The sequence below is a fragment of the Demequina litoralis genome (assembly GCF_030418455.1).
Taxonomy (GTDB): Bacteria; Actinomycetota; Actinomycetes; order Actinomycetales; family Demequinaceae; genus Demequina; species Demequina litoralis.
The window spans coordinates 227023-281398 of sequence record NZ_JAUHPW010000004.1 but is presented as its reverse complement, the minus strand read 5'-3'; the positions used below and the strand labels follow the sequence as shown (position 1 = coordinate 281398).

At 72.1% G+C, this 54376-nt stretch carries 60 protein-coding genes and 1 tRNA gene (2 of these 61 running past the window's edge); 26 read left to right on the top strand and 35 right to left on the bottom strand.

The genetic code is table 11. The features are described 5' to 3' along the window. A protein-coding gene (locus tag QQX09_RS07285; protein WP_301132900.1) for an EamA family transporter crosses the window boundary here: on the bottom strand, nucleotides 1-75 show its 5' portion. The gene continues 975 nt to the left of window position 1, outside the view; the window shows 75 of its 1050 coding nt (coding positions 1-75); it begins with the start codon at nucleotides 73-75; its stop codon lies beyond the left edge, outside the window. A gap of 39 nt (nucleotides 76-114) precedes the next feature. Here QQX09_RS07285 and QQX09_RS07280 point away from each other — a divergent pair, with 39 nt between their 5' ends. Both QQX09_RS07280 and QQX09_RS07275 read left to right on the top strand, forming a co-directional pair. Then, on the top strand, nucleotides 115-648 hold the full coding sequence (locus QQX09_RS07280) for a CGNR zinc finger domain-containing protein (RefSeq protein WP_301132897.1): 534 nt from the start codon (nucleotides 115-117) through the stop codon (nucleotides 646-648). A gap of 41 nt (nucleotides 649-689) precedes the next feature. Beyond that, entirely contained in the window at nucleotides 690-1277 is a 588-nt protein-coding gene (locus QQX09_RS07275; protein WP_301132895.1) for a hypothetical protein, read from the top strand. 7 nt (nucleotides 1278-1284) lie between these two features. Here the strand turns inward: QQX09_RS07275 and QQX09_RS07270 are convergent, their stop codons facing one another. Next, complete coding sequence (locus QQX09_RS07270; protein WP_301132892.1) at nucleotides 1285-1647, bottom strand: RidA family protein; 363 nt, start codon at nucleotides 1645-1647, stop codon at nucleotides 1285-1287. A gap of 51 nt (nucleotides 1648-1698) precedes the next feature. Between QQX09_RS07270 and QQX09_RS07265 the strand changes: the two genes are divergently transcribed. Beyond that, complete coding sequence (locus QQX09_RS07265; RefSeq protein ID WP_301132890.1) at nucleotides 1699-2133, top strand: hypothetical protein; 435 nt, start codon at nucleotides 1699-1701, stop codon at nucleotides 2131-2133. Here QQX09_RS07265 and QQX09_RS07260 read toward each other — a convergent pair. From QQX09_RS07260 to QQX09_RS07235, 6 genes are all read right to left on the bottom strand, one after another. Beyond that, nucleotides 2111-2842, bottom strand: a complete 732-nt coding sequence (locus tag QQX09_RS07260; RefSeq protein WP_301132886.1) for a class I SAM-dependent methyltransferase — start codon at nucleotides 2840-2842, stop codon at nucleotides 2111-2113. The genes QQX09_RS07265 and QQX09_RS07260 overlap by 23 nt on opposite strands. A gap of 31 nt (nucleotides 2843-2873) precedes the next feature. Next, complete coding sequence (locus QQX09_RS07255) at nucleotides 2874-3227, bottom strand: zinc ribbon domain-containing protein YjdM (protein ID WP_301132882.1); 354 nt, start codon at nucleotides 3225-3227, stop codon at nucleotides 2874-2876. A gap of 67 nt (nucleotides 3228-3294) precedes the next feature. Then, nucleotides 3295-3609 carry a HigA family addiction module antitoxin gene (locus tag QQX09_RS07250; RefSeq protein WP_301132880.1) on the bottom strand — a complete coding sequence of 105 codons (315 nt, stop codon included), beginning with the start codon at nucleotides 3607-3609 and terminating at the stop codon, nucleotides 3295-3297. Continuing rightward, nucleotides 3584-3865: a type II toxin-antitoxin system RelE/ParE family toxin gene (locus QQX09_RS07245; RefSeq protein ID WP_301132878.1), complete on the bottom strand. Its 282-nt coding sequence runs from the start codon at nucleotides 3863-3865 to the stop codon at nucleotides 3584-3586. Before QQX09_RS07245 ends, QQX09_RS07250 begins: the two co-directional genes overlap by 26 nt. Before the next feature lie 91 nt (nucleotides 3866-3956). After that, nucleotides 3957-4310, bottom strand: a complete 354-nt coding sequence (locus QQX09_RS07240) for a HepT-like ribonuclease domain-containing protein (RefSeq protein ID WP_301132876.1) — start codon at nucleotides 4308-4310, stop codon at nucleotides 3957-3959. Continuing rightward, a complete protein-coding gene (locus QQX09_RS07235; protein ID WP_301132874.1) occupies nucleotides 4307-4636 on the bottom strand; it encodes a nucleotidyltransferase family protein in 330 nt (109 codons plus the stop codon). The genes QQX09_RS07240 and QQX09_RS07235 overlap by 4 nt, the downstream gene beginning before the upstream one ends. A 164-nt stretch (nucleotides 4637-4800) precedes the next feature. On the opposite strand from QQX09_RS07235, the gene QQX09_RS07230 reads away from it, so the two are divergent. Next, nucleotides 4801-5166: a hypothetical protein gene (locus tag QQX09_RS07230; protein ID WP_301132873.1), complete on the top strand. Its 366-nt coding sequence runs from the start codon at nucleotides 4801-4803 to the stop codon at nucleotides 5164-5166. Here QQX09_RS07230 and QQX09_RS07225 read toward each other — a convergent pair. Continuing rightward, nucleotides 5163-5792 (bottom strand): hypothetical protein, encoded by a 630-nt coding sequence (locus QQX09_RS07225; protein ID WP_301132871.1) that lies wholly within the window; start codon nucleotides 5790-5792, stop codon nucleotides 5163-5165. The two genes, QQX09_RS07230 and QQX09_RS07225, sit on opposite strands and share 4 nt — an antisense overlap. Before the next feature lie 222 nt (nucleotides 5793-6014). Next, entirely contained in the window at nucleotides 6015-7100 is a 1086-nt protein-coding gene (ychF, locus tag QQX09_RS07220) for a redox-regulated ATPase YchF (protein WP_301132869.1), read from the bottom strand. A 94-nt stretch (nucleotides 7101-7194) separates the two neighbouring features. On the opposite strand from ychF, the gene QQX09_RS07215 reads away from it, so the two are divergent. After that, nucleotides 7195-7386: a hypothetical protein gene (locus QQX09_RS07215; RefSeq protein WP_301132867.1), complete on the top strand. Its 192-nt coding sequence runs from the start codon at nucleotides 7195-7197 to the stop codon at nucleotides 7384-7386. Between the two features lie 82 nt (nucleotides 7387-7468). On the opposite strand, the gene QQX09_RS07210 is transcribed toward QQX09_RS07215, so the two are convergent. From QQX09_RS07210 to QQX09_RS07195, 4 genes are all read right to left on the bottom strand, one after another. After that, nucleotides 7469-9202 (bottom strand): dipeptide ABC transporter ATP-binding protein, encoded by a 1734-nt coding sequence (locus tag QQX09_RS07210; protein ID WP_301132865.1) that lies wholly within the window; start codon nucleotides 9200-9202, stop codon nucleotides 7469-7471. Next, a complete protein-coding gene (locus tag QQX09_RS07205) occupies nucleotides 9199-10137 on the bottom strand; it encodes an ABC transporter permease (RefSeq protein WP_301132863.1) in 939 nt (312 codons plus the stop codon). Before QQX09_RS07205 ends, QQX09_RS07210 begins: the two co-directional genes overlap by 4 nt. Further along, nucleotides 10130-11056 (bottom strand): ABC transporter permease, encoded by a 927-nt coding sequence (locus tag QQX09_RS07200; protein ID WP_301132861.1) that lies wholly within the window; start codon nucleotides 11054-11056, stop codon nucleotides 10130-10132. The genes QQX09_RS07205 and QQX09_RS07200 overlap by 8 nt, the downstream gene beginning before the upstream one ends. 202 nt (nucleotides 11057-11258) lie before the next feature. Continuing rightward, a complete protein-coding gene (locus QQX09_RS07195; protein ID WP_301132859.1) occupies nucleotides 11259-12899 on the bottom strand; it encodes a peptide ABC transporter substrate-binding protein in 1641 nt (546 codons plus the stop codon). A gap of 280 nt (nucleotides 12900-13179) precedes the next feature. On the opposite strand from QQX09_RS07195, the gene QQX09_RS07190 reads away from it, so the two are divergent. Further along, nucleotides 13180-14412: a DNA recombination protein RmuC gene (locus QQX09_RS07190; RefSeq protein WP_301132857.1), complete on the top strand. Its 1233-nt coding sequence runs from the start codon at nucleotides 13180-13182 to the stop codon at nucleotides 14410-14412. Nucleotides 14413-14519: 107 nt separating this feature from the next. Here QQX09_RS07190 and QQX09_RS07185 read toward each other — a convergent pair whose 3' ends face one another. Continuing rightward, nucleotides 14520-15512, bottom strand: coding sequence for a 4-hydroxy-3-methylbut-2-enyl diphosphate reductase (locus QQX09_RS07185; protein WP_436969053.1), 993 nt, complete (start codon nucleotides 15510-15512; stop codon nucleotides 14520-14522). Nucleotides 15513-15534: 22 nt separating this feature from the next. Between QQX09_RS07185 and xseA the strand changes: the two genes are divergently transcribed. Then, nucleotides 15535-16773, top strand: a complete 1239-nt coding sequence (xseA, locus tag QQX09_RS07180; protein ID WP_301132853.1) for an exodeoxyribonuclease VII large subunit — start codon at nucleotides 15535-15537, stop codon at nucleotides 16771-16773. A gap of 10 nt (nucleotides 16774-16783) precedes the next feature. Here the strand turns inward: xseA and QQX09_RS07175 are convergent, their stop codons facing one another. Next, nucleotides 16784-17356, bottom strand: coding sequence for a hypothetical protein (locus QQX09_RS07175; RefSeq protein ID WP_301132851.1), 573 nt, complete (start codon nucleotides 17354-17356; stop codon nucleotides 16784-16786). Between the two features lie 118 nt (nucleotides 17357-17474). On the opposite strand from QQX09_RS07175, the gene QQX09_RS07170 reads away from it, so the two are divergent. The 4 genes from QQX09_RS07170 to QQX09_RS07155 all read left to right on the top strand — a co-directional run bounded on the left by QQX09_RS07170 (nucleotide 17475) and on the right by QQX09_RS07155 (nucleotide 21598). Then, entirely contained in the window at nucleotides 17475-17747 is a 273-nt protein-coding gene (locus QQX09_RS07170) for an exodeoxyribonuclease VII small subunit (protein WP_301132849.1), read from the top strand. Continuing rightward, nucleotides 17744-18664 (top strand): carbohydrate kinase family protein, encoded by a 921-nt coding sequence (locus tag QQX09_RS07165; protein WP_301132847.1) that lies wholly within the window; start codon nucleotides 17744-17746, stop codon nucleotides 18662-18664. The genes QQX09_RS07170 and QQX09_RS07165 overlap by 4 nt, the downstream gene beginning before the upstream one ends. A 117-nt stretch (nucleotides 18665-18781) precedes the next feature. After that, the gene (locus QQX09_RS07160) at nucleotides 18782-20173 is read left to right on the top strand and encodes a class II fumarate hydratase (RefSeq protein WP_301132845.1); all 1392 of its coding nucleotides are present in this window, start codon (nucleotides 18782-18784) and stop codon (nucleotides 20171-20173) included. Between the two features lie 111 nt (nucleotides 20174-20284). Further along, entirely contained in the window at nucleotides 20285-21598 is a 1314-nt protein-coding gene (locus QQX09_RS07155; RefSeq protein ID WP_301132843.1) for an NAD(P)/FAD-dependent oxidoreductase, read from the top strand. Nucleotides 21599-21692: 94 nt separating this feature from the next. Here the strand turns inward: QQX09_RS07155 and QQX09_RS07150 are convergent, their stop codons facing one another. The 5 genes from QQX09_RS07150 to hemE all read right to left on the bottom strand — a co-directional run bounded on the left by QQX09_RS07150 (nucleotide 21693) and on the right by hemE (nucleotide 26633). Further along, the gene (locus QQX09_RS07150; protein ID WP_301132841.1) at nucleotides 21693-22172 is read right to left on the bottom strand and encodes a hypothetical protein; all 480 of its coding nucleotides are present in this window, start codon (nucleotides 22170-22172) and stop codon (nucleotides 21693-21695) included. A gap of 198 nt (nucleotides 22173-22370) precedes the next feature. Beyond that, complete coding sequence (locus tag QQX09_RS07145) at nucleotides 22371-23555, bottom strand: ferrochelatase (RefSeq protein ID WP_301132839.1); 1185 nt, start codon at nucleotides 23553-23555, stop codon at nucleotides 22371-22373. Next, nucleotides 23552-24226, bottom strand: a complete 675-nt coding sequence (gene hemQ / locus QQX09_RS07140) for a hydrogen peroxide-dependent heme synthase (RefSeq protein WP_156156060.1) — start codon at nucleotides 24224-24226, stop codon at nucleotides 23552-23554. Before hemQ ends, QQX09_RS07145 begins: the two co-directional genes overlap by 4 nt. A 48-nt stretch (nucleotides 24227-24274) precedes the next feature. After that, nucleotides 24275-25555, bottom strand: a complete 1281-nt coding sequence (locus QQX09_RS07135; RefSeq protein ID WP_301132837.1) for a protoporphyrinogen/coproporphyrinogen oxidase — start codon at nucleotides 25553-25555, stop codon at nucleotides 24275-24277. Next, nucleotides 25548-26633, bottom strand: a complete 1086-nt coding sequence (gene hemE / locus QQX09_RS07130; RefSeq protein WP_367307552.1) for a uroporphyrinogen decarboxylase — start codon at nucleotides 26631-26633, stop codon at nucleotides 25548-25550. Before hemE ends, QQX09_RS07135 begins: the two co-directional genes overlap by 8 nt. 45 nt (nucleotides 26634-26678) lie before the next feature. On the opposite strand from hemE, the gene QQX09_RS07125 reads away from it, so the two are divergent. From QQX09_RS07125 to QQX09_RS07105, 5 genes are all read left to right on the top strand, one after another. Further along, nucleotides 26679-27986, top strand: a complete 1308-nt coding sequence (locus QQX09_RS07125; protein ID WP_301132835.1) for a glutamyl-tRNA reductase — start codon at nucleotides 26679-26681, stop codon at nucleotides 27984-27986. A gap of 113 nt (nucleotides 27987-28099) precedes the next feature. Then, nucleotides 28100-29095, top strand: coding sequence for a FecCD family ABC transporter permease (locus tag QQX09_RS07120; protein WP_301132833.1), 996 nt, complete (start codon nucleotides 28100-28102; stop codon nucleotides 29093-29095). Continuing rightward, a complete protein-coding gene (locus QQX09_RS07115) occupies nucleotides 29092-30123 on the top strand; it encodes a FecCD family ABC transporter permease (RefSeq protein ID WP_301132830.1) in 1032 nt (343 codons plus the stop codon). The genes QQX09_RS07120 and QQX09_RS07115 overlap by 4 nt, the downstream gene beginning before the upstream one ends. After that, nucleotides 30120-30914 (top strand): ABC transporter ATP-binding protein, encoded by a 795-nt coding sequence (locus tag QQX09_RS07110; RefSeq protein ID WP_301132826.1) that lies wholly within the window; start codon nucleotides 30120-30122, stop codon nucleotides 30912-30914. The genes QQX09_RS07115 and QQX09_RS07110 overlap by 4 nt, the downstream gene beginning before the upstream one ends. Nucleotides 30915-30982: 68 nt before the next feature. Next, nucleotides 30983-32050: an ABC transporter substrate-binding protein gene (locus QQX09_RS07105; RefSeq protein WP_301132824.1), complete on the top strand. Its 1068-nt coding sequence runs from the start codon at nucleotides 30983-30985 to the stop codon at nucleotides 32048-32050. Nucleotides 32051-32124: 74 nt separating this feature from the next. Here QQX09_RS07105 and phoH2 read toward each other — a convergent pair whose 3' ends face one another. Both phoH2 and QQX09_RS07095 read right to left on the bottom strand, forming a co-directional pair. Further along, on the bottom strand, nucleotides 32125-33492 hold the full coding sequence (phoH2, locus tag QQX09_RS07100) for an RNA 5'-3' helicase PhoH2 (protein WP_436969052.1): 1368 nt from the start codon (nucleotides 33490-33492) through the stop codon (nucleotides 32125-32127). Nucleotides 33493-33857: 365 nt separating this feature from the next. Next, nucleotides 33858-34622: an isoprenyl transferase gene (locus QQX09_RS07095; protein WP_301132822.1), complete on the bottom strand. Its 765-nt coding sequence runs from the start codon at nucleotides 34620-34622 to the stop codon at nucleotides 33858-33860. 87 nt (nucleotides 34623-34709) lie between these two features. Between QQX09_RS07095 and trhA the strand changes: the two genes are divergently transcribed. Next, nucleotides 34710-35366: a PAQR family membrane homeostasis protein TrhA gene (gene trhA, locus QQX09_RS07090; protein WP_301132815.1), complete on the top strand. Its 657-nt coding sequence runs from the start codon at nucleotides 34710-34712 to the stop codon at nucleotides 35364-35366. On the opposite strand, the gene QQX09_RS07085 is transcribed toward trhA, so the two are convergent. Next, entirely contained in the window at nucleotides 35301-35552 is a 252-nt protein-coding gene (locus tag QQX09_RS07085; RefSeq protein WP_301132813.1) for a hypothetical protein, read from the bottom strand. The genes trhA and QQX09_RS07085 overlap by 66 nt on opposite strands. A gap of 34 nt (nucleotides 35553-35586) precedes the next feature. On the opposite strand from QQX09_RS07085, the gene QQX09_RS07080 reads away from it, so the two are divergent. Together QQX09_RS07080 and greA are read left to right on the top strand one after the other, a co-directional pair. Beyond that, complete coding sequence (locus QQX09_RS07080; RefSeq protein ID WP_301132811.1) at nucleotides 35587-35985, top strand: DUF4307 domain-containing protein; 399 nt, start codon at nucleotides 35587-35589, stop codon at nucleotides 35983-35985. An 85-nt stretch (nucleotides 35986-36070) separates the two neighbouring features. Next, complete coding sequence (gene greA / locus QQX09_RS07075; protein ID WP_301132809.1) at nucleotides 36071-36553, top strand: transcription elongation factor GreA; 483 nt, start codon at nucleotides 36071-36073, stop codon at nucleotides 36551-36553. Here the strand turns inward: greA and QQX09_RS07070 are convergent. From QQX09_RS07070 to QQX09_RS07060, 3 genes are read right to left on the bottom strand one after another with little or no spacing between them, the layout of a single operon-like run. Then, nucleotides 36550-38022, bottom strand: coding sequence for a polysaccharide deacetylase family protein (locus tag QQX09_RS07070; protein WP_301132808.1), 1473 nt, complete (start codon nucleotides 38020-38022; stop codon nucleotides 36550-36552). The genes greA and QQX09_RS07070 overlap by 4 nt on opposite strands. A gap of 30 nt (nucleotides 38023-38052) precedes the next feature. Further along, nucleotides 38053-39210: a 23S rRNA (uracil(747)-C(5))-methyltransferase RlmC gene (gene rlmC / locus QQX09_RS07065; RefSeq protein ID WP_301132807.1), complete on the bottom strand. Its 1158-nt coding sequence runs from the start codon at nucleotides 39208-39210 to the stop codon at nucleotides 38053-38055. A gap of 10 nt (nucleotides 39211-39220) precedes the next feature. Then, complete coding sequence (locus QQX09_RS07060) at nucleotides 39221-40459, bottom strand: AI-2E family transporter (protein ID WP_301132806.1); 1239 nt, start codon at nucleotides 40457-40459, stop codon at nucleotides 39221-39223. 124 nt (nucleotides 40460-40583) lie between these two features. On the opposite strand from QQX09_RS07060, the gene msrA reads away from it, so the two are divergent. Further along, nucleotides 40584-41228: a peptide-methionine (S)-S-oxide reductase MsrA gene (msrA, locus tag QQX09_RS07055; RefSeq protein ID WP_301132805.1), complete on the top strand. Its 645-nt coding sequence runs from the start codon at nucleotides 40584-40586 to the stop codon at nucleotides 41226-41228. A gap of 62 nt (nucleotides 41229-41290) precedes the next feature. Here msrA and QQX09_RS07050 read toward each other — a convergent pair whose 3' ends face one another. After that, nucleotides 41291-42127 carry a Bax inhibitor-1/YccA family protein gene (locus tag QQX09_RS07050; RefSeq protein ID WP_301132804.1) on the bottom strand — a complete coding sequence of 279 codons (837 nt, stop codon included), beginning with the start codon at nucleotides 42125-42127 and terminating at the stop codon, nucleotides 41291-41293. Between the two features lie 236 nt (nucleotides 42128-42363). Between QQX09_RS07050 and QQX09_RS07045 the strand changes: the two genes are divergently transcribed. The 6 genes from QQX09_RS07045 (at nucleotide 42364) to QQX09_RS07020 (ending at nucleotide 49162) form a co-directional block, all read left to right on the top strand. Beyond that, nucleotides 42364-43125: a DeoR/GlpR family DNA-binding transcription regulator gene (locus QQX09_RS07045; protein ID WP_301132803.1), complete on the top strand. Its 762-nt coding sequence runs from the start codon at nucleotides 42364-42366 to the stop codon at nucleotides 43123-43125. Next, nucleotides 43122-44072 (top strand): 1-phosphofructokinase, encoded by a 951-nt coding sequence (gene pfkB / locus QQX09_RS07040; protein ID WP_301132802.1) that lies wholly within the window; start codon nucleotides 43122-43124, stop codon nucleotides 44070-44072. Before QQX09_RS07045 ends, pfkB begins: the two co-directional genes overlap by 4 nt. A gap of 19 nt (nucleotides 44073-44091) precedes the next feature. Beyond that, nucleotides 44092-46155: a PTS fructose transporter subunit IIABC gene (locus tag QQX09_RS07035; RefSeq protein ID WP_301132801.1), complete on the top strand. Its 2064-nt coding sequence runs from the start codon at nucleotides 44092-44094 to the stop codon at nucleotides 46153-46155. A gap of 31 nt (nucleotides 46156-46186) precedes the next feature. Then, nucleotides 46187-46462, top strand: a complete 276-nt coding sequence (locus tag QQX09_RS07030; protein WP_301132800.1) for an HPr family phosphocarrier protein — start codon at nucleotides 46187-46189, stop codon at nucleotides 46460-46462. 1 nt (nucleotide 46463) lies between these two features. After that, nucleotides 46464-48143, top strand: coding sequence for a phosphoenolpyruvate--protein phosphotransferase (gene ptsP / locus QQX09_RS07025; RefSeq protein ID WP_301132799.1), 1680 nt, complete (start codon nucleotides 46464-46466; stop codon nucleotides 48141-48143). Between the two features lie 161 nt (nucleotides 48144-48304). Next, a complete protein-coding gene (locus tag QQX09_RS07020; protein WP_301132798.1) occupies nucleotides 48305-49162 on the top strand; it encodes a methylenetetrahydrofolate reductase in 858 nt (285 codons plus the stop codon). Nucleotides 49163-49350: 188 nt separating this feature from the next. Here the strand turns inward: QQX09_RS07020 and QQX09_RS07015 are convergent, their stop codons facing one another. The 7 genes from QQX09_RS07015 to QQX09_RS06985 all read right to left on the bottom strand — a co-directional run. Further along, entirely contained in the window at nucleotides 49351-49890 is a 540-nt protein-coding gene (locus QQX09_RS07015; RefSeq protein ID WP_301132797.1) for a YaeQ family protein, read from the bottom strand. 24 nt (nucleotides 49891-49914) lie between these two features. Next, nucleotides 49915-49988 (bottom strand) — tRNA-Leu (locus tag QQX09_RS07010). Nucleotides 49989-50007: 19 nt separating this feature from the next. Then, a complete protein-coding gene (locus QQX09_RS07005) occupies nucleotides 50008-50961 on the bottom strand; it encodes a Ppx/GppA phosphatase family protein (RefSeq protein WP_301132796.1) in 954 nt (317 codons plus the stop codon). A 13-nt stretch (nucleotides 50962-50974) separates the two neighbouring features. Next, complete coding sequence (locus tag QQX09_RS07000) at nucleotides 50975-51481, bottom strand: DUF501 domain-containing protein (RefSeq protein ID WP_301132795.1); 507 nt, start codon at nucleotides 51479-51481, stop codon at nucleotides 50975-50977. A 9-nt stretch (nucleotides 51482-51490) separates the two neighbouring features. Continuing rightward, nucleotides 51491-52399: an FtsB family cell division protein gene (locus QQX09_RS06995; protein ID WP_301132794.1), complete on the bottom strand. Its 909-nt coding sequence runs from the start codon at nucleotides 52397-52399 to the stop codon at nucleotides 51491-51493. A 133-nt stretch (nucleotides 52400-52532) separates the two neighbouring features. Further along, nucleotides 52533-53813: a phosphopyruvate hydratase gene (gene eno, locus QQX09_RS06990; RefSeq protein WP_301132793.1), complete on the bottom strand. Its 1281-nt coding sequence runs from the start codon at nucleotides 53811-53813 to the stop codon at nucleotides 52533-52535. 77 nt (nucleotides 53814-53890) lie between these two features. Further along, a protein-coding gene (locus tag QQX09_RS06985; protein ID WP_301132792.1) for a nucleoside triphosphate pyrophosphohydrolase crosses the window boundary here: on the bottom strand, nucleotides 53891-54376 show its 3' portion. The gene runs 159 nt beyond the window's last position; only the last 486 of its 645 coding nucleotides appear in the window; the start codon falls outside the window, past its right edge — the gene reads right to left on this strand; it ends in the stop codon at nucleotides 53891-53893.

Below are 54376 nucleotides of genomic sequence, written 5' to 3'. Positions count from 1 at the left end.
GGCGGCGGACGCCAGCGCGAGGACGAGGCCCTGCGCGCGGTTGACGCGCGCGGCGTCATGAGTCAACGTGGTCATGGCTCATGACTTTAAGGTGCGGTTTGGTAATGTGTCAAAATGACGTTCGCCAATGACACCGCCGAGGCGCTCGAGTCGGGCGTCTTCCTGTCGAACTCCGAGCTCGAGCCGGACACCCTCACGACGTTCGACGAGCTCGTCGACTTCTTCGACCGCTTCGGCTACACCGGGCGGCGCCCGGTCGCCGAGGACCTCGAGGCCGTGCGCGCGATCCGCACGCCGCTGCGCCGGCTCTTCCTGTCGAGCAGGGACGATGCGGTCCCCCAGATCAACGCGATCCTCGCCGAGCAGCACGCGGTCCCCCAGCTGGTGCGCCACGGCGACAGCGACTGGCACATCCACGGCACGTCGGACGACCATCCGCTCGACCAGCGGATCCTCGTCGAGACCGCGATGGCGATGACCGACGTGGTCCGCGACGGCGAGATGCAGCGCTTCTCCCGTTGCGCCATGGAGGACTGCGAGGGCGTGGTGCTCGACCTGAGCCGCAACCGCTCGCGCAAGTACTGCACGGTCACGTGCACCAACCGCGCGGCCCAGGCCGCCTTCCGCGCACGCCAGTCCGAGGACTGACGTCCGCGGGCCGCCCGCCCCCCACGTGGGACGATGGGCGCATGGAGATCTACCGCGCCCGCTCGTCCGCGCTCTGGGGATGGGTCGCCATCGCGATCGGCGCGGTCGTCGCCGTCGTCCACGTCTCGAGCGTGGGCTTCGCGTACGCGCACGGGGGCCTCGGGCTCGGCGCGGCGCTCGCCCTGTTCGGCTGGGCCGCCTTCCTGCGGCCGCACGTCGCCGCCGGCGAGGACCGGGTCGAGTTCCACAACGTCACGCAGGTCGCGACGGTGCCGTTCGCGCGGCTGTCCGACCTGGGCACGCGGTGGAGTCTCGAGGCCGTGGGCGACGACGGCCGCACGGTCGGCGCGTTCGCCGCCCCCGCGCCGGGCGCCTCCGCGTCGCGGCGCCACGAGCGCGCGGCCGAGGGCGGCTCGATCGACAAGGCCGAGTACGCCCGCGCGGGCGACGTGCCGGGCACCCCGTCGGGCGACGCGGCCGCGCTCGTGCACGAGGCATGGGACGCGTGGCGCGCGGCCGGCGGCGCGACCGGCGGCGAGGGCCCGTCGATCGTGCGCACGCTGGACTGGGTCGGCGCGACGGCCGTGGCCGCCGGCACGATCCTCGCGATCTGGGGCCTCTTCTTCTAGGCCTTCGTCAGCCGCGGTACGCGGTGGCCTCGATCTCGATCCGCATCGCCGGGTCGATGAGCGCGCACTGCTGCATCGTCGCCGCGGGACGCACGTCGCCGAACCAGCGCCGGAGCACCGGCCAGCACGCCTCGAAGTCCGCGGCGTCGGGCAGCAGGTAGCGCACGCGCACCACGTCGGCCATGGTGAAGCCGCCCTCCTCGAGCGCCGCGGCGATGGTGGCGAGCGCATCGTCCGCCTGCACGGCCACGTCGTCGGCGGCGGTGCTGGTGGTGCCGGAGACGAAGGCCCAGTCGCCCTGGATCACGGCGCGCGAGTATGCGACGCGCTCCTCCCAGGGGCCGCCGGAGGAGATCAGCTGTCGGGTCATGCGGCGATGCTACGCGCACCAGGCGTAACGTCGTGACCGGGGGTGGGTGCGATGGAGCGCTGGAGCACGCGGACCAGGGTCGCCTGGTGGATCGCGGTCGGCTGGGGTGCGCTGCTGCCCCTGCTCGCGCTCGCGGTGCCCGTGGGCACCGAGGTGAGCCTGAGCTCCGACGGGATCGAGACCACGCGGCACCTCACGCTCGCGCAGGCCGAGGGCGTCTCGGGCGTCCTCACCGTCGCGGTCCCGCTCGCGCTCGTGCTGCTCGTCGGGGCGGCGATGGCGGCGCCGGGGCGCTGGGGCCTGCCTGCCGCATGGGCGCTGTTCGGTCTGCTCGCCGCGGCGAACCTCCTCGCGATGATGAGCGTGGGGATCGTCGTGGTCCCCCTGACGGTGGCAGTGCTCGTGGCGCTCGTCGGCCGCACGAACGACGCGCCGCGGTCCCGCGCCTCGTCCGGTGAGGACGTCAGCCCGCGACCCGCGCCCTGAAGGCGTGGGTGACGTACGGCATGGCGACCTCGCCGCCGTCCGCCAGCCCGTCGGTGCGCGCGATGAGCGCGTCGAGCGCCGTGTCGATATCGCGCTTCAGCGCATCGGGCCCGGTGATGTAGCCGCTGCGCGAGCGCACGAGCGCATGGAGGGACGATGCGGTGATCGGCCGGGTCCACACGCTCTCGTGGGTCTCGAGCGGTCCGAACGGCGCGGCCACGCGCGGGCCGCCCTCGGCGATGAGGATCTCCGCGGCCGAGTGCCCGATGATGCGGGTCAGCGCGGCGACCCACGGGTCGCGCTCGTCGCGGATGTTCCAGACGAGGCCGAGCACGCCGCCGGGTGCGAGCACGCGCGCGATCTCGGCGCTGGCGGCCTCGACGTCGACCCAGTGCCAGGCCTGCCCGAGCACCACGGCGCCGGCGCTCGCGTCGGGCAGGGGGATCTCCTCCGCGCGGCCGCGCAGCGTGCGCGCGCGAGGCACGTGCGCCTCGAGGGTGGCGAGCATGACCGGGTCGGGGTCGACCGCGAGCACGTCGTGCCGGGCACGCAGCACCGCCTCGGTGAGCTTGCCCGTGCCGGCGCCCACGTCGACCACGAGCCCCTCGACGCCGTCGAGCATCCAGGCCACCGCATCGTCCGGATAGCCGGGGCGGCCGCGCGCGTAGTCGGCGGCGGCTTGCCCGAAGCTGGTCGACCGGTCGGTCACGGCACCACCGTACCGGGGTCGACCCCCGGCTTCAGGCCTTCTTCACGACCGAGGACTTGAGCTGCATCGCGCCGAAGCCGGGGACCGTGCAGTCGATGTCGTGATCGCCCACCCCGTCGATGAGCCGGATGCCGCGCACCTTCGTGCCCACCTTGATCGGCTGCGAGGAGCCCTTGACCTTGAGGTCCTTGATCACGGTGACGGTGTCCCCGTCGGCGAGCACGTTGCCCACCGCGTCCCGGACGACCCGCGGCCCGTCGGCCGCCGCGTCGTCCACCGCCGTCGCCGACCACTCGTGCCCGCACATCGGGCAGACGAGCAGCGCGCCCATCTCGTAGGCGAGGTCGCTCGCGCATTCGGGGCACGGGGGCAGGGAGGCGCTCATGCCTCGAGCCTAGGTGGACCCGAGCGCGCCCGCGTTCCGTCGCCGAACAATCTCTCCGCAGCGGCGCTCAGGCGACCTGGAGCGGCGTGATCGCGGCGATCTGCGCGGCCATCCGGTCCTCGGCAAGCTCGAGTTCATAGTGCGCCTGGAGGTTGAGCCAGAACTGAGGGTCGATCCCGAAGTAGCGCCCCAGTCGAAGCGCCGTGTCGGCGGTGATGGCGCGCTTGCCGTGAACGATCTCGTTGATGCGTCGCGGCGGCACGCCGATCGCCACCGCGAGCTTGTGCTGGGTGATCTCGAAGCCCTTGATGAAATCCTCCATCAGCACCTCGCCAGGGTGGATGGGAGCCCACTTCTCAGTGGTAGTCGACGAGTTCGACATCCTCCGCACCTCCTTCTCTCCAGGTGAAGCAGATCCTCCACTGGTCATTGACGCGGACGCTGTGCTGGCCCGCGCGATCGCCCTTCAACAACTCGAGACGGTTGCCAGGCGGAACCCGCAGCGAGTCGAGGAACCGAGCCGCGTGGATCTGGGCGAGCTTGCGGATGGCCGCCTTCTGCACGCGCGGATCGATCGACGGCACCTTCTCCCGATGCCACAGACGCTCGGTGTTCTTGTCACCGAACGATCTGATCACACCAGCATCGTATAACGCTGGGCGTTAATAACGCTAGACGTTAAACCTGAACTCGACCGCCTTCCGTAGCCGAGCAACCTCACCGCAGAGTTCAGGCTCCCGACGCCGGGCCACTCTCGACATGCTGCCGCAGCGCCTCGGCCAGCGGCGGGAGATAGCGCTCCACCACGTCCCGGATCACCTCTGGGTCGACCCCGAAGTACTGGTGGACGAGGATGTTCCGGAAGCCGCGGATCTGGGGCCAGGCGATATCGGGGTGCGCGTCGACCACTTCAGCGGTCAGGTGATTCGCAGCCTCGCCGATGATCTGCAGGTTGCGCTCGATCGCATCCTCCGCCATCCCCACGACGTCGACAGCTCCCGCGTCGAGGAGGGCGACGTAGCGACGACACCGCGCGATCGAATCGAGGATGTCCGCGATCCGGCGCTCGATGCTTCGCGTCACAGAGCGACCGAATCCTCGACGGCCGACTTCGAGATGGGCCTCTTGAGCAGCTGCACGGGAAACACATCGATGTCGTCACGGCCGAACAGCACCCGAACCTCCTCAAGGAGACCGGAGGCCCGCATGAAGACGTTGCCGTCTGCGGGGTCCATGTCCACGAGGATGTCGATGTCGCTGCCCTCGCGCGCCGTCCCACGCGCGACGGAGCCGAACAGTCGCGGACGGGTCGCTCCATAGCGCGCCAGCAGCGCGTCGAACTCCTCACGACGCGCGTCGATGAGCCCGCGCAGCGCGAGCGTCTCGGGCGTCACGTCGACCTCGGACATAGGCCCAGGATAACGAGGCCCAACGAGACAGGCGAGGACGCTACTCCTGGCCGCCAGAGGTTGAACCGGAACTACACATTGAACCTGAACTCGACCGCGTTCCGTCACCGAATAGCCTTTAGTCTTCTGCACGGAGCAGGTCCACTGCGCGTAGGTTGCTGTGCGTGACAGAGACCAGCGACATCCTCGACCAGCTGCGTGCGACGGCCGACGAGGTGCTGGCGAGCGTCGGGCGCGATGGCATTCCCACACACGACGTCATCGAACGGCTGGAGGCGCTCGCGTTGAGGGCGCACCAGGCCGGCCATCGCGTCGGTGAGATCACGATCGCCGCACGACTGAGCTACCAGCACGTCTGCGCACTGTGGGCGAGGTGCCACGCGAACCGGAACGCACACCCGATGGCCGCCAAGTATGGCGGCTCAATCTCGGCTGAATGGGTCTCCCGATCTCAGGTCGCTCGGGCCAAGCCGCCAGCCGAGAGTCGACGCGCCACGGCGCACGCGGAAGGCTTCGCGCACGCCACCTAGCGCGTGCCCGCTGCGCCCAGTTCGAACAACGCGATGCCGAGGAGCGTCATCGCGAGGACCCAAGGCCGCACGAGGGTCGCGAGGACCGCGGGCCCATGGAACGCCGCGAAGCGCCGGGGCTGGAGCTTGGCGTCCTCGCGAGAGTCGACCCACTGCACGTGGAGCCCTGCCTCACGCAGCATGTCGTCGACGCCCGCGATAACGAGGCCGCGCTCGCCGGCACGGTGGTAGAGCGAGATCGATTGGTAGACGTAGCCCGCTCCGGTCTTGACCGACACGTAGAGGCGATCTCTGCCGAGGTGAACCTCGTCCACCTCGCGGAGGGGAATCGTCGCGCGTCCAAGCGACGCTTCGAGTATCAGCTCGTTGTCACCGAGCCGTGCACCCTGATTCGCGATGATGTTGGCCATCACGCCCACCAGCATCCACAGTGGAACGAGCCAGAGCACGTACGCGGCAGACCACGACCCCGACGCGTTGTTACCCATGGCAACAGTCATTGCCGCGAGCAGAAGTGTGACCACTGTCCCGAGCACCATGGAAGGCATGCGACCGCCCGAGCGGTGCCGGATGATCCACCTCCGGCGATTGTGCATGGTTCGCCGCGTCGACGGAGCGCTGGTCATGGCGGCGAGCATATCGACACACAGCGTCGCGACGGATTGGCGACGCCCAAGGTCCCGTCGCGCGATGGAACTCCCACGCGGTGAGCCAGCTGCCACGTGACGCGCGTCGGCTCCCTCGCCCACCACATTCACAGGCTCGCGCGGGCCAACACCTAGCGGCCGTACAGCGGCAAGGAGGCCAACCGGACGAGCTAGCTTCGGCACCCAGAGGTTGAACGGAAACTACACATTGAACCTGAACTCGACCACGTCACCGTCCTGCATGACGTAGTCCTTGCCCTCCATGCGGACCTTGCCGCGCGCCTTGGCCTCGGCCTGCGAGCCCGCGTCCACGAGGTCGTGGAAGTGGACCACCTCGGCCTTGATGAAGCCGCGCTCGAAGTCGGTGTGGATGACGCCGGCCGCCTGCGGCGCGGTCCAGCCCTTGTGGATGGTCCACGCGCGCGCCTCCTTGGGCCCGGCGGTGAGGTACGTCTGGAGGCCGAGCGTGTCGAAGCCGATGCGCGCGAGCTGGTCCAGACCGGACTCGTCCTGCCCGTTCGCCTCGAGCATCTCGCGGGCCTCCTCCTCGGAGAGGTCCACCAGCTCGGACTCGAACTTCGCGTCCATGAAGATCGCCTTCGCGGGCGCCACGCTCGACTCGAGCTGCGCGCGCAGGTCCTCGTTCGCGAGACCGGCCTCGTCGAGGTTGAAGACGTAGATGAACGGCTTGGCGGTGAGGAGGTTGAGCTCCTTGAGATCGGCGAGGTCGAGGCCCTCGATGGCCGCGTCCGCGCTCAGCGTCTTGCCGCCCTCGAGGATCTCCTTCGCGGCCTGCACCGCGGCGAGGAACGACGGCGACGCCTTCTTGGCGCGCACCTCCTTCTCGAGCCGCGGGATGACCTTCTCGACGGTCTGGAGGTCCGCGAGGATGAGCTCGGTGGTGATGGTCTCGATGTCCGAGGCGGCGTCGACCTTGCCGTCGACGTGGATGACGTCGGGGTCCTCGAACGCACGCGTCACCTGGCAGATCGCATCCGCCTCGCGGATGTTCGCGAGGAACGCGTTGCCCAGGCCCTCGCCCTCGGACGCGCCCTTGACGATGCCCGCGATGTCGACGAACGACACGGTCGCGGGGACCTCGCGCTCGGAGCCGTACAGCTCGGCCAGCTGGCCGAGCCGGACGTCCGGCAGCGGGACGACGCCGACGTTGGGCTCGATGGTCGCGAACGGGTAGTTCGCGGCGAGCACCTCGGCGCGGGTGAGGGCGTTGAACAGGGTCGACTTGCCGACGTTCGGGAGTCCGACGATTCCGATGGTGAGTGCCACGGGCGACCATTCTACCGGCGGCAGGTCCCGCCGCCCGCCGGGGACGATGCGCGGGCCCGGTGACACGCGCATCGTCCCGTCCTACGCTGGCGGCATGAGCTTCGAGGAGCTGTTCAACCAGGGTGCCGCGCACGCGCGCGAGCAGAAGGACTGGGACAAGGTCCGGCCCGCCACCGAGGTGGTCGCCGAGGCACCGCCGCGGGACGATGCGCTGGCCCACGTGGTGATCCCGCCGCCCGAGCAGATCGAGCCCTTCCGGCTTCGCCGGCCGGAGGACGAGGGCTAAAGCCGCGCATCGTCCCCCCGGACGCACGAAGGCCCCGGACCTCCCTCGCGGGAGAGCCGGGGCCTTGCGCTATCGCTCGGGGCTAGGCGCCGAGCGGGATGTTCGCGCCGGGGATGGCGTCGAGCAGCTTCTGCGTGTACTCGGTCTGCGCGTTGGTGAAGATGTCCTCCACCTTGCCGTGCTCCACGATCTTGCCCCGCTCCATCACCGCCACGTCGTCGGCGACGACGCGCACGACCGCGAGGTCGTGGGTGATGAAGAGGTACGTGAGGCCGAGCTCCTCCTGCAGGTCCGCGAGGAGCTGCAGGATCTGCGCCTGGACCAGCACGTCGAGGGCGGAGACCGCCTCGTCGAGGATCACCACGTCGGGCTTGAGCGCCAGGGCGCGCGCGATGGCGATGCGCTGACGCTGACCGCCCGAGAGCTCGTTCGGGTAGCGCGAGAGCACCGTGCGCGGGAGGGCGACCTCGTCGATCACCTCGTTGACGCGGTTCTCACGCTCCTTGCGGCCACCGATCTTGTGGACGTCCAACGGCTCCTGGATGATCGAGCCGATCGACCGCATCGGGTCCAGCGAGCCGTAGGGGTCCTGGAACACCGGCTGCATGCGACGGCGGTGCGCGAGCATCTCCTCGCGGTTGAGCGCGGTCGCATCCTTGCCGCCGATGAGGATCTCGCCCTCGGTGGCGGTCTCGAGGCCCAGCACCATCTTGGCGACCGTCGACTTGCCGGAGCCCGACTCGCCGACCAGCGCCATCGTGGTGCCGCGGGGCACCTGGAAGTTGACCTTGTCGACCGCGGTGAACGGCTCGGAGCGGAAGCTGCCGCGACGGATCGAGAAGACCTTCGTCAGGTCCTTGACCTCGATCGCCGGGGTGCCGGCGTGGTCCGCCTGCTCGACGACCTCGTGGCGGTGCGCCGAGGCGGCCGCCAGGTCGATCTCGTCGCCCTGCGGCGCCTCCGCGACGACCCGCGACGACTTCAGGCGCTGCGACGCGAGGCTGGGTGCCGCCGCGATGAGGCGCTTGGTGTACGGGTGCTGCGGGTTCTGCAGCAGCTCGAGGGACGGGCCGGCCTCCACGATCTTGCCCTGGTACATCACGATGACCTTGGACGCGCGCTCGGCGGCGAGGCCCAGGTCGTGCGTGATGAGCAGCAGCGCCGTGTTCTTCTCGCGCGTGAGCGACTCGAGGTGGTCGAGGATCACGCGCTGCACGGTGACGTCGAGCGCCGAGGTGGGCTCGTCCGCGATGAGCAGCTTGGGGTCCGCGGCCAGGCCGATGCCGATGAGCACGCGCTGGCGCATGCCGCCGGAGAACTGGTGCGGGAACTGCTTCATGCGGCGCTCCGCGTCGGCCAGACCGGCCTCCTGGAGCACCTCGATGGCGCGCCTGTCGGCGTCCTTCTTGTTCTTGGCCATGTTGTTGGCCAGAACCGCCTCGCGGACCTGGAAGCCGACCGACCACACGGGGTTGAGGTTCGACATCGGGTCCTGCGGGACGTAGCCGATCTCGCGGCCGCGGACGCGGACGATCTCCTGCTTGCTCGCCTTGGTGAGGTCCTTGCCGCCGAACATGACCTGGCCGCCGGTGATGCGGCCGTTGCTCGGGAGCAGGTCGATGATGCCGGTGGCGGTGGTCGACTTGCCGGAGCCCGACTCGCCGACGATCGCGACGGTCTCGCCCGGGAAGATGTCGAACGAGACGCCCTTCACCGCCTGGACGAAGCCGTTGCCGGTCTGGAAGCCGATCTCGAGGTCCTTGATGGAGACGAGGGGCTCGGCGGAATCGGTCACGGGGGTGGTCTCCTGGGTCATCCGCGGGCCCTCGCCTTCGGGTCGAGGGCGTCGCGCACGAGCTCGCCGAGGGTGATGAAGGCGAGGACGGTCACGGTGAGGAAGATCGACGGCCAGATGAGGGTCATCGGCGCCGTGCGGAGGCTGGTCTGCGCCGCGCTGATGTCGTTACCCCACGACATCACGGTGGTGGGCAGGCCCACACCGAGGAAGCTCAGCGTCGCCTCTGCGACGATCGCGCCACCCAGGGACAGCGTCAGGTAGACGATGACCGGGGTGATCGAGTTCGGCAGCACGTGCGAGACGAGCGTGCTGAAGCGCGTGCGACCCGTGGCGATGGACGCCATCACGAAGTCGCCCGACTTCACGCGCAGGATCTCGGAGCGCAGGATGCGCGCGAGAGACGCCCACGCGAATCCACCGATCGCGAACGCGAGGGTCCACACCGAGCGGTAGTCCGCGAGCACCGACATCACGACGACGGCCGCGAGGATGTACGGGATCGAGAAGAAGATGTCGCCGAGGCGCGACAGGACGGAGTCGACCCAGCCGCCGTAGAAGCCGGCGAGCGCGCCCATGATGACGCCGACCACGCCGGAGATCGCGGTCGCGAGGAGGCCCACCGCGAGCGAGGTGCGGGCACCCCACACCACGCGGGCGTAGACGTCGCAGCCCTGGCGGGTGAAGCCCATCGGGTGGCCCTCGGTGGGACCGCCGTTGGAGTTCGCCAGCTGGCAGTTGTCGGTAGGCGACACGGAGGTGAAGAGCGTCGGGAACAGCGCCATCAGCAGGATGACGAGCACCGTGGCGAGCGAGATGTAGAAGAGCGGGCGACGGCGGAGCGAACGCCACGCGTCGGACCAGAGGTTCGACGGCTTCTCGTTGAGCTTGACCTTGTCGACCTCGGCCATCTCGTTCTCGTCGAACGGAGCGACGAAGTGCTCGGGCTTAGGCATAACGGATCCTCGGGTCGAGAACGGCGTACAGGAGGTCCACCAGGATGTTGATGACCACGTAGGCGAGCACCATGACGGTCACGAAGCTGACGACCGTGGGGCCCTCGCCGCGGATGATCGCCTGGTACAGCGTGTTGCCGACGCCGGGAACGTTGAAGATGCCCTCGGTGACCGTCGCACCCACCATCAGCACGCCGAAGTTGGCGGCGGAGTTGGTGACGACGGGGATGAGGGAGTTGCGCAGCACGTGGACCGGGATGACGCGGCGGCCCGGGAGGCCCTTCGCGTAGGCGGTGCGCACGAAGTCGCGGCTGCGCGTGTCGATGACGGTGCCGCGCATGAGGCGCATCGACGTCGTGAAGAGGCTCAGCGCGAGCACCACGGCTGGCAGCCACATGTTGGCGATGCTCGTGTCGGAGCCCACGGTCGGCGAGGCCCAGCCCCACTTGATCGCCACGAAGTACTGCGCGAGGAAGCCGAGCACGAAGATCGGCACCGACAGCATGACGAGGCCGATGACCAGCGTCACGTTGTCGAAGAGCTTGCCCTTGCGCAGGCCGGCGAAGAGGCCGAGGATGACGGCGAGCGAGAACTCGAGCGCGATCGCCATCGCCGCGAGCTTCAGCGTCACGGGGAACGTGCGGGCGAGGACCTCGCCGACGCTCTGACCCGAGAACGTGGTCCCGAGGTTCCCGCTGAACAGGTCCTTCATGTAGAGGCCGTACTGCACGAGGAACGGCTGGTCCAGGTGGTACTGGGCCGCCAGCGCGTCGTACGTCGCCTGGTTCGGGGTCTTGTCACCGAACATCGCCAGGATGGGGTCGCCCGGCATCGCGAAGACCATGAAGTAGATGAGGAAGGTGGTGCCGATCACGACCGGGACCGCCTGGAGGAGGCGGCGGACCACATACATCAGCATGGGCGCGCTCCTCGGATGTGCTTCGTCTGGAACATATGGTGTCCGATTCTACTGTGCGTGCCGCATGCGTCCGCACCTAGGGCGACGATAGCCCGCGCCTGTCCTCCCCGTCCGGGGAACGGACACGCGCGGGCGACGATGCCACGGCGGACGCACGACGATGGCCCGCCCCGCGCGATGCGGGGCGGGCCACCGAGGCGACTTACTGCTTGGTGATCTCGTAGAAGAGGGGCACCGAGTGCCAGTCGAACTGGACGTTGTCGACGGTCTCGGCGTAGCCGCCGGTCACGTTGGAGTACCAGAGCGGGATGGCCGGCAGGTCCTCGAACAGGACCTCCTGGGCCTCCTGGAACTTGGCCGCGGCCTCGGCCGGGTCAAGGGAGGTGCGGCCCTCGTCGATCAGCGTGTCGAACGCCTCCGACGAGTAGTCGCCGTCGTTCGAGCCGGCGCCGGTGTAGTAGATCGGGCCGAGGAAGTTCTCGAGCGACGGGTAGTCCGCCTGCCAGCCGGTACGGAAGGCCGTGCCGATGGTGCGGTTGGTGATGTCGGTACGGAAGTCCGCGAAGGTCGCGTACGCGTTGCCGGTCGCGTCGATGCCGAGCGTGTTCTTGATCGAGTTGGTGACAGCCTCGACCCAGGTCTGGTGACCACCGTCGGAGTTGTAGCCGATCTCGAAGGTGCCCTCCCAGGGCGAGATCTCGTCGGCCTCGGCCCACAGCTTGGCGGCCTCCTCCGGGTTGTACTCGAGGACCTCGGCGCCGGCGAGCGAGTCCGACCAGCCGTCGATGACGGGCGAGGTGAAGTCCGAGGCGGGGGTGCGGGTGCCCTGGAAGATCACGTCGGTGATCTCCTCGCGGTTGATCGCCATCGAGATGGCGGCGCGACGGAGCTTGCCCTCCTCGCCCGAGAAGTGCTCGAGCTCCTGCGGGATGGTGAAGGACTGGAAGATCGCGGCGGGCTGGTTGACCGCGCGGTCGCCGAGGTCGCTCTCGTAGGAGGCCATGGCCGAGTCCGGGATGCCGTCGATGACGTCGACGTTGTTCGCGAGGAGGTCCGCGTAGGCGGCGTCCTGCGACGCGTAGAAGATGATCGAGAGGCCGTCGTTCTGGACCTCGCGCTCACCGGCGTACGAGTCGTTGATCGAGAGGTCGATCTGGACGTCGTGCTGCCAGTCGGCAGCGTCCGCGAGCGTGTAGATGCCGTTGCCGACCGGGGCGGCGCCGAAGGCGTCCGGGTCCTCGAAGAACGAGTCGGGCAGCGGGTAGAAGGCCGAGTAGCCCAGCGAGAGCGGGAACTCGGCGTTCGGCGCGGCGAGCGTGATGGTGAAGGTCAGGTCGTCGATGACCTCGAGGCCCGACATCTCCGGGACGGACTCGTCCCAGCTGAAGCCGTCGATCTGCTCGAAGAAGTACGAGTTGAGCGCGGTCTCCGAGTTGGCGAGGTCGGCGCCCCAGTTCCACGCGTCCACGAAGTTGTGGGCCTGGACGGGCGTGCCGTCGGTGAAGGTCCAGCCGTCCTTGAGCTTGACGGTGAAGGTCTGCGAGTCCTCGGTCTCGATGGACTCGGCGACCTCGTTGTGCGCAGCACCCGTGGCGTCGTAGTAGACCAGACCCGCGAAGAGCGCGTCGATGATCTTGCCGCCGCCGGTCTCGTTGGTCGCGACCGGGATGAGCGGGTTCTGCGGCTCGGAGCCGTTGGTCTTGATGATGGCGTCGCCGGTCGAACCGCCGTCGGCCGCGGCCGACGAGTCGGTCTCGGCACCGTTCGACGAGCAGCCGACGAGGACGAGCGCGGACGCGGAAGCGACCGCCGCAGCCCCGAGCACGGACTTGCTGATCTTCACTGTTCCTCCTACTGGTGCCCGCCGGACGGCGGGCTTGGATAGGCGCCGGTCCGGGGTGTCGGAGCGACGACTGGGATGCACGCTGATGACGTGCAACCAGAGAAGGCTAAACAGCGCGGCGTTAACGAATTGTTTCCGAAGCCGTACCTTCTCCGTTTTGTGACCAAACAGTAATCACGCGTCTCACGATGCGGGACGCGTGTGAGGTGGGTCACATGGCCTTGGTCCCAAAACGGGGCCTTGCGGGGCGTTGTCGGACCCCGATGAGACCGTTGTGATCATGGTCACGTTTCTGCTCTCGCTGCTCACCTTCGTCGTCGGGGCGGGCCTCGGCGCGCTCGTCGCCACCCGCCGCGCCCGCGCCGCATCGGCCCGCGACGCCGCCCGGCTGCGGGAGGAACGCGACGCGCTGCGGCAGGAGTTCCGTGCGCTGAGCGGCGAGGCGCTGCGGGCGAGCCAGGCGCAGTTCCTCGACCTCGCGCACGAGCGTCTCAAGCGCTCCGAGCAGGAGGGCGGGGCCGCGCTGCTGCGCCGCGAGCAGGCCATCCGGGAGATGGTCGAGCCGCTCGCCCGCACGCTGGAGACGATGCGCGAGCAGACCACGCAGACCGACCGCGCCCGGGCGGCGGGTCAGGCCGCGCTCACGGAGCAGATCCGCCACATGCTGGAGGCCTCCGAGCGGGTGGGCCGCAAGGCGGACGACTTCGTCAACACGCTGCGCCGCTCGGACGTGCGCGGCAACTGGGGCGAGGTGCAGCTGCGGCGCGTGGTCGAGCTCGCGGGCATGCTGGCGCACGTCGACTTCACCGAGCAGGACGTGGTGCGCGACTCCGAGGGCCGCAACCTCCGCCCCGACATGACCGTGCGTCTCGCGGGCGGCCGCACCATCGTCGTGGACTCGAAGGTCGCCCTCGTCGGCCTGCTCGAGGCCTTCGAGGCGGAGGACGATGCGGTGCGCGCCGAGCGCCTGCAGGCTCACGCGCGCCACGTGCGCCGGCACATCGACGACCTTGCCTCGAAGCGCTACTGGGACCAGTTCGCCTCGGCCCCGGAGTTCGTGGTGATGTTCGTGCCCTCGGAGGCCTTCTACCAGGCCGCCGTCGAGCAGGACTCGTTGCTCCAGGAGTACGCGTACGGCAAGGGCGTGGTGATCGCCACGCCCACCACGCTCGTGGCGATGCTGCGCACCGTCGCGCATGCGTGGAAGGAGGACGCGCTCGCGCGCGACGCGCAGCAGGTGCTGGCGCTCGGCAAGGAGCTGTACGAGCGGCTGTCGACCATGGCCGGGCACCTCGGCAAGGTGGGACGGGCGATCGACCAGGCGGGCAAGGCGTACAACTCGACCGTCGCCTCGCTCGAGTCCCGCGTGCTCGTGAGCGCGCGCCGCTTCGGCGACATGCAGCACCTCTCCACCGAGATGCCGGCGGTCGAGCAGGCCGAGACGGACATCCGGGTGCTCGCCGCGCCGGAGCTCGTCGACACCGAGGCCCTCGAAGCCGCCGACCACCGCTAGCCGCGTCGCTCAGCTCCCCGTAGGAGTGACCAACCTCCCAGAACCGTCAGCCACTACCCCGCAGCGGGACGGCGGGGGCGGGGCGGGATGGCGGGGGGGGATGGTGCTCAGGCGCGGACGGCGCGCTCGGCCTCCTTGGCCTTGAGGTCGGCGCGGATCTCGCGCGGCAGCGAGAACATGAGGTCCTCGGTCGCCGTACGCACCTCCTCGACGGTCTCGAATCCGCGGCCCGCGAGGTCGTCGAGCACGTCGCGCACGAGGATCTCCGGCACCGACGCTCCCGACGTCACGCCCACGGTCGCGACGCCGTCGAACCACTCGTCGCGGATCTCGGCGGCGCGGTCGACGCGGTACGCCGTCGCGGCGCCCGACTGCAGGGCGACCTCGACGAGCCGCACCGAGTTCGACGAGTTCGCGGAGCCGACCACGACCACGAGGTCGCAGTCCGGGGCCAGCTTCTTCACCGCGACCTGGCGGTTCTGCGTGGCGTAGCAGATGTCGTCGCTCGGCGGGTCCTGCAGCGCGGGGAAGCGCTCGCGCAGGCGACGCACGGTCTCCATCGTCTCGTCCACGGACAGCGTGGTCTGCGACAGCCACACGACGTTCTCGGGGTCGGGCACGTCCAGCCCGTCGACGTCCTCGGGCGAGTTGACGACGATCGTGTGCTCGGGCGCCTCGCCCGCCGTACCCTCGACCTCCTCGTGGCCGGTGTGGCCGATGAGCAGGATGGTGCGCTCGTCGCGCGCGAAACGGATGGCCTCCTTGTGCACCTTCGTCACGAGCGGGCACGTCGCGTCGATGGTGAGGAGGTTGCGCTGGTCGGCCGCCTCGCGCACCGCCGGCGAGACGCCGTGGGCGGAGAACACGACGCGCGCGCCCTCGGGGACCTCGTCCGTCTCGTCGACGAACACCGCGCCGCGCTCCGAGAGCGTCTCGACCACGTACTTGTTGTGGACGATCTCCTTGCGCACGTAGATGGGCGCGCCGTGGAGCTCGAGGGCCTTCTCGACCGCGATGACCGCGCGGTCGACGCCCGCGCAGTAGCCTCGCGGCGCGGCCAGCAGGACGCGCTTGGTGGTGGTGTCGGGCATGGCCTCCATCCTACGTGGCAGGCTGGGCCGCGTGACCGAGACCCCTGCCTCCCACACGCTTCCCGCCACCGCCGGCGAGACGTCCGCCGAGCGTCCGTGGCCGGTCCGCCACCTCTCCCCCAAGATCGGCGACTTCGTGTCCCGCCTGCCCGCGGTGTGGGTCGAGGGGCAGGTGCTCAACGTCAAGCGGTGGCGCCACCTCGTCTTCCTCACGCTGCGCGACACCGACGAGAACATGTCGATGTCCGCGACCATCCCCGCACGCGAGGCGGAGGCGCTCGGTGTGGACCTCGTCGACGGCACGCGCGTGGTGCTCCACGCCAAGCCCGAATGGTGGACGCGCTCCGGCTCGCTGCAGCTCGGCGGCCGCGCGATCCGCCAGGTGGGCCTCGGCGACCTGCTCGCGCGGCTCGAGGCCCTCAAGGAGGCGCTCGCCCGCGAGGGCCTGTTCGACCTGGACCGCAAAGTGCCGCTGCCCTTCATCCCGCGCGTGGTCGGCCTCGTGTGCGCGACGCAGGGCGACGCCGAGCACGACGTGGTCGAGAACGCGACCCGCCGGTGGCCCGGCGTCGCCTTCGAGATCCGCCGCGTCACCGTCCAGGGGCCCCGCGCCGTGCCGGAGACCACGGCGGCGATCCGCGAGCTCGACGCGGCCGAGGCGGTCGACGTCATCGTCGTCGCGCGCGGTGGCGGCTCGTTCGAGGACCTCCTGCCGTTCAGCGACGAGGCGCTCGTGCGCGCCGCGGCGAACTGTGAGACGCCGCTGGTCAGCGCGATCGGCCACGAGAAGGACTCGCCGCTGCTCGACCTGGTCGCCGACTGCCGCGCATCCACCCCCACCGACGCCGGCAAGCGCATCGTTCCCGACGCCGCCGCCGAGGCCCAGGGCATCGCGCGGTCGCGGCTGTCGATGGCCGCGGCGGTCGAGCGAGCGGTGGCGCGCGAGTCGGCCGGGCTCGCGGCGCTCCGCTCGCGCCCCGTGCTCGCCCATCCGCACGCGATGCTCGCGCCGTACGCGGAGGCCGTCGCGCGCCTGCGCGAGCGCAGCGCCGCCTCGGTGACGGCGCGCATCGACCGCGACGCCGCTGCGATCCGCGAGCTGACGGCCTCGCTGCGCGCGCTCAGCCCGCTCAGCACGCTCGAACGCGGCTTCGCGGTGGTGCGCGACGCCTCGGGCGGCGTCGTGCGCGACGCCTCGGACGTGCACGCCGGCGACGTGCTGCGCGTCAGGCTCGCACGCGGTGAGGTCGAGGCGGTCGCGCGGGGCTGAGCCGCCGCGATCAGCGCTTGGAGCCGAGCAGGACGTCCAGCGCGTCGGCCCGGGCGGACGACGTGGCGGGCTCCTGCCGGGGGTCCTGGACCGTGGCGGCCTCCGCCGCCGCGAACGCGGGCACCTCGGCCGCCGGCACGGCCGCGTCGACGGCGTCCGCGGCCGGTGCGGCCGGCGCCCACGTGCCGGCCTTGACCGCCGCCATGCGGGCGCGCGCCGCCTTGGCGTACTCCTTGTGCAGCTGACGCCCCAGGCGCGCGATGAGCGCGTCGGGCACCGCAGGGTTGTCGATGAGCGCGTAGACGACGTCGACGTTGCGGTCCTTGGCGAGGTCCTCGCGGATCTCGATCGGGATCGACTCGCGGCGGTTGCGCGCCAGGCCCATCCGCACGTCCGCCGCCGGGTCCTCGGCGAGGCGCAGCAGCGTCATGAGCGGCGTCCCCGCGTGCTCCGCGACCGCGGCGCGCACCTTCACCTCGGACGATCGGGCGAGCGTCTGGAGCTCCCCGTCCGTGACCCCTGCAGTGATGACCCGCTGCGCGCTCTGGCGTGCGGTCTGCTGTGCGCTGCTGTCGCTGAACATGTCCACCTCATCGTGTCGTCCGAGTCGTGCCCTATGAGAGCGCCCTGCTACGGGGGTATGACGCTGTTCTCGGCAGATCGCTCCTCGGCCTTAAGCGAGCGCGGGTACGGTAGCGGTCATGAGCGACGCCGCCGAGCCCTTCGACCGCCCCGTGGACGCCCTCTCGTACGAGGAGGCCCGCGACGAGCTCATCGCCATCGTCGCGAGGCTCGAGGCGGGCAGCGCCACCCTCGACCGGTCGCTCGGCCTGTGGGAGCGCGGCGAGGCCCTCGCCGCACGCTGCCAGGCGCTGCTCGACGGCGCCTACGAGCGCATCGCCTCCGCGCAGGGGGACGATGCGGCGGACGCCGGCATCGTGGGCGTGGTCGCCGAGGACGAGGACGAGCGATGAACGACCACGTGCTCGTCGTCGGCGAGGCCCTCGTCGACGTGGTGATGGGTCCCGACGGCACCGCCGCGCACCCGGGCGGCTCGCCCGCGAACGTCGCCCTCGGGCTCGCCCGCCTGGGACGCGACGTCGACCTGCTCACGCGCCTCGGGCTCGACCCCAACGGCGTGCTCGTCGCGGACCACCTCCAGGACGACGGGGTGCGCCTCGTGCCCGGCTCCGCGGGCCCGGGTCCGACCTCGGTCGCCACCGCGACGCTCGACGCGGGCGGCGCCGCGACCTACGAGTTCGACATCGCGTGGGAGCTCGCGGACGGCGTGCGCCTGCGCAACGCCCCGCTCGCGGTGCACACCGGCTCGATCGCGGCCGTGATGGCGCCGGGCGCGGAGCAGGTCCTCCGGCTCGTGCATGCGCTGCGCTTCAACTCGACCGTCACGTACGACCCGAACGTGCGGCCGTCGCTCATGGGCTCGCCCGACGACGCGCGCCCGGCGATCGAGCGGATGGTCGGGCTCGCGGACGTGGTGAAGGCCTCGGACGAGGACCTCGGCTGGCTGTACCCCGACCGCACGGTCGACGAGGCCGCGCGTGCGTGGGCCGGCATGGGGCCCGCCCTCGTCGTCGTGACCCGTGGGGGCGACGGCGCGACCGCGTTCACCCACGACGGCCGCGAGATCCACGAGCCGGCACCCGCGGTCACCGTCGCCGACACGGTCGGGGCCGGCGACTCGTTCATGGCGGGCCTCATCGACGGGCTCTGGGGCGCGGGCCTCCTCGGCCGCCCGCACCGGGACGCGCTGCGCGGGATGTCCGACGAGGCCGTCACGGGCCTTCTGCGGCCCTGCGCGCGGATCGCCGCGATCACGGTGTCGCGACCGGGCGCGAACCCGCCCACGCGCGCGGAGCTCGACGCGCCCTGACCCGTCCGACCGGCCCACCGGTCGGACCGCCCGGCCCGCGCATCGTCCCGTGCGAATCGTGTGCGATCTCGTCACGGCGGGCCCGATGCCGGGTCCTGCCATGCCACACTGGGCGCCATGACAACGGAGTTCCGCATCGAGCACGACACCATGGGCGAGGTCCGGGTCCCCGCCGACGCCCTCTACCGCGCGCAGACCCAGCGCGCCGTCGAGAACTTCCCCATCTCGGGCACCACGCTCGAGCGACGCCACATCGAGGCGCTCGCCCGCGTGAAGAAGGCCGCGGCCCGCGCGAACGCGGAGCTCGGGGTCCTCGAGCAGGACGTGGCCGACGCGATCGTCGCCGCCGCGGACGCGGTCGCCTCGGGCGCGCACGACTCCCACTTCCCCGTCGACGTCTTCCAGACCGGCTCCGGCACCTCGTCGAACATGAACACCAACGAGGTCATCGCGACGCTCGCGACGCGCGGACTCGGGCGCGACGTCCACCCGAACGACCACGTCAACGCGTCGCAGTCGTCGAACGACGTCTTCCCCACGTCGGTGCACGTCGCCGCGACCGCCTCGCTCGTGGGCGACCTCATCCCCGCGCTCGAGCACCTCGCAACCTCCCTCGAGGCGAAGGCCCAGGAGTTCGCGGACGTCTTCAAGTCGGGCCGCACGCATCTCATGGACGCGACCCCCGTCACGCTGGGCCAGGAGTTCTCCGGCTACGCCGCGGCCGTCCGCTACGGCGTCGAGCGCCTCATGGTCGCGCTGCCGCGCGTCGCGGAGGTCCCGCTGGGCGGCACGGCGGTCGGCACGGGCATCAACACGCCCGAGGGCTTCCCGCAGCGCGTCATCGCGCTGCTCGCGGAGGACACCGGGCTGCCCATCACGGAGGCCCGCAACCACTTCGAGGCGCAGTCCGCGCGCGACGGCCTGGTCGAGGTCTCGGGTGCGCTGCGCACCATCGCGGTGTCGCTCACCAAGATCTGCAACGACCTGCGGTGGATGGGCTCGGGCCCCAACACCGGCCTCGGCGAGATCCAGCTGCCCGACCTGCAGCCGGGCTCGTCGATCATGCCGGGCAAGGTCAACCCCGTGGTGCCCGAGGCGGTGCTCATGGTGTGCGCCCGCGTCGTCGGCAACGATGCGACGGTCGCCTGGGCCGGCGCGTCCGGCGCCTTCGAGCTCAACGTCCAGATCCCCGTGATGGCGCTCGGCACGCTCGAGTCGACCCGCCTGCTGGCGAACGCGAGCCGCGTGCTCGCGGACCGCACGGTGGACGGCATCGTCGCGAACGTCGACAAGGCCCGACGCCTCGCGGAGGCGTCGCCGTCGATCGTCACGCCGCTCAACCGCGTCATCGGCTACGAGAACGCCGCGAAGATCGCGAAGCACTCGGTCAAGGCCGGGCTGACGGTGCGCGAGGCGACCATCGACCTCGGCTTCGTGGAGCGCGGCGAGATCACCGTGCAGCAGCTCGACGAGCTGCTCGACGTCACCACCATGGTGGGGCGCCGCTAGCACCCGTGCTCTTCGCCTAGAATCGTCGGGTTCACGATCGCACCGCCGCGGGACGGCGGGCGCGGGAACAGCGTGCTGCCGCCCCGGGTTCCCCTCCCTGGAGGTGTCCTCATGTCACGCACCCGAATCCTCATCCTTGGCGGAGGCTATGTCGGCCTCTACACCGCCCTCACGCTCATGCGGAAGGCCAAGGACAAGGTCGACATCACCGTCATCGACCGCCGCCCGTACATGACGTACGCGCCGTTCCTGCCCGAGGTGGGCGCCGCGTCGATCGCGCCGCGCAACGCCGTCGTGCCGCTGCGCCGCGAGCTCGAGGGCGCGCGCATCCTCCAGGGCAAGATCGACTCGATCAACCACGCCGCCCGCACGGTCGTCGCGACCACCGACCTGGGCGAGGAGCTCACCGTCGAGTACGACGAGGTCGTCGTCGCGCTCGGCGCCGTGTCGCGCACGCTTCCCATCCCGGGCCTCGCGGAGGTCGGCATCGGCTTCAAGTACGTCGAGGAGGCCATCGCGCTGCGCAACCGCGTCCTCGGTCGCATCGCGCGCGCCGCGACCACCGACGACAAGGAGCTGCGCCGCAAGCTCCTCACCTTCGTGTTCGTCGGCGGCGGCTTCGCCGGCGTGGAGGCGTTCTCGGAGACCGAGGACATGGCCAAGGCCTCGCTGCGCTACTACCCCGAGCTGTCGGCCGACGACTTCAACTTCGTCATGGTCGAGGCCGCGCCGCGCATCCTCCCCGAGATGGGCCCCGAGATGGGCGCCTACACCGTCGAGGAGCTCGAGGCCCGCGGCATGCGCGTGCTGCTCGAAACGCGCCTGGAGAGCTGCGTCGACGGCCACGTCCAGCTGTCGAACGGCGAGAGCTTCGAGGCGGACACCGTCGTGTGGACCGCGGGCGTGAAGCCCTCCCCCGTCATCCAGTCGTCGGACCTGCCGCTGGGCCCGCGCGGTCACGTCAACACCGCGGCGACGCTCCAGGTGATCGACGAGCACGGCGTGCCGATCGGCAACGCGTGGGCCGCGGGCGACTGCGCGCAGGTCCCCAACCTCGTCGAGGACGAGGGCGACTGGTGCGCCCCCTCGGCGCAGCACGCGGTGCGCCAGGCCAAGCACCTGGGCGCCAACATCGCGCGCCGGCTCGACGGCCGCCCGCTCGAGCAGTACAAGCACAAGCACCTCGGCGTCGTGGCATCGCTCGGCCTCGGCAAGGGCGTCGCCACGACCATGGGCTTCAAGCTGCGCGGATGGCCGGCGTGGGTGATGCACCGCACGTACCACCTGCTCGCGATCCCGACGTTCAACCGCAAGGCGCGCGTGGCGCTCGACTGGACCGCCGCGGCCTTCTTCCGCCGCGACCTCGTGTCGATGGGCCGCATCCAGGACCCGCGCCGCGCCTTCGAGGAGGCCGCGCGCGGCTAGCCTCCGCGCCGCGAGAGACGCCGACGGGCCCCGGGGAGATCCCCGGGGCCCGTCGCTCGTCTCCGCCGGTCGTCCCCGATCCGGCGGGCTCGTCCTACGCCGCGGACACCTCGCGGCAGAGCTCCTCGACCACGCACGCGGCCTGCGCGTCGCGCACGGCCGCGTCGAGCGCGTCCGCGTCCAGCGCGTCCGAGGTCACCTGCACGACGCTGACGTCGAGCAGCAGGTCCTCGCGCACCACGGCGTGGGCCTCGTCGGGCCAGCCGGAGCGCTCGCGCAGGCACGCGGCGGTGTCCTGCGCGCTCAGGCGGGTCGCGAAGAGCCGCGAGTCCCCGCACGTGAGCACGCCGGCCTCGTAGGTGGCGCCCACGAAGGCGACCGAGTCGACCTGCGGCTCGCAGCCCTCCACCCAGGCGGCCATGAGGCGGCGGAAGCCGTCGACGCACATCGACCCGTCCGGGTGCTCGCCGATCACGACCGCGGCGCCGTGCACGGTGGCCAGGCGGACCTGGGTGTGGGGCGCGGCCGCGGCGATCGCCGCGACGTCGGTGAGGGCCTCGCGCGTGAGGGTCATGGGCGTCTCCAGGTGGGGCGGGGGCGGCCCCGCGGCCGCCCGGTGCGAGCCACTGTAGGCGGTGACGGCCAATTAACGCAACAGCCCTGTTGCGTTATCCGATTCCCCATGACAGATGTGACGCGTGGGGGCAGGGCGACGAGGCGGCCCCATCCTTCACACAGACACAACCCGTCACATCTGTCATTGGAAGTCGTCTCAGCAGGAGGCGATGGTCGGCTTCGCGGCGCGGCCCAGGCAGCAGTCCGTGGGGCACACGTCCTGCCACGGGCCGAGGTCCGTGAGGGCCTCGCGCTCGCGCGGCGTGCCGCCCGGCGCGACGTGGCGCTCCTCGACCAGGTCGATGAGCCCCGCGACGTACTGGGGGTCGACGCCGACGGTCGGGACGCGCACCGGCACGATGCCGCGCTCCTCGCACGTCTCGACGGCCTCGTTGTCGAGGTCCCACGCGACCTCCATGTGGTCCGACACGAAGCCGATGGGCGAGATGACCAGGCCCTTGACCGCATCGTCCAGCTTCTCGATGGCGTCGTTGATGTCGGGCTCGAGCCACGGGATCTCGGGCGAGCCCGAACGCGACTGGAACACGAGCGACCACGGCACGTCGGGGAACTCGTCGGCGACCCGGTCCATGACGAGCGCCGCGACCGCGCGCTGCTGCGCGACGTACCAGCCGCCGCCGGCGTACCACTCGTCCGCGCCGCCCGTGGGGACGTCCTCGCCCGACGGGAGCGACTCGCGCGGGCCGGAGACGTCGGCCGCCGCGGTGGGGATGGAGTGCGTCGCGAACATCACGTGGGCGCCCTCGAGCAGGCCCTGCTCGCGCAGCGAGGCGAGGCCGCCGCGCACGGCGTCGACGTTGGGGTTCACGAAGCCGGGGTGGTCGAAGTACTGGCGCACCTTGTCGAGCTCGAGCTCGCCCTCGAGGCCGGTCTCCGCGAGCGCGGTCGCGAGGTCCTCGCGGTACGCACGGCAGCCCGAGTAGCTCGAGAACGACGTGGTCACCAGGACCAGCACCTTGCGGTGGCCGTCGGCGTGCAGCTCCTTGAGCGCATCGGCGAAGTACGGCGCCCAGAAGCGGTTGCCCCAGTACACGGGCAGGCCGAGGCCGCGCTCCGCGATCTCCGCCTCGAGCGCCGCCTTGAGGTCGCGGTTCTGGTCGTTGATGGGGCTGATGCCGCCGAAGTGGCGGTAGTGGTGGGCGACCTCCTCGAGGCGCTCGTCGGGGATCCCGCGGCCGCGGGTGACGTTGCGCAGGTACGGGATGACGTCGTCCTGACCCTCCGGGCCGCCGAAGCCGGCCAGGAGGATCGCGTCGTAGGTGGTCGCCGGCACCGTGCGGGACGATGCGGCGAGCGGGGGGAGCGACGATGCGGCGGTCATGAGGCGAGCACCTCCACGGCCTCGGCGGTCGTCACGCGACGACCGGTGTAGAACGGCAGCTCCTCGCGCACGTGGCGACGAGCCTCGGTGTAGCGCAGCTCCCGCATCATGTCGACGAGGTCGGTGACCTCGTCGGCCTCCATGGGGAGGAGCCACTCGTAGTCGCCGAGCGCGAAGGCCGCGACGGTGTTGGCGACGACGCCCTTGAAGGCGGCGCCCTTGATGCCGTGGTCGCGCAGCATCACCGAGCGCTCCTCCTCCGGCAGGAGGTACCACTCGTACGAGCGCACGAACGGGTAGACGGTGAGCCAGTCGCGCGGACGCTCGCCGCGCAGGAAGCCCGGCACGTGCCGCTTGTTGAACTCGGCGTCGCGGTGCACGCCCGCGGCCGACCAGGTCAGGGTGGTCTCGGCGAGCAGCTCGGTGGCGCGCAGCTCGCGCAGCGCGAGCTGCAGGTCCTCGAGCACGGGGCCGTGGATCCACAGCATCACGGTGCCGTCGGCGCGCAGTCCGGACACGTCGTAGATGCCGCGCAGCGTGACGTCGTGGTCGGCCAGCTCGGCGACCGCGGCGTCGAAGTGCTCGACGACCTCCGCGAGCTCCTCGTCGGGGGCGTGGAGCATGCCGTCGAGGACGGCGAACAGGGTGAAGCCTGAGGGGTTCTCGGTCATGCGCACCATCTTCCGATGGATTGGTCCCGCGTGGGAAATCGCTGGGACCTAGGTCCTGGGCGTCGCGGCCCCCACGATCGCGGCCAGCCCGGACAGCCCTGCCGCCACACCCACGAGCTCGAGGCCGGGCAGCGGGCGCGTGTCGCTCACGCGGGCGGGCGACGCGTCGGGCCATTCCACCAGCCGCGACGCGCGGACACGTGACTCCGGCAGGTCGACGCCCAGCAGGCGGTTCGCGTCCGGCAGCGCGTGCGCGAGCAGGTCCTCCCCCGGCTCGCCGAGCGCGTAGGACAAGCGCACCACGTGACGGCCGCCGGCGGCGTCGCGCAGCCAGGGCCACTTGGCGGTCGCGTGCGTGAGCGCCTTGGCGCGGGTGACGCCGCCGAGCGCGAGCACGCCGGTGCCTCGCGGGGAGGCGTCGAGCTCGGGTGCGTCGAGGACCAGCGTGGCGAGCGCGACGCGGCGCTCGACGGGCGGTTCCGGGAGGCCCGGCACGAGACGATGCGCGACGGGGCGCGGCACCGCGAGCACGAGCGTGTCGGCGACGAGGGTGCCGCCGCCGGCGCGCACGCGCCACGCGCCGTCGAGGTGCTCGGCGGACTCGGCGGCGGTGCCGACGACGAGGCGCACGCCCGCCTCGCGCGCGGAACCCGCGAGCGCGTCGGTGAGGCGCCACATGCCGCCGCGGATGCCCATGACCGCCGAGCCCGCGGGCGCGAGGCGGCGGCGCCGGCGCGCGAGCTCGAGGAGGCTGCCCGCGTCACGCAGCTGCTGCGGCAGGCTCGGGTCGATCGCCGCGAGCGGCAGCTCGTCGAGAGGCCGCGAGTACACGCCCTGGAGCACGGGCGCGACGAGCAGCTCGGCGACCGGCTCGCCCAGCCGCGCCCGCACGAGCGACCCGACCGTCGCATCGTCCGCCACCTCGCCGAGGGGGCGGGAGCGCTCGAGCGCGGCCTCGGCCGCCGGGCCCCATCCGATGATGCGGCGCACGTCGGTGAGCAGCGGGCGGGTCGGGATGCCGAGCCAGCCGGTGGTGGGAAGGGGGTACGCGCGCTCCGGCGTCACCACCCACGCGGGCGCGCGCGTGGGCGCGACGAGGTCGCCACCGAGCCCGAGCTCGCGGGCGAGGCCCTCGACGGCCGGGGTGCGGGTGGCGAAGGACTCGGCGCCGGCGTCGACGGTGAGGCCCTCGACCTCGACGGAGCTGACGCGGCCGCCCCAGCCCTCCCCCGCCTCGAGGACGGTGACCACGGCGCCGCGGCGCGCGTGACGGCGCGCGGCGAGCAGACCCGAGACCCCGCCGCCGACGACGAGGACCCGCTCAGCCACGCGTGTGGACGAGGTCGACGATGCGCTGGAGCTGGTCGGGGTCGGTCTCCGGCGGGACGCCGTGGCCGAGGTTGACGACGTGGCCCGGGGCCTCCGCGCCACGGGCGAGGACGTCGAGCACGTGCGCCTCGAGCACCTCGGCGGGCGCGCCGAGGCGCGCGGGGTCGATGTTGCCCTGCAGCGGGTATGCGCCGCCCAGGAGGCGCGAGGCCTCGTCGAGCGGGAGCCGGTAGTCGACGCCCATGACCGTGGCGCCTGCCTCGGCCATGGGGCGCAGCAGGTGCGAGCCGTGCGCCGCGAAGTGGATGCGCGGCACCGGCAGGTCCTCGACCGCCGCGAGGGCGGCGGCGGAGCCGGGGCGGCAGTGCGCCTCGTAGTCGGCGGCCGCGAGCGAGCCGGCCCACGAGTCGAAGAGCTGGACCGCGGAGGCGCCCGCGAGGACCTGGGCGCGCAGGAACAGGCCCGCGGCGCGCGACGTCCACGCGGTGAGCGCGTCCCAGACCTCCGGCGCCTCGATCATGAGGCGGCGGGCGCCGAGGTGGTCGCGCGAGGGGCGGCCCTCGACCATGTACGCGGCCAGCGTGAAGGGTGCGCCCGCGAAGCCGATGAGCGGCGTGCCGCCCAGCTCCGCGACGGTGAGGCGGACGGCCTCGCGGATGGGCTCGAGCGACGCGTCGAACGCGCCGCCGTCGCCGGCCTCGCCGAGCGCGGGCAGCGCCTCGACGTCGGCCATCGTGCGGATCGGGCGCTCGAAGACGGGGCCCACGCCGGCGGCGATCTCGACGCCCACGCCGGCCACCTTCATGGGCACGACGATGTCGGAGAAGAAGATGCCCGCGTCGACCCCGTAGCGGCGCACGGGCTGCAGCGTGATCTCGGCCGCGAGCGCGGGCGTGAGGCAGGACTCGAGCATCGTGGTGCCGCGGCGCGCCTCGAGGTACTCGGGCAGTGAGCGGCCCGCCTGGCGCATGAACCAGACGGGACGATGCGACGGACGCTCCCCCTTCAGCGCGGCGAGGAGCGGGGCGTCGGCGACGCGGCCGTCGACGAGGGGATGCGAGGCGGGCAGGGCGGACACGCCCTCAATTCTGCCCTGTCATGGTCCCGTGTCAGAATTGTGGGCGTGTCCCTTGTGTCCCTCGTCGCCTCGCACCGCAATCGCGACCTCGCCGTGCTCGAGCAGCTCCAGGTCGGCGCCGACGCGCTGGCCGCCGAGCTGATCGCCGCCGGCGGCTCCGTGGCGGGAGCCGTCGTGCTCCCCACGTGCAACCGCTTCGAGGTGTACGTCGACACCGAGGACCCGGCCGCCGCCCGCCGCGAGGTCGTGGAGGCGATCGCCCGCGCGAGCGCGCTCGACCCGTCCACCATCGAGGGCGCGATGTCGCCGTACGAGGACGACGACGCGATCCACCACCTGCTGTCCGTCACCTCGGGCCTCGAGTCGATGGTCGTGGGCGAGCGCGAGATCAGCGGCCAGGTGCGCCGCGCGCACCTCGAGGCCCAGCGCCGCCAGCAGCTCACCCCGCGCCTCGACCGCCTGTTCCAGTCCGCGCTGCGCACGTCGCGCGTCGTCGCATCGTCCACCGGCCTGGGCACGTCCGGCCGTTCGGTCGTGTCCGTCGCGCTCGACCTCGCCGACGAGTCCGTCGCCTGGGACGGCGCACGCGTCCTCATCATCGGCACCGGCGCGCTCGCCGAGACCGCGGTCGGCACCCTGCACGGCCGCGGCGCGAGCGTCGACGCGGTGTTCTCCCCGTCCGGCCGCGCGCACGAGTTCGCGCTGCGTCACGGCATCGACGCGGTCGAGCTCGAGGGGCTCGAGCTCGCGGTGCGCGAGGCCGACGTGGTGTTCGCGTGCTCGGGCGGCGAGTCCGTCGTGCTGACGCCCGCGCTGGTCGCGTCCGCGCGTCACGGCCTGGATTCCCCGCTCACGCTCATCGACCTGGCGCTGCACCGGGACATCGCACCCGGCGTGGGCGACCTCCGCGGCGTCACCGTCATCGGTCTCGACGACGTGGGCGCGCACGCCCCCGGCGAGGCCGTCGGCGCGATCGACGCCGCGCGATCGATCGTGGCCCACGCGGTCGCGCGCTTCGGCGACGGCGAGAACGCCCGCTCGCTGGACCCCGCCGTGGTCGCGCTACGCGAGCACGTCTTCGGCCTCCTCGAGCGCGAGGTCGCGCGGGTCCGTCCCGCGGCGGGCGCCCCGCAGGAGGCGATCGACCGCGCCGACGAGGTCGAGCTCGCGCTGCGCCGCTTCGCCAAGACGCTGCTCCACACGCCGACGGTGCGGGCCCGCGAGCACGCGCAGGCGGGCGAGGCGAACCAGTACCTCGAGGCGATCCGCGCGCTCTACGGGATCGACGTCGCCGTGCCGGACGACGCCTGCCCCGCGCCGGAGATCGACGCGGAGGCCGGCCCGCACGCGTGATCGCCGCCCGCATTTAGCGCACGACCGCGTTTCCAAATACCCCTCCGATGGGCTAGGTTAGGCAGGCCTTACCGACGCGCCCTGCCGCGCGGCCCACCGACCCGAGGAGTGCGATGCGCAAGCGTGCCGTCATCGCGGTCCTGTGCCTGGTCGCGCTCGGCGTCGCGATCGCGCTGTCGCTCGCGGTCGGCTCGCGATCGATCGACCTCGGCACGGTCTGGCAGGCGCTCACGGACCTCGACCCCCAGGACCCGGAGCAGCTCATCGTGAGCGAGCTGCGGGTCTCGCGCACCGTGATCGGAGTCCTGGCAGGCGCGGCGCTCGGCGTCGCGGGCGCGCTCATGCAATCCCTCACGCGCAACCCGTTCGCGGACCCTGGGCTCCTGGGCATCAACGCGGGCGCCGCGCTCGCCGTCGTGATCGGCCTCGCGACGGGGCTCGCAACCTCGTACGCCACGCAGGTGCCCGTCGCCTTCGTCGGCGCGGGCCTCGCCGCGGTGCTCGTCTACGCGATCGGTGCCCGGGGCGCGGCCGCCGGCGCGCCGGTGCGCCTCGCGCTGGCCGGCGTCGCGCTCACGGCGCTCATCTCATCCGTGACGTACGCGATCCTGCTGCTCAACGACGAGACGATCGAGCAGTACCGACTCTGGGTCGCGGGCTCGCTGACCGGCCGCCAGAACTACGACGTCACCGCGCTCGCATGGATCGTCGTCGTCGCGATCCTCGCGGGCCTCGTCGCGTCGCGTCAGCTGCAGGCGATCGCGCTGGGCGAGGACGCGGCCCGTGCGCTCGGCGTGAGCATCGGCACGACGCGCACCGCCATCATCCTCATCGTCACCCTGCTCGCGGGCGCCGCTACGGCCGCCGCAGGACCCATCGTGTTCGTCGGCCTCGCGGTGCCGCACCTTGCCCGTGCGCTGGTCGGCGCCTCGCTGCCGTGGCTGCTGGTCATCAGCGCGCTGGGGGGTGCCGCCCTCGTGCTCGTGTGCGACGTCATCGGCCGCGTCATCGCACCCCCCGGCGAGATCGGCGTCGGCATCACCACCGCATTCATCGGCGGCGCGATCTTCGCGCTCATGGCGCGACGCATGAAGGTCGTGGAGCTATGAGGACCCTGACGCTCGGCCCCGTGGGGATCACCACGCACCGCCGCACCTTCGCGGTGGGCCTCATCATGTCGGCCGCCCTCGCGGCGCTGCTGGTCTTCGCCCTCATGCAGGGGCAGTCGAACATCACGGTGCTGGACTCGCTCAGGGCCGCCGTCGGGATCCCCGTGGGTGCCCCCGCCGACTTCATCGTGGGCCAGGTCCGCGCGCCGCGCGCGCTCACGGCCGTGCTCGTCGGCGCGATGCTCGGGCTGTCGGGCGCGATCCTGCAGTCCCTCACGCGCAACCCGCTCGCGTCCCCGGACTTCATCGGCATCTCGGCGGGCGCGGGCGCGGGCGCGGTGCTCACGCTGTGGCTCGTCGGCGCGACCTCGCTGTGGGTCACGGCAGCGGGCGCCGCCGTGGGCGCGCTCACCGTCGCCGCGCTCATCTTCGCTCTGTCCTTCAAGCGGGGCATCGTGCCCCTTCGTCTCATCCTCGCGGGAATCGGCATGGGCTTCGTCGCGCAGGCCGCCACCCAGTACTTCCTCACGCGGATGGACGTGCACGAGGCGAGCAACGCGCTCGGCTGGCTCGTCGGCTCGGTCACCGGGCGCACGTGGACGCACGTGACCGTCGCCGCCGCCGTCCTCGCGATCCTCCTGCCGCCGGTTCTGTGGCACGCCCGAGCGTTGCGCACCATGGAGATGGGCGACGATGCCGCGCGCGCGTTGGGCATTCGAGTGGCCGCCGCACGCGGGATGCTCGCCGTGTGCTCGGTGCTGCTCGCGGCCGGCGCCGTCGCCATCACCGGTCCCATCGGCTTCATCGCGCTCGTCGCGCCCGCCATCGCGCTGCGCCTCACCCGCAACGCGGGCGTCACCCTCATCCCATCCGCGCTCATGGGTGCACTGCTGCTGCTGGCGGCGGACCAGGTCGCGCAGATGATGCCCACCACCGTCCAGCTTCCCGTCGGCGTGTTCACCGCCGCCGTGGGCGCCCCGTACCTGCTGTGGCTCGTGTGGCGCGCATCCCGAGGAGGTCCCGCATGACCAGGTTGCAGGCACGCAATGCCGTCATCGGCTACGGCGGCGATCCCATCGTCCGTGGCGTCGATGTCGAGGTGCCGGACGGCCGTATCACCGCGATCGTCGGCCCCAACGGCTGCGGCAAGTCGACGCTCCTGCGCGCGCTCGTGCGCCTGCTGCATCCGACCGAGGGCACGATCCTGCTCGACGGCGAGGACATCCACCGCATGCATACCCGCGACGTCGCGCGGCGGGTAGGCCTGCTCCCCCAGTCGCCGATCGCCCCCGCCGGCATCACCGTCAAGGAGCTGGTCGCGCGCGGCCGCACCCCGCACCAGAAGGTGCTGCGGCCGTGGAGCGCCGAGGACGAGACCGCCGTGCTGTCGGCCCTGCACTCGACCGCGCTCACCGACATCCAGGACGCCGTGGTCGACGAGCTGTCGGGCGGTCAACGGCAACGTGCCTGGATCGCGATGACGCTGGCGCAGGACACCCCGGTGATGATCCTCGACGAGCCGACGACGTACCTCGACATCGCGCACCAGTACGACGTCATGGACCTGCTCCACCGGCTCAACACCCGCCAGGAGCGCACCATCGTCATGGTCGTCCACGACCTCCACCAGGCCGCGCGCTACGCCCACCACGTCATCGCGATGCGCGACGGCGTGGTGGCGGCCGCCGGCGCCCCCGCCGACGTCTTCACCGAGGACCTCATCCGCGAGGTGTTCGCGCTCGAGGCCCGTGTGCTCGCCGACCCCGTCACCGGCACCCCGCTGGTGGTTCCCGCGCACGGCCCGGGGGGCGCGCGATGACCCGCGCCCCCGCCTCGCACCCCGACCGTCCCGACCGTCCCAACGACCCATCCCCCGAAAGGACAGGCATGTTCACCACCACCAAGCGCCGCGCCGGCGCGATCGGCATGGCCGCGGCCGCGGCCCTCGCGCTCGCCGCGTGCGCGTCGAGCACCACCGACGAGGCCGGCTCGAGCACCTCCGCCGAGCCCGCCGCCACCGAGGAGACCTCGGCCGCGTTCCCCGTGACGCTCGACACCGCCATGGGCGAGGTCACCGTCGAGTCCGAGCCCCAGCGCGTCGTCACGCTCGGCTCGCACGAGCACGAGTACCTCTACGCGCTCGGCGTCGCCCCCGTCGCGGTGCCGGAGTCCTGGCAGGGCTACGAGCTCGGCACCGCCCCGTGGGCGGACGCGGACCGCATCGCGGCCGGAGCGGAGCCCGAGACCTTCACGCCCGGGGACACCTACGACGCCGAGCTCATCGCGTCCTTCGAGCCCGATCTGATCGTCGCGACCTACCCGAGCCACACGATGACCCAGGAGGAGTTCGACCTGCTCTCCGGCATCGCCCCCGTGGTGACCCGCCCCGGCACCGGCGCCGACGGCGTCGAGACCGTCGAGTGGGGTGTGTCGCTCGCCGACGAGCTCACCCTGCTCGCGGCCGCCACCGGCACCTCCGACAAGGCGGAGGAGATCATCGCCGACGTCGACGCCCAGTTCGCCGCGGCACGCGAGGCGCACCCTGAGTGGGAGGGCCTGACCTCGCAGGTGGGCTTCTTCTGGGAAGGCAACGCCGGCGTGTACGCCTCGACCGATGTGCGCAACCAGTTCCTGGCCCAGCTCGGTTTCGACGTGACAGCAGTGCCCGGCAGCGAGACGTTCCTGTCGATCAGCGCGGAGCAGCTCGACATGCTCGGCGACCTCGACACGCTCGTGTGGCAGGTCGCGTCCAACCCCGACGCCCGCACGTCCCTCGAGTCGCTGCCGCTCTTCGGGACGCTCAACACCACCGCGACGGGCGGCAACGTGTGGCTGACCGAGTCCGAGCTCGAAGGCGCGTTCTTCGCGAACTCCCCCTCGTCGATCCCGGTCGCCCTGGAGGGCATGGTGCCGCTGCTCGAGGGCGCGGTCGACGGCGGTTCAGCCGCCGAGTAGTCGCACCCTGACAGCGACGATGCCCGGCTCCCCTCGCGGGGGCCGGGCATCGTCGCATCCGAGGCCGAGCGCGGCTAGAGGTCGAGCCTCTCCAGCATGTCGGTGACCAGCGCCGCCACCGCCGAGCGCTCGGAGCGCTCGAGCGTCACGTGCGCGAACAGCGGGTGGCCCTTGAGCGCCTCGATGACCGCCGCGATGCCGTCATGACGGCCCACGCGGAGGTTGTCGCGCTGCGCCACGTCGTGCGTGAGGACCACGCGCGACTGCTGGCCGATGCGCGACAGCATCGTGAGGAGCACGTTGCGCTCGAGCGACTGCGCCTCGTCGACGATCACGAACGCGTCGTGGAGCGAGCGGCCGCGGATGTGCGTGAGCGGCAGCACCTCGAGCATGCCGCGCGCCATCACCTCCTCGAGCACCTCGCTCGAGACCATCGCGCCGAGCGTGTCGAAGACCGCCTGCGCCCAGGGGTTCATCTTCTCGGCGGCGTCTCCCGGCAGGTAGCCCAGGTCCTGGCCTCCCACCGCGTAGAGCGGCCGGAAGACCATGATCTTCTTGTGCAGCCGGCGCTCCATCACCGCCTCGAGGCCCGCGCACAGGGCGAGGGCGCTCTTGCCGGTGCCGGCCCGCCCGCCCATCGACACGATGCCGACGGACTCGTCGAGCAGCAGGTCGATCGCGATGCGTTGCTCGGCCGAGCGGCCGTGGACCCCGAACACCTCCTGGTCGCCGCGGACCAGCCGCACCGCGCCGTCCTCCGTCACCCGGCCGAGCGCGCTGCCGCGGCCCGCGTGGATGACGAGGCCGGTGTGCACCGGCAGCGCGCTGAGGTCCTCGCCGCACAGCGCCGGGTCCGGGGTGGGCAGCGACTCGTGCTCCCACAGGCCCGCCATCTGCTCGTCGGAGATCTGGATCTCGCGCATGCCGGTCCAGCCGGACTCGACCGCGAGCTCCGCGCGGTACTCCTCCGCCTCGATGCCCAGCGCCGAGGCCTTGACGCGCATCGGCAGGTCCTTCGACACGACCGTGACGTCGTGGCCCTCCGCCGCGAGGTTCGCGGCCACGGCCAGGATGCGCGTGTCGTTGTCGCCCAGACGGAAGCCCGACGGCAGCACCTCCGTGTCCGTGTGGTTGAGCTCGACGCGCAGCGTGCCGCCGCTGGAGTTGACGTCGACCGGCTCGTCAAGCTTGCCGTTGCTGACACGCAGCTCGTCGAGCATGCGCAGCGCCGAGCGCGCGAAGTAGCCGAGCTCCGGGTGGTGCCGTTTCGCCTCGAGCTCCGTGATGACGACCACGGGCAGGACCACCGCGTGCTCCGCGAACCGCTTCAACGCACGCGGATCGGACAGGAGCACCGACGTGTCCAGCACGAACGTGCGGACCGCCGTCTGCGCGACGGCGTCGGTCTCGGTGGCGGGGACGGTGCTAGGCGAGGTGGTCAACAGGGCTCCCAGCGTTCAGGCCGCAGGGCGCCAATCGCCCTGTCGGCGATTGTCTACGTTCGCATCCCGGCGATGCGACGTCGTTGCGTTACCACGAGGCCGACGCTACGCCGATATCCACCCGCGCTGGGAGACACGCCGCGAAGAGTTCACACAGATGTAACTTGCAACCCGCGCTCGGGCGTGTCCGATTCGTCAGGGGGCGGCAGGTCTGCCTGCGGGGACGATGCGCCCACCCCCGAGCGCCCCTCCACGCGCGCGAGGCGCTCCTCCAGACGCGGCTCGGCGTGTCGCGCGCGACACGCCGATGGGGCACCCCGGCGAACCGGACCGCGCACGGGCCCGCGTGGAGAGATCCCCGGGGGTCAGCGCCCGAGCCGGCGCTCGCGCTGGGAGAAGTCGCGCAGCGCGCGCAGGAAGTCGATGCGCCGGAAGTCCGGCCAGTAGGCCTCGCAGAAGTAGAACTCCGAGTGCGCGCTCTGCCACAGCAGGAAGCCTCCGAGACGCTGCTCGCCCGACGTGCGGATGACGAGGTCCGGGTCCGGCTGGCCCTTGGTGTAGAGGTGGTCCGCGATGTGCTCGACCGAGAAGTCCTCGGCGACCTCCTCGAGCGAGTGCCCGGCGTCCACGCCGGCGCGCAGGAAGCTGCGCACGGCCTCGGCGATCTCGTGCCGGCCCCCGTACCCGACCGCGACGTTGACGTGCAGCCCGGGCGCGTCCATCGTGCGCTCGACCGCGGCGGAGATCCGCCCCGCCGTCTCCGGCGGCAGCAGGGAGGCGTCGCCCACGTGGCGGAGGCGCCACCGGCCGTCGTCTGCGAGGTGCTCGACCGCGGTGGCGATGATCTCGAGCAGCGGCGCGAGCTCCTGCGGGTCGCGCTGGAGGTTGTCGGTCGACAGCATCCACAGCGTCACGACCTCGACGCCGGCGTCCTGCGACCACTCGAGCACCTCGGTGATCTTGTCGGCGCCGCGCTGGTGCCCGTGGGACGCGGACGCGCCGGTCTGCCTGGCCCAGCGACGGTTGCCGTCGAGGATCACGCCGATGTGCCGCGGCGGCTTCCCCGTCCGCTTGAGGGTGCGCGCCAGCCGCTTCTCGTACGTGCCGTACAGCAGCGAGCTGAGACCCATCGACGTCCGTTCCTGATCGTGCCCGGCCTGCGCGCGGGCGGTGCGTCAACCGTACTCCCGGCGCATAACCTACGGTATCGTAGGTTCATGGCAGAGAACCTCCCCGTGCCTGGTAAGCCGCTCCTGCGCGGCTGGCTCCACCTGGGCGCCGCCCCGCTCGCGCTGGTCGCCGGGCTCATCCTCACGGCCATCGCCCCCACGCTCGCAGGGCGCGTCTCGTTCGCGATCTTCACGCTCACCGCGGTGATGCTGTTCGGGACCTCGGCGGTCTACCACCGCGGCGACTGGTCCGACACGACCCGGGGCGTGCTGCGCCGCATGGACCACGCCAACATCTTCCTCATCATCGCGGGCACGTACACGCCGCTCACGGTGCTGCTGCTCGAGCCGCCCACCAGCGTGTGGGTGCTCGCCGTCGTGTGGGGCGGGGCGCTCCTGGGCCTGCTGTTCCGCGTGATCTGGCTGGGCGCGCCGCGATGGATGTACGTGCCCATCTACGTCGCGCTCGGGTGGGTCGCGATCGGCTTCATCGGCCCGTTCTACGAGGCGGGCGGCGCGGCCGTCGTCACCCTCGTGATCGTGGGCGGCCTCTGCTACACGGTGGGCGCGATCATCTACGGCACCAAGTGGCCCCGCGGATCCCAGAAGTACTTCGGGTTCCACGAGATCTTCCACGCGCTAACGATCGCCGGGTTCACCTGTCACTTCATCGCCGCCTCCATCGCGGCCTTCGCCGTCGCCTGACCCCGTATCGTCCGGGGACGATGCGGCGGCGTCCTGCTCGCGCTCGGCCGCCTCGCGCGCGGCCTGCGCCCGCACCTTGCGCAGGTGCTTGCTGAGCGACAGGAACAGGAGCACGCCGGCGACGACGAGCCCGAAGGTGACGACGAAGGCAAGGAAGCCCGGGCCGCCGGTGAAGTCTGAAGCCATGTCCACCTCTCTGACCGGACTATCCTGCCTCATCATGAGCACCCCCGAGTCCGAGCAGGACGAGCACTCGTCCGGAGCGCTGCCCCGCCTGAGCCCCCGCCAGTGGATCCTGGTCGCCGTCGGGCTCGCCGCGCTCATCGGCGCGGTGGCCTGGTACGCGCTCGTCGCCGCGCACGAGCCGGTCCGCTGGAAGGACGTGGGCTTCTCCGTCGCCTCCCCGACCGAGGTGACGGTGACGTACGACGTCTACCTCTACGACGAGACCGACGTGCACTGCGCCGTGCGCGCGCTCAACCCGCGCTTCACCGAGGTCGGGGTCGCGACGCAGCGGGTGACGTACGCCGACGGCGCGCAGCAGCGCCTCACCGCCACGATCACCACCACCGAGGAGGCGACGACCGCGCAGGTGCAGTACTGCGTGCCGGTCGGCTGACGGTGTGACGCCGTCCACGGGACTTGGGCCCGTCGCAGGGCCCTTGGTATCGTGGCTCACCTTGTCACACGAGGAGGCAACGAACGTGACCGAGACCACCGGGACCTGGCTCACCCAGGAGGCGTACGACCGTCTCCAGGCGGAGTACGACGAGCTCGTCAACGTCAAGCGCGCCGAGATCGTCAAGGAGATCGACGAGCGCCGCCAGGAGGGCGACCTCAAGGAGAACGGCGGCTACCACGCGGCCCGCGACGAGCAGGCCAAGATGGAGGCCCGCATCGAGGAGCTCCGCCACAAGCTCGCCAACGCGCACGTGGGCGAGGTCGAGTTCTCCGGCACCATCGACGCCGGCACGGTCGTGACCGCCGAGGTCATGGGCCGCGAGATGAAGTTCCTCGTGGGCTCCCGCGAGATCGCCGAGGGCACCGACCTCGACGTGTTCAGCGCGCAGTCGCCCCTCGGCGCCGCGCTCCTCGGTCGCACGGCCGGCGACGAGACCTCGTACGTCGCGCCCAACGGCAAGGAGATCACCGTCAAGGTGCTCCACGCGGAGCCCTTCGGCGGCTAGTCCCCGTTGAAGTAGCGCCCGCCGGGCTCCAGGTCGTCGATGAGGTCCGGCACGGTCACCAGCGTGTAGCCCGCCGCGATGAGGTCGTCGATGATCGCCGCGTAGGCGGCCCGCGTGGTCTCGTGGATGTCGTGGGACAGGATGATCGCGTTGCGGTGCGCCGCGGCGACCACCCGCTCGTGGACGATCCCCGCGTCCTTGTCCTTCCAATCCTCGGGATCCACGTCCCAGAGGATCTGCGACAGGCCGAGCTCGGCCGCCACGGCGGCCACGGCGTCGTCCGTCGCACCGTACGGCGGTCGCACCAGCGCGGGCGCCACGCCCGCCGCGGCCTCGATCGCGTTCGAGGTGGACTCGAGCTCCTCGCGGATACCGTCCGCGTCGAGGCGGGTGAGCTGCGGGTGGTCCCACGAGTGGTTGCCGAGCGCATGCCCCTCGTCGGCCATGCGCTGCACGAGCGCGGGGTTGGCCGCGACGTTCTGCCCGACCATGAAGAACGTCGCCTTCACGCCGCGGTCCGCGAGGAGGTCGAGCAGGTCGGCGGTGCCCGCGACGGGGCCGTCGTCGAACGTGAGCGCGATGCACTGCTCGACCGAGCAGTCCGTGTCGTCGCCGAGCGTCTGGGTCTGGCGGGACGATGCGCCGGTCGGGGCGGTCACCGGGGCCGTCGCGGTCGGCGTCGGCGAGGGCGGCGGCTGCACGTCGGGGTCCGACGGCTCGAGCGCGGCCGTCCGTGCGGCCTCGCCGAAGTCCGAGAGCAGGCCCTCGGCCTCGACCTCGATGCCGACCGGGGTCACCGAGGAGGCCACCTGCGCGCGGTCGAACTCGACCCACAGGTTGCCGTCGGGGGTGAAGGCGACGGAGTCGAAGGCCTCGAGCTCGCCGTCCATCTGGTCGTAGAGCCTCTGGTTGTCGACGCGCGGGTCCTCCTCCCCCGCGGCGATGATGCGGTCGAGCAGCTCGGCGATCGCCTCGGGCTCCACGAGGTCCGCGACGGGGCGAGCCTCGCGCGTCGCGAGGTCCAGCCACACCGTCCGGGAGCTGCCGTCGAAGGTGTCCCCGCCGACCTCGGCGCTGACGAGCCGGACCCCCAGCACGTCGGGCGAGGACCCCACGAGGCTCCACGACACCGTGAGCTCGGGCTTCACGTCGGCGTCGTCGGGGACCTCGTACTGCTGGAAGGCCTCGATCCTGAGCTGGATGGCGTCCCGCAGCGCCTGGGTGAGGTCCGCGCCGTTCGGGAAGGTAGGCACGGCCACGTAGGTGTAGCTGCCGACCTCGAGGCTCTCCGCGACCTGCACGTCGATGCCGGCGACGATGCTCGGGTCCACGGTGACGAGCTCGGGGGCGACGAACGCCTCCCCGGTCGCCTCCGCCGAGGCGGACGGCGAGGGCGACGGCGACTCGCCGGTGCCCGAGCACGCGGTGGCGACGAGCAGCAGGGCGGCGAGCGGGGCGACAACGCGCATGGGGGCCTCCGTAGCAGGGGTGACCCTAGGCTAGCGGCGCTCGAGCAGCACGACCGCCTCGTAGTGGGCCGTGTGCGGGAACATGTCGAGCAGCCGGCCGCGCACCGGCGCGAGCGACGGCATCGCGGCGAGGTCGCGCGCGAGCGTCACGGCGTTGCAGCTCGAGTAGACGACGGTCCGCACGCCGGAGGCCTCGAGCCAGCCGGCGAGCTCCGCGCCGATCCCCCGCCGCGGCGGGTTGACGATGACGAGGTCGGGCACGAGCTCCTGCTCGCTCGCCCACATCGTCGCGTCCGCGGCGACGAACAGCGCCTCGTCGGCGCCGGGCCGGCCCTCCCGCGCGAGCTCCTCGGCACTCGTGCGGGCGCTCTCGACGGCCTGCTCGCTCGACTCCACGCCGACGACGGCGCGACCCGGCGCGATGCAGTGCAGCGCGAAGCCGCCCACGCCGCAGTAGAGGTCCCAGACCGTGGCGGGCGCCGCATCGTCCACCCAGCCGGCCACCTGCGCGTACAGCCCGCGCGCGATCGCGGTGTTGGTCTGGAAGAAGCTCTGCGGGCGCAGGTGCAGCACCACGTCGCCCATCTCCATCGCGAGCGAGCCGCGCTCGGTCAGCACGATCTCGCGCTCGCCCTCGAGCACGGCCTTGTGCTCGGGGAGCACGTTGACCGTGAGGACCGCGAGGCCCGGCAGCTCCTCCAGCAGCCATGGCAGATGCTTGCGGATGCGCGCGAGCGCCTCGGTCGAGCGCATCACGAGGCGCGCCATGAGCTCGCCATTCGGGGCGAGCGTCACGATGACGTGCTTGAGCTCGCCGCGGCGCGCGGGCACGTCGTACGGCTCGAGACGGGCGACGTGCACGAAGCGGGCGAGCACGGGGAACGATGCGGCGAGCGGCTCGGGGTAGAGCGGGCAGTCGCGCAGGTCGACGCCGCGGCCCCGGGCGTCGAGGATGCCGATCGTCGGCTCGTCCATCGTGCCGCCGACGACCATCTTCGCCTTGGTGCGGAAGCCCTGCTCGGCGCTCAGCAGCGCGGGCTGCCAGTCGATGCCGTCGGCGCGGCCGCCGATCGCGTCGCGGATCAGCCCCTCGAGCCCGGCCTGCTTGCGCTCGACCTGGGTCGCGTGCGGCACCGGGATGAGGGTGCACGACCGGCACGTGTCCGAGTCGTAGTAGGCGCACTGCACGCCAAGGAGTCTAGGCCGAGGGGTGATCGTCGGTGTGGTCGTCGTCGTGCGGGCGGCGGCGGATGCGGATCTCGCCCGTCTTCGCCATGAGCGTCTTGATCGCCTCACGTGGATGCTCGGTGAGGATCTGTCCCGTGTCCGGCGGTTCCTCCGCGCTCATCTGGCTGTGAAGCGAGCGCGCGAAGGCGTAGAAGAAGGACACGATCGGCACCGCGATGACGGCGCCCACGAGGCCCAGGAGCAGCGTGCCGGTGGCGACCGAGAGCAGGATCACCAGCGGGTGCAGCGACGCGGCCTTGCCGAACAACCACGGGTAGAGGACGTTGCCCTCGATCTGCTGCACCGCGAGCACGATCGCGAGCATGATGAGCGCCTTGGTGGCGCCGCCGTCGACCAGCGCGACCGCCACCGCGATCGCGCCCGAGATGGTCGCGCCGAACAGCGGGATGAAGGACAGCAGGAACACGAAGATGGCGATCGGCAGCGCGAGCGGCAGGCCGAGGATCCACGCGCCCAGGCCGATGCCGACCGCGTCGATGAACGCGACGAAGACGCTCGTCTCCGTGTAGCGCCGCAGCGTGAGCCACGCGCTCATGCCCGCCCGGTCCATGCGCTCGCCGCGGCGCGTGGGCTGGAGGTTGACGAACCACAGCCACAGCTTGCGGCCGTCCTTCATGAAGAAGAACAGCGAGAACAGCGCGACGATCGAGCCGGCGAACAGCGAGCCGATGGTGCCGGTCACGGAGAACGCACCCGTGGCGACGCCCCACGCGTTGTCCTGCACGGTCTGGGTGACGTTGTTCAGGCCGTCGTCGATCTGCTCGCGCGACAGGTGGATGGGACCGTCGACGAGCCAGTCGAGGAACTGGTTGAAGCCCTTGACCGCGGCCTGCTGGAGATCGTCGAAGCCGGCGACGATCGAGGACCCCGCGGCGACCGCGAGCCCCAGCACCACGGTGACGAGCGCGAGGATCGCGAGCGCGGCGCCCGCGGTGCGCGGCACACCCCACTTCTCGAGCCTCCCCACCAGCTGCTCGAGCGGCGCGGCGATGAGCAGGGCGATGATGATCGGCAGCACCACCGAGGCGAGCGTGGTGAAGCCCGTGAAGAACACGTAGATGACGATGCCGACCACGATGAGGCGCCACGACCACGCCGCGGAGACCCGCAGCCAGACGGGCACGTTCTCCGTGACGACGTCCGTGGGGGCGTCGTTCTCGGGGGTGCCGTCAGGCGCCGAAGGAGGCATGACGCGAGCCTAGCGCGCGCATCGTCCGGTCCCGGGAGGCGGGGGCGCGGACTACCATGGCGGGTCGCCCGGGTCGGAACAGAACCGGGGCGGGGCACGTTTGCCAACGGGGAAGGGAGCGCTCATGCTCGGACTCGACAAGACCACGATGATCACGCCCGACGAGGCCCTCACGGGACGCGAGGCGGAGATGCAGATCGCCGACCGCCACGTGGTGCTCGGCACACCCCTCAAGGGCCCGTGGCCCGAGGGCCACGAGGTGCTGTACGTGGCGATGGGCTGCTTCTGGGGTGCCGAGCGCATCTTCTGGCAGACGCCGGGGGTGTACTCGACCGCCGTCGGCTACATGGGGGGCTGGACGCGCAACCCCAACTATCAGGAGACGTGCACGTCCCTCACTGGCCACACCGAGACCGTCCAGGTGGTCTTCGACCCGTCGCAGGTGACGGTCGAGGAGCTGCTCGCGGCATTCTGGGAGAACCACGACCCGACCACGCCCAACCGCCAGGGCGGCGACATCGGCACGCAGTACCGCAGCGCGATCTTCGCGACGACCGACGCCCAGCTCGAGGCCGCGCAGGCCTCGCTCGAGCGCTACCAGGCCCGGCTGAAGGAGCAGGGCTTCGGCGCGATCACGACGCAGGTCGCGCGCGCGGCGGAGGCCGGCGACGGCACGTTCTACTACGCCGAGGACTACCACCAGGGCTACCTCCACAAGAACCCTGACGGGTACTGCAACCACGGCTTCTGCCAGGTCAGCTACGCGTAGCGGTCGCTCCCGGACATGACGAAGGCCCGACCCCGGCAGGGGTCGGGCCTTCGTGCCGTCCGCTAGTCGCGGCTCGAGGCGAAGATCGCGATGATCCGCAGGAACTCGATGTAGAGCCACACGAGGGTGACGATGAGGCCGAAGGCCGCCGTCCACTCGAGGGCCTTGGGCTGGCCGCTCTTGACGCCGTTCTCGATGAAGTCGAAGTCGCCGATGAGCGAGATGCACGCGAGCAGGATCGCGATCGCGCCGATGGCGAGGCCCAGCGGGAACGTGAAGCCGCCGATCGAGATCTCGTTGCTGTAGAGGCCGAAGCCCTGCGCGTTGTCGCTGAAGATCAGGTAGCCGATGTTGACCAGGCCGAAGACCAGGTACGACACCGCGCCGACCATGAAGATCTTGCGCAGCTTGCTCGTGTAGCGGACCTTGCCGGAGCGGAAGAGCGCGAGGCACACGAGGAACGTGATCGCGGTCGCGACGAGGGCCTGGAGGCCGGCGCCGGGGACGTCGAAGCTCTGCTCGATGCCGACCGTGATCGCGCCGAGGAAGAAGCCCTCGGCGATGCCGTAGAGGCCCACGACGACGGGGTTGGCGCCCTTGCGCTGGAAGGTCGCGACCATCGCGAGGACGAAGGCCACGAGGCCCGCGCCGAGCGCCATCATGTACGCGATCGCGGACTGGCCGGCGACGACGTAGCCGACCGCGCCGGTGGAGATGGTGATGAGGCCGAGGATCGTGGTCTTGCTGATGACGCCCGAGTAGGACATCCGCTCCTCGACCACGTAGCCCGGGGTGCCGGCCGGCGCCTGGTACTGGCGCTCGAGGTCGGCTGCCGTCGGCTGCGCGAGCAGGGGGTCGGCCTTGAACTCCTTGGCGTTGCTGAACACCGGACTTGCCACTTTTCCTCCTTGGTGGGCGACCGCTCCAGTCTAGACGGGGCCCAGGCGGTCCCGACCAGAGGGGTCGTCTCCCCAACGTCCCAGGCTTGTCCCGTGTTGCACGGCCTCTCGCCCGCACCGGACCTCGGCGTGGCGGGACGATGCGTCCGCCCGCTTGTGTCCGTTTCTGTTGCTTTGTTTTTGGTTCTGTGTTTTGATGTGGGAATCCGGGTTCCGGATCCAGACAAGGGAGTCACATGTACGCGACGGAGCGACAGCAGCGCATCCTGGCGGAGGCGCGCGCCGCGGGCCGTGTCGAGGTCGCCTCGCTCGCCGAGACCCTCGCCGTCACCCCCGAGACCATCCGCCGCGACCTCACCGCCCTCGAGCAGCGCGGCTCCCTGCGCCGCGTGCACGGCGGCGCGATCCCCGTCGAGCGGCTCGAGGCCGAGCCGACCCTCGCCTCGCGCTCCGCGACCCGCATGGACGTCAAGCGCCGCATCGCCTCCCGCGTGCTCGAGGAGATCCCCGCCGGCGGCACGGTGCTGCTCGACGCGGGCTCCACCACGCAGGCGCTCGTCGACCTCCTTCCCGTCGACATCGACCTCACCGTCATCACCAACTCGATCCCGGCCGCCGCCTCGCTCGCAGGCCGCCCGGGCATCACGCTCTACGTGCTGGGCGGACGGGTCCGCGGCGTCACCGCCGCGGCCGTCGGCGAGTGGGCGGCGGCGGCCCTCGCCGGTGTCGTCGTCGACGTCGCCGTGATCGGCACCAACGGCATCTCCGCCTCCCGCGGCCTCACCACGCCGGACCAGGCGGAGGCCGAGGCCAAGCGCGCGATGGTCACCGCCGCGCGCCGCGTCGTGGTCGCCACGGACTCCTCGAAGGCCGGCGACGACCACCTCCACCGCTTCGCCGACCTCGAGGAGGTCGACCTGGTGGTGACCGACATCGACCTCGCGGACGACGTGGCCGAGGAGCTGCGCGCCGCCGGACCCGAGGTGGTGACCGCATGATCGTCACGCTGACACCCAACCCGAGCGTCGACCGCGCCATCACGATCGACGCGCTGCTCCGCGGCGAGGTGCACCGCGCCTCCGACGTGCGCGTCGACGCGGGCGGCAAGGGCGTCAACGTCGCCCGCGCCGTCACGGCGCAGGGCGGCGACGCGCTCGCCGTGCTGCCGGTGGGCGGACCCGAGGGGCGCCTGCTCGAGGACCTGCTCGACGCGGCGGGCGTGCCACGCCGCTCGGTGCCGATCGCGGGCGCCGCCCGCATGAACATCTCGGTGCTCGAGCCCGACGGCACCACCACCAAGCTCAACGAGCCCGGCCCCACGCTCGACGCCGCCGAGGTCGAGGCGCTCCTCGAGGCGACGGCCGCGAGCGCGGCGGACGCCTCCTGGATCGTCGGCTGCGGCAGCCTTCCGCCCGGCGCCCCCGAGGACCTCTACGCGCAGCTCGTGGCGCGCGCCCGCGCCGCCGGCGCGCGCGTCGCGATCGACAGCTCCGGTGCCCCCCTCGCCGCCGCGGTCGCGGCCTCCCCCGACCTCATCAAGCCCAACCACGAGGAGCTCGCCGAGCTCGTGGGCCACGACCTTCCCACCCTGGGCGACGTGCGCGCCGCCGCGACCGAGCTGGTCGCGGGCGGCATCGCCACGGTCGCCGTGAGCCTCGGCGGCGACGGAGCCCTGCTCGTCACCGCCGACGAGGCGCTGCACGCGCGCGCCACCATCACCGCCGCCGTCTCCACCGTCGGGGCCGGCGACTGCATGCTCGCGGGCCTGCTCCACGGCCTGTCCCGCTCCGCCCCCGCCTCCGACGCCCTCGCCGAGGGCGTCGCCTGGGGCGCCGCGGCCGTCACCCTCCCCGGCAGCCGCGTCCCCTCCCCCGCGGATCTCCACGGCATCCCCGTGGACCTCTCGCACAACCCGCCCGCCGCCCTGGCACTGGGTCAGCGCTGACCCCGAAAGGAACACCCCCATGTCACTGATCAACGAGCAGCAGGTCGTGCTCGCGCTCGGCGCGACCGACCGCCACGACGCCACGCGGGCGTTGGCGGAGACCCTGGTCGCGACCGGACGCTGCACGGACCTCGAGGTGTTCCTCGGCGACGTGCGCAAGCGCGAGGAGACGATGGCCACGGGCCTGCCGGGCGGTATCGCCATCCCGCACGCCCGCAGCGCCGGTATCTCCGAGCCGACCCTCGCCTTCGGCCGCAGCGCCGACGGCATCGACTGGGGCGCGAAGGACGGCCCCGCCGACATCGTGTTCCTCATCGCGGCCCCCGAGGGCGCCTCCGAGGCGCACATGAAGGTCCTTCCCAAGCTCGCCAAGGCGCTGATGAAGAAGGAGTTCACCGGCGCGCTGCGGGCCGCCACCACCGAGGCCGAGGTCGTCGCGATCGTCGAGGCCGAGGTCGGCGACATCGCCGTCGCCCCGGCACCCGAGCCCGCCCCCGCCGCCGCGGCCGCACCCGCCGCGGAGCCGGAGGCCGCGCCCGAGGCGCCCGCCGCATCGTCCGGCCTCACGCTCGTGGGCGTGACCTCCTGCCCCACCGGCATCGCGCACACCTACATGGCCGCCGAGGCCCTCGAGCGGGCTGCCAAGGAGGCCGGCCACACGATGGTCGTGGAGACCCAGGGCTCGGCCGGCGCCACCCCGCTGTCCGCGGCGCAGATCGCGGCGGCCGACGCGGTGATCTTCGCCCACGACGTCGAGGTGCGGAACGCCGAGCGCTTCGCCGGCAAGCCCATCGTCGACGTCGGCGTGAAGAAGGCGATCTCCGACGGCCCGGCGCTCATCAGCCAGGCCGCCGCGAAGGCGTCCGAGTGGCGCACGAACCCGGAGGCGGCCGTCGCCGCCGCCCCCGCCGCCGCATCGTCCGGCCTCGCCACCAAGGTGGACAAGAAGGCGGGCATCGGCACGCAGATCCGCCAGTGGCTGATGACGGGCGTGAGCTACATGATCCCGTTCGTCGCGGCGGGCGGCATCCTCATCGCGCTGTCCTTCATGCTCGCGCAGATCGCGCTGGGCGAGAACGGCGCGATCGAGATCGTGAACTACAACCTGACGTCGGACGACACGTACAACATCGCCCAGCACTTCGACTGGCTGTCGCTCACCAGCTGGGCGGCGCTGCTGTTCGTCATCGGCGGCGCGGCCTTCGGGTTCCTGGTCCCGATCCTGTCGGGCTTCATCGCGTTCGCGATCGCCGACCGTCCCGGCCTGGTCCCCGGCATCGTGGGCGGCTCGATCGCCGCGACCATGGGCGCGGGCTTCCTCGGCGGCATCGTCACCGGAATCCTCGGCGGTCTCACCGCGAGGTGGATCGCCAGTTGGAAGGTCCACAAGGGCGTCCGCGGCGTCATGCCGGTCGTGGTGATCCCGCTGCTGTCGAGCCTCATCACGCTGGGCCTGTTCATCACGCTGCTCGGCGCACCGATCAAGGCGCTGTCGGACGGCCTCAACGACTGGCTCACCAGCCTCCAGGGCGGATCCGCCTTCGTGCTCGGCCTCGTGCTCGGCGCGATGATGGGCTTCGACCTGGGCGGCCCGGTCAACAAGGTCGCGTACTTCTTCGGCACCGCGGGCCTCGCCGCCGCGGGCACCGCGACGGACGCCCCCGCCCTCACCATCATGGCCGCGGTCATGGCGGCCGGCATGGTCGCCCCGCTTGCGATGGCCCTCGCCACCACCCTCCGCCCGAAGCTCTTCTCGGAGCCCGAGCGCGAGAACGGCAAGGCGGCCTGGCTGCTGGGAGCGTCGTTCATCTCGGAGGGCGCGATCCCGTTCGCGGCCGCCGATCCGGTGCGCGTCATCGCGTCCTCGGTCGCCGGCTCGGCCCTCACCGGCGGCCTCGTCATGGTCTTCGGCGTCACGCTCCGCGCCCCGCACGGCGGCATCTGGGTGCTCCCCCTCATGGGCGGCTTCCTGTGGTTCCTCGTGGCCCTCGCGGCCGGCGTCGCGCTGATGACGAGCATCGTGCTCGTGCTGAAGTCCCGCGACAAGAAGCTCGAGACCGTCGACGCGGTCGCCACCGTCTGACCCGCTACCTCGTCACCTAAGGAGAACCGAAATGGCACAGCGCACCGTCACCATCGCATCGTCCGTGGGCCTGCACGCCCGCCCCGCCGCCCTCTTCGTCGAGGCGGCCGAGGGCACCGGGCTGGACGTCGAGATCGGCCGTGCCGGCGAGGACGCGGTGGACGCCACCAGCATCCTCGGCGTCATGGCCCTGGGCGCCAAGCACGGCGAGGAGGTGGTCCTCACCGCCGACGGCGACGGCGCGGACGCCGCCCTCGAGTCCCTGGTCGCGCTCCTCTCCCGCGACCTGGACGCCGAGGAGGGCTGACATGTCCGGCGACACCCGTCACGGCGTCGGCGTCAGCCCGGGCACGGCGGTCGGGCCGGTGGTGCAGGTCGCACCGCCGGTCCGGCCCCCGGCCGACGAGCCGGCCCCGGCGGACGCGGGCGCGGCCACCGACCTGGTGCTCGAGGCGCTCGCGGCGGTCGCCGCCGACCTCGACGCCCGGGCCGAGGGGGCCGACGCCCACGCCCAGCCCATCATCAAGGCCACCGCGATGATCGCCCGCGACAAGGGCCTCGCGAAGGCGGCCGGCAAGCAGGTCGGCTCCGGCAAGGGCCCGGCGACCGCGATCGCCGCGGCGGTCGACGAGTACGCGGCGCAGTTCGAGGCGCTCGGCGGGTACTTCGCCGAGCGCGTGACGGACCTGCGCGACGTGGGCGACCGCGCCGTCGCGCACGTGCTGGGCGTGCCCGCGCCGGGTGTGCCCACCCTCGAGGCGCCGTCCGTCGTCGTCGCCCACGACCTCGCGCCCGCGCAGACCGCCGCGCTCGACCGCAACCACGTGGCCGCGATCGTCACCGCTGCCGGCGGCCGCACCTCGCACACCGCGATCCTCGCCGCGCAGATGGGCATCCCCGCGGTGGTCCAGCTGCACGGCGCCACCGAGATCCCCGAGGGCACGTCCGTCGCGGTCGACGGCGACGCCGGCGAGGTCACCATCGACCCCGACATGGCGCTCATCGAGGCGCAGCGCGAGCGCCGCGAGCGCCGCGCCGCCGCGCTCGCACGGGTCTCCGGGCCGGGCGCCACGCGCGACGGGCACCCGATCGCCCTGCTCGCCAACATCGGCGGGGTGGACGATGCGGTGGCCGCGGGCGCGCAGGACGTCGAGGGCGTCGGGCTGTTCCGCACCGAGTTCCTCTACCTGTCGGCGTCCTCGCTGCCGTCGGTCGACGAGCAGACGGCGATCTACGCGGCCGTGCTCAAGCCGTTCGGCGACCGCCGCGTGGTGGTCCGCACGCTCGACGCGGGCGCGGACAAGCCGCTCGCGTTCGCGGACCTGGGCGAGGAGGAGAACCCCGCCCTGGGTCGCCGCGGGCTGCGCCTGTGCCAGGCGATGCCGGAGCTCATCGACTCGCAGCTGTCCGCCCTCGCGATGGCGGCGAAGGAGACCGGGGCCGACGTCCGCGTGATGGCCCCCATGGTCGCCACCGCGGAGGAGGCCGCGTGGTTCGCGTCCCGCGTGAAGGCTGCGGGGCTGCCGAAGTCGGGTGTGATGATCGAGGTGCCGGCGGCGGCGCTGCGGTCGCGGCACGTGCTCGCGGAGGTCGACTTCGGCTCGCTCGGCACCAACGACCTCGCGCAGTACACGATGGCCGCCGACCGCATGGAGGGCGAGCTCTCCGACCTGCTCGACCCGTGGCAGCCGGCCGTCCTCGACGTGGTCGCGGCGGCGTGCGCGGGCGGCGCGGAGCACGGCAAGCCGGTCGGCGTCTGCGGCGAGTCCGCGGGCGACCCGCTCCTCGCGCTCGTGCTGGCGGGGCTCGGCGTGTCGAGCCTGTCGATGGCACCCAAGAAGGTCTCCGCCGTGCGCCTCGCGCTGTCGCTGCACACGCTCGACGAATGCCAGGCCCTGGCGGAGGTCGCACGCGCGGCACGCACCGCCGCCGACGCGCGCGAGGCCGTGCGCGCCGCCGCGAGCGAGGAGCTCACCGCGATCCTCTGACCCGCCGACCACCCCGACCCTCCGCCCCGGCGCGACCTCCCCGCCGGGGCGGAGCCGCATCGTCCCTCCGGCACCAGGACCGACCGTCCCTGGCACCGCGTGCACGACGCCCGTACAATGGCGGTGCTTCTCTGCTTCAACGGACCGAAGGAGGCCCGTCGTTGCACCGGACCCCCATGCTTCTCGAGGACCTGTCCGTCGAGATCACCGCGCGCGACACGCCGGCGCTCGTCGCCCTCGCGGCCGACCTGCCCGCGGGCACGCGCGTGAGCGTCACGCACCTCGGCACCGAGGGCGCCGCCGAGCGCCGCGAGGCCGCCGCCGCGGCCGCGCGCGCCGCGCTCGTGCCGGTCCCCCACCTCGCGGCCCGCCGCTTCTCGTCCGAGTCGGACCTGCGCGCGACCCTCGAGGGGCTGCGCGCGCACGAGGCGCACGAGCGGCTCTTCGTCGTGGGCGGCGACCCGCGCACGCCCGCCGGACCGTACGCCTCGGCGCTCGACCTCATCCGGTCCGGCGTCCTCGCGGAGGCCGGCGTCGCCGAGGTGGGCATCGCGGGCTACCCCGAGGGCCACCCCGCGATCGCGGACGACGTGCTGTGGGCGGAGCTCGGTGCCAAGGCCGCGGCCCTGGCCGAGCAGGGGCTCGCCGGGTCCATCACCACCCAGTTCTCGTTCGACGTCGACGCGGTCGTCGCGTGGATCGAGCGGGCCCGCGCGCTGGGCATCACGCTGCCGATCCGGGTCGGCATCCCCGGCCCCGCCGGCGTGCGCCGCCTGCTCGCCTTCGCGCGTCGCTGCGGCGTGGGCACGAGCGCCGGCATCGCGCGCAAGTACGGCTTCTCGCTCACGTCGCTCGTGGGGACCGCGGGCCCCGACCGCTTCGTCGCGGAGCTCGGGTCCCGCCTCGACGAGCGCCACGGCGAGGTGCGCCTCCACGTGTACACGTTCGGCACGCTGGACGCGGCGGTCGCGTGGGCCCGCGAGGCGCGCGCCGCGGCGGTGCCGGCCGAGCGGCCCTAGTCTCCGCTCAGGCCTGCGGGGCGGCGGCCGCCCTGGCGGTCGGGCCGCTTCCCCACCGTCGCGTTGGTACCAATCGGGACGAACCGACGCGACTTCGTCCCGATTGGTACCACTACGACGGACGTGGCGGCGGCGGAGCAGGCGGCGGCGGCGGAGCTGGCGGAATCGGCGAGCCGCCGGCCGGCGGCTCAGCCCAGCGCCCGCGTGTGGACCGCGGAGTCGAGCGACGTGCCGTTGAGCTCGAGATAGAGGTGCCCCTCGGTGACGGACACCGTCAGCGCGTTCCGCCGCGCGAGCAGCGCCGCCGCATCGTCCGCGAAGCCGGCGTCGAAGCTGCGCAGCACGATCTCCTCGCGCCGGTGGATGCGCTTGCCGTCCCAGCGCGCGAGCACCTTGGCCGGGTCGCGGTGGGTGTAGACGGCGGTACGGTCGGCGAGGCGGCTGCCGTGATGGAGGCGGTCGGCCTCGGGGGCGCCCACCTCGATCCACGCGGTGATGCGGCCCGTGAGGTCGCGCACGAGCACCGCAGGCTCGTCGGTCGTGGAGATGCCCTCGCCGAACGCGATCCCCTCCTCGTGCTCGAGGCAGTACGCGAGCACGCGGGTCATGAGGAACGCGTCCGTCTCGGAGGGGTGGCGCGCCGCGCGGAGGGAGAGGTCCTCGTAGACGCCGCGGTCGACGTCCGCGAGCGTGATCTCGAAGGTGTGGATCGTCGCGCCGGCAGCCATGGCGCACCAGCGTAGAGGGTTCAGTGCCCCCGGCGGGGTTCGAACCCGCACTGGGCCGGGTTTAAGCCGGCTGCCTCTGCCAGTTGGGCTACGGGGGCGGCGGGACGATGCGGCGGCTCAGCCCCGCTCGGCCGCCGAGAAGGCGATGCCGTCGAGGATGTCGTGCTCGCTCGTCACCACGTGCGGTAACGCGCCGCCGGCCTCGACCACCGCGGTGCGCACGCGCGTCATCACGGTGCGCCACACGAGCGCGCCCGCGCCGATCACATCGACGCGGCCCGGGTGCATGAAGCCCAAAGCCGACCGCTCGGTGCGCGAGGAGGCGAGCAGCTCGTCGCACGCCCGGATGGCGTCGTCGATCGGGATGACGGCACCGTTGATGGCGTCGCGGTCGTACTCGGGCAGGCCCAGCGCGTGCGCCGTCACCGTGGTGATGGTGCCCGCGAGCCCCACGAGGGTGCGGGTGCGCTCGACGGGCACGCCCGCGAAGGCCATGTCGATCGCGTCGTGCACGTCGGCCTCGGCGGCCGTGACCTGCTCCTCCGACGGCGGGTCGCCCGCGAGATGACGCTCGGTCATCCGCACGCAGCCGACGTCCATCGAGTGCGCCGCGTCCGGGCGCTCGGTGCCGAGCACCACCTCCGTGGAGCCGCCGCCCAGGTCCACCACGAGGAACGGCGCGTCGTGCGCCGCGTCCAGCGCGCCGGTCGCGCCGCGGAAGGACAGCGCGGCCTCCTCGGCGCCGGAGATCACCTCAGGCACCACGCCCAGGCGCGCCTCGATCCCGGTGAGGAACACGTCGCGGTTGCGGGCGTCACGGGTCGCGGAGGTCGCGACGAAGCGGATCGCCTCGACGCCGTGCTCGCGGCACTGCGCGGCGTACACGTCCGTCGCGGCGAAGGTGCGCTCGAGCGCCTCGGGGGCGAACTCCCCCGTCCGGTCCACGCCCTGACCCAGGCGCACCACGGTCATGGTGCGGACCACGTCGGTGAGGGACCCGGACTCGAGGTCGACGTCGGCGATGAGCAGGCGGATCGAGTTCGTCCCGCAGTCGATGGCGGCTACACGCATGGGCTCAGCGTAGTCAGACCTCGACCGCGCAGGTGCAGCGGTCGGGGCTGAACGAGTCCGCGATGAGCGCGAGCGCCTCGTCGCCGAGCGGGTTGACGCCCGGTCCGGCCGCCAGCGCGTGCCCCACGAGCACGTGGAGGCACTTGACGCGGTCGGGCATGCCGCCGGCGGAGATGCCGTGGATCTCGGGCACGTCGCCGAGCGCGTACCGCTCCTCGAGGTAGCGCTCGTGGGCGGCACGGTAGGCGGCGGCGAGCTCCTCGTCCTCGCCCAGGCGCGCCTGCATCTCCTTCATCACGCCGTTGGCCTCGAGCGTCGAGACCGCCGCGACGGCGTCGGGGTGCGTGAGGTAGTACTGCGTGGGGAACGGGGTGCCGTCGGGCAGGCGCGGCGCGGTGTGGACCACGGTCGGGTTGCCGCACACGCAGCGCGCGGCGATCGCGACGATGCCGCGGGGCGGGCGCCCCAGCTGGGCGGCGAGGACGGCGACGTCGCGCTCGGTGGCAGGGGTGTCGTTCACCCCGCGAGTCTAGTCGGCGGCGGTGGACGATGCGGCGGCCTTCGCCTTCCCGCCGCCCACCTTGGCCTCGCCCGCGGTCTCGACGGAGTCCCACAGGCGCGTGTACCAGGTGCCGGACTCGTCGATCTCGGCGGGGTCCTCGGCGGCCGGCGACCCCTCGGCCGCACCCTCGACCGTCTCCGGGTCGATGACGCGGTACGGCGTCTCACCCGGGAACACGTACGCGAGCCGCTCGCGCGCCTGCGCGACCACGAAGGCCGGGTCGTCCCAGCGCTTGACCTCGGCCGTGAGGTCGTCGACGGACTCCTGGGCGGCGACCGCCTCGGCGCGGAGCGAGGCGAGCTCCTCCTGCTGACGGAAGTACGCGCGCAGCGATGGCAGCACCACCGCGGCGGCCAGCACGACGACGCCCACGATGACGACGAGCCTCCACGACATCGCGCTCACCCACGAGCCGCGCGCCTTGGCCGGCTCGATGCGGTTGCGCTGCGGCGCTGTGCGCCCGCGGGCCGACGGTCCGCCGGGCCGGCTCGCGGCGCGGCCCTTGGGGATCCGCACCCCGCCGGTCGTGGGAGTGGCGCGGCGGCGCGGCCGGGGCGTGTGGGAGGACGATGCGGCGGCCGGCTTCGCGGTGGCGCGGGACGCCGCGGCACGGGCGCGCACGGTGCTGGCGCCCGCGGCGGCGGACGAGGCGGCCGCGGTCGCGCCCGAGCGGAGGCGGGTGAGCATCTGACGGCCGGCGCCGGGGGTCGCGACGGGGGGCGCCGACGTGGTCGGGCGTGCCGCGCCGGGGACGCTGGGGCGACGCTCGCCGGCCGGCCGCGACGCGGTCCGCGGTGCGGGCGCCGGGGCGGCTTCGCTCTCGGCCCAGGCGCGCGCGAAGGCGCCGGGCCTGCGAGGGCGCGTCGGGTCGGTCACCCCGTCATTGTCCAGGGCCGCGGGCGCAGTCCGGGACCAGCCGTCAGCGAGTCGCGCGATTCGGACCGCGCCGGGACGCGGAACGGGCGCGCCTCCCGAGGGAGACGCGCCCGTCCTGAGCCTGCGCTGCGGCTTACTTGAAGCTGCGCGGGAAGGCCGACTTGCCGGCGTACTTGGCGGCGTCGTCCAGCTCCTCCTCGATGCGGAGCAGCTGGTTGTACTTGTTGATGCGCTCGCCGCGGGCGGGCGCACCGGTCTTGATCTGGCCGGCGTTGTACGCGACGGACAGGTCGGCGATCGTGACGTCCTCGGTCTCGCCCGAGCGGTGCGACACCATCGCGGCGAAGCCGGCGCGCTGCGCCATCTCCACGGCGTCCGAGGTCTCGGACAGCGAGCCGATCTGGTTGAGCTTCACCAGGAGGGCGTTGGCCGCGGCCTCGTCGATGCCGCGCTTGAGGCGGACCGGGTTGGTGACGAACAGGTCGTCGCCGACGATCTGGGTCTTGTCGCCGACCTTCTCGACGAGGCCGGTCCACGAGGCCCACTCGTCCTCGGACAGCGGGTCCTCGATCGAGACGAGCGGGTAGTCGTTGACGAGGCCCTCGTAGAAGGCGATCATCTCGTCGGGCGTCTTCACGCCGCCCTCCCACTGGTAGCCGCCGTCCTTGAAGAACTCGGTGGCGGCGACGTCGAGCGCGAGCGCGACGTCCTCGCCCGGCTTGAAGCCGGCCTTCTCGATCGCGACGAGGATGAGGTCCAGGGCGTCGCGGTTCGAGGGCAGGTTGGGGGCGAAGCCGCCCTCGTCGCCCAGACCGGTGGCGAGGCCGCGCTCCTTGAGCACCGACTTCAGCGAGTGGTAGACCTCCGCACCGGTGCGGAGCGCCTCACGGAACGTGGGGGCGCCGACGGGGGCGATCATGAACTCCTGGATGTCCACGTTGGAGTCCGCGTGCGAACCGCCGTTGAGGATGTTCATCATCGGGACGGGCAGGACGTGCGCGTTCGGGCCGCCGACGTAGCGGAACAGCGCGATGTCGGCCGAGTCCGCCGCCGCCTTCGCGACCGCGAGCGAGACGCCGAGGATCGCGTTCGCGCCCAGCTTGCCCTTGTTGTCGGTGCCGTCCAGGTCGATCATGATCTGGTCGATGATGCGCTGCTCGGTGGCGTCGAGGCCCACGATCTCGGGCGCGATCTCGTCGATGACCGCGTCCACGGCCTGCTCGACACCCTTGCCCAGGTAACGGCCCTTGTCACCGTCGCGGCGCTCGACTGCCTCGAACGCGCCGGTCGATGCGCCCGACGGGACGGCTGCACGCGCGAACGTGCCGTCCTCCAGGGCGACCTCGACCTCGACGGTGGGGTTGCCGCGCGAGTCAAGGATCTCGCGGGCGCCGACGGCCTCAATGCTGGCCATGATGCTCCTTCGCTTGGATGGATGAACCTCTTGGGAGTCTAACGATGCGGGCAGGTACGCGCTGGGCGACGTTCGTCCTAGCCCGGTGAACCTTCGGTGTCCGAGCGTCCTGCCTGCTCCTGGGCCCGTGCGGCCTGCTCGAGGCGCCGGGTGGCGGCGCGCAGCTCCGTCTCGGCGTCGAGGCCCTCGGCGGCGGCGCGCCTCACGAGCGCGAGCAGCGCGTCGCCCACGCCGTCGCCGCCCGCGGGCGCGTCCAGGCCGGCGCGCTCGGCACGGCCCAGGACCTTCTGCGCGCGGGCGAGGGCGCCGAGCGAGGCGGGGATCCCGTCCATGACGGACTCGCGTCCCGAGGTCTCCGCCTTGATGCGGTCCCAGCGGCGCAGGTGCTCGTCCATGGTGCCCGCCTCCTCGTCGCCGAAGACGTGCGGGTGGCGGGCGATCAGCTTGTCGGCGCACGCGTCGGCGACGTCGTCGAACCCGAAGGGCTCGGTCGGGTGCTCCTGAGCGACGCGGGCGTGGAACACCACCTGGAGGAGGACGTCGCCGAGCTCCTCGCGCAGGTG

What these genes read in the sequence shown, in the direction of transcription:
- QQX09_RS07185 (WP_436969053.1), bottom strand. Translation starts at nt 15,512, where the DNA reads ATGGAGGCCATGCCCGACACCACCACCAAGCGCGTCCTGCTGGCCGCG.
- QQX09_RS07080 (WP_301132811.1), top strand. Translation starts at nt 35,587, where the DNA reads ATGAGCACCCCCGAGTCCGAGCAGGACGAGCACTCGTCCGGAGCGCTG.
- QQX09_RS07110 (WP_301132826.1), top strand. Translation starts at nt 30,120, where the DNA reads ATGACCAGGTTGCAGGCACGCAATGCCGTCATCGGCTACGGCGGCGAT.
- QQX09_RS07280 (WP_301132897.1), top strand. Translation starts at nt 115, where the DNA reads ATGACGTTCGCCAATGACACCGCCGAGGCGCTCGAGTCGGGCGTCTTC.
- QQX09_RS07255 (WP_301132882.1), bottom strand. Translation starts at nt 3,227, where the DNA reads ATGAGCGCCTCCCTGCCCCCGTGCCCCGAATGCGCGAGCGACCTCGCC.
- QQX09_RS07045 (WP_301132803.1), top strand. Translation starts at nt 42,364, where the DNA reads ATGTACGCGACGGAGCGACAGCAGCGCATCCTGGCGGAGGCGCGCGCC.
- QQX09_RS07270 (WP_301132892.1), bottom strand. Translation starts at nt 1,647, where the DNA reads ATGACCCGACAGCTGATCTCCTCCGGCGGCCCCTGGGAGGAGCGCGTC.
- QQX09_RS07035 (WP_301132801.1), top strand. Translation starts at nt 44,092, where the DNA reads ATGTCACTGATCAACGAGCAGCAGGTCGTGCTCGCGCTCGGCGCGACC.
- QQX09_RS07205 (WP_301132863.1), bottom strand. Translation starts at nt 10,137, where the DNA reads ATGCCTAAGCCCGAGCACTTCGTCGCTCCGTTCGACGAGAACGAGATG.
- QQX09_RS07060 (WP_301132806.1), bottom strand. Translation starts at nt 40,459, where the DNA reads ATGCCTCCTTCGGCGCCTGACGGCACCCCCGAGAACGACGCCCCCACG.
- QQX09_RS07005 (WP_301132796.1), bottom strand. Translation starts at nt 50,961, where the DNA reads ATGCGTGTAGCCGCCATCGACTGCGGGACGAACTCGATCCGCCTGCTC.
- QQX09_RS07175 (WP_301132851.1), bottom strand. Translation starts at nt 17,356, where the DNA reads ATGTTCAGCGACAGCAGCGCACAGCAGACCGCACGCCAGAGCGCGCAG.
- QQX09_RS07070 (WP_301132808.1), bottom strand. Translation starts at nt 38,022, where the DNA reads ATGCGCGTTGTCGCCCCGCTCGCCGCCCTGCTGCTCGTCGCCACCGCG.
- QQX09_RS07250 (WP_301132880.1), bottom strand. Translation starts at nt 3,609, where the DNA reads ATGTCGAACTCGTCGACTACCACTGAGAAGTGGGCTCCCATCCACCCT.
- QQX09_RS07095 (WP_301132822.1), bottom strand. Translation starts at nt 34,622, where the DNA reads ATGGGTCTCAGCTCGCTGCTGTACGGCACGTACGAGAAGCGGCTGGCG.
- QQX09_RS07275 (WP_301132895.1), top strand. Translation starts at nt 690, where the DNA reads ATGGAGATCTACCGCGCCCGCTCGTCCGCGCTCTGGGGATGGGTCGCC.
- QQX09_RS07015 (WP_301132797.1), bottom strand. Translation starts at nt 49,890, where the DNA reads ATGGCTGCCGGCGCGACGATCCACACCTTCGAGATCACGCTCGCGGAC.
- QQX09_RS07085 (WP_301132813.1), bottom strand. Translation starts at nt 35,552, where the DNA reads ATGGCTTCAGACTTCACCGGCGGCCCGGGCTTCCTTGCCTTCGTCGTC.
- QQX09_RS07200 (WP_301132861.1), bottom strand. Translation starts at nt 11,056, where the DNA reads ATGCTGATGTATGTGGTCCGCCGCCTCCTCCAGGCGGTCCCGGTCGTG.
- QQX09_RS07165 (WP_301132847.1), top strand. Translation starts at nt 17,744, where the DNA reads ATGAACGACCACGTGCTCGTCGTCGGCGAGGCCCTCGTCGACGTGGTG.
- hemQ (WP_156156060.1), bottom strand. Translation starts at nt 24,226, where the DNA reads ATGACCGAGAACCCCTCAGGCTTCACCCTGTTCGCCGTCCTCGACGGC.
- QQX09_RS07235 (WP_301132874.1), bottom strand. Translation starts at nt 4,636, where the DNA reads ATGTCCGAGGTCGACGTGACGCCCGAGACGCTCGCGCTGCGCGGGCTC.
- pfkB (WP_301132802.1), top strand. Translation starts at nt 43,122, where the DNA reads ATGATCGTCACGCTGACACCCAACCCGAGCGTCGACCGCGCCATCACG.
- QQX09_RS07210 (WP_301132865.1), bottom strand. Translation starts at nt 9,202, where the DNA reads ATGACCCAGGAGACCACCCCCGTGACCGATTCCGCCGAGCCCCTCGTC.
- QQX09_RS07265 (WP_301132890.1), top strand. Translation starts at nt 1,699, where the DNA reads ATGGAGCGCTGGAGCACGCGGACCAGGGTCGCCTGGTGGATCGCGGTC.
- QQX09_RS07170 (WP_301132849.1), top strand. Translation starts at nt 17,475, where the DNA reads ATGAGCGACGCCGCCGAGCCCTTCGACCGCCCCGTGGACGCCCTCTCG.
- ptsP (WP_301132799.1), top strand. Translation starts at nt 46,464, where the DNA reads ATGTCCGGCGACACCCGTCACGGCGTCGGCGTCAGCCCGGGCACGGCG.
- QQX09_RS07030 (WP_301132800.1), top strand. Translation starts at nt 46,187, where the DNA reads ATGGCACAGCGCACCGTCACCATCGCATCGTCCGTGGGCCTGCACGCC.
- QQX09_RS07190 (WP_301132857.1), top strand. Translation starts at nt 13,180, where the DNA reads ATGGTCACGTTTCTGCTCTCGCTGCTCACCTTCGTCGTCGGGGCGGGC.
- QQX09_RS07160 (WP_301132845.1), top strand. Translation starts at nt 18,782, where the DNA reads ATGACAACGGAGTTCCGCATCGAGCACGACACCATGGGCGAGGTCCGG.
- QQX09_RS07150 (WP_301132841.1), bottom strand. Translation starts at nt 22,172, where the DNA reads ATGACCCTCACGCGCGAGGCCCTCACCGACGTCGCGGCGATCGCCGCG.
- QQX09_RS07120 (WP_301132833.1), top strand. Translation starts at nt 28,100, where the DNA reads ATGCGCAAGCGTGCCGTCATCGCGGTCCTGTGCCTGGTCGCGCTCGGC.
- msrA (WP_301132805.1), top strand. Translation starts at nt 40,584, where the DNA reads ATGCTCGGACTCGACAAGACCACGATGATCACGCCCGACGAGGCCCTC.
- QQX09_RS07215 (WP_301132867.1), top strand. Translation starts at nt 7,195, where the DNA reads ATGAGCTTCGAGGAGCTGTTCAACCAGGGTGCCGCGCACGCGCGCGAG.
- QQX09_RS07105 (WP_301132824.1), top strand. Translation starts at nt 30,983, where the DNA reads ATGTTCACCACCACCAAGCGCCGCGCCGGCGCGATCGGCATGGCCGCG.
- eno (WP_301132793.1), bottom strand. Translation starts at nt 53,813, where the DNA reads ATGGCCAGCATTGAGGCCGTCGGCGCCCGCGAGATCCTTGACTCGCGC.
- QQX09_RS07225 (WP_301132871.1), bottom strand. Translation starts at nt 5,792, where the DNA reads ATGACCAGCGCTCCGTCGACGCGGCGAACCATGCACAATCGCCGGAGG.
- trhA (WP_301132815.1), top strand. Translation starts at nt 34,710, where the DNA reads ATGGCAGAGAACCTCCCCGTGCCTGGTAAGCCGCTCCTGCGCGGCTGG.
- QQX09_RS07155 (WP_301132843.1), top strand. Translation starts at nt 20,285, where the DNA reads ATGTCACGCACCCGAATCCTCATCCTTGGCGGAGGCTATGTCGGCCTC.
- QQX09_RS07115 (WP_301132830.1), top strand. Translation starts at nt 29,092, where the DNA reads ATGAGGACCCTGACGCTCGGCCCCGTGGGGATCACCACGCACCGCCGC.
- QQX09_RS07145 (WP_301132839.1), bottom strand. Translation starts at nt 23,555, where the DNA reads ATGACCGCCGCATCGTCGCTCCCCCCGCTCGCCGCATCGTCCCGCACG.